Source organism: Desulfovulcanus sp. (assembly GCF_982781345.1).
The window spans coordinates 1-55,779 of sequence record NZ_CEYAEZ010000009.1 but is presented as its reverse complement, the minus strand read 5'-3'; the positions used below and the strand labels follow the sequence as shown (position 1 = coordinate 55,779).

Below are 55,779 nucleotides of genomic sequence, written 5' to 3'. Positions count from 1 at the left end.
ATCCGACTATAGGTCGCTTCATCTCCAAGGATCCGATTGGGTTTGCCGGTGGCGATGTTAATCTGTATGGGTATTGCCTAAATGATCCGGTTAATAATATGGATCCATTTGGTCTTTGGTATATCGACATAAATATCTCGCTTGGTTATTGGGGTGGTGGTACAGGTGGAATCATTATTGGCTCAGAGGGCATTTATCCTTATGCCGGAGGTGGCGTTGTTTCTCCACCTGGGGGCGTTGCCGTGACATGGTCGCCCTCAGATCCCACTCCGGGGTGGAATGTGGGTGTTCAAGGAGGGTATTGGGCTGGATTACAATATGGTTACAGCTTTGAAGATGGTGGAGATACATTCTGGGAAGTAGGATTTGTAACCCCAGGACTTTCTGTTACAGGTTATCATGTTTGGGAACCATGGAGATGGCCATGGAAAAAAGACAAAGAAGATGATCCATGTGAATAGTAACTATAGATTATAAGTAAAAGTGTGATGGATATATTAGGTGGTATCATTTCAGTCATTATAGGATTATGTTTTGTGGCTTTTTATAAACAACTTGGCCATAAGACTGCGGAATTTTACTATAGACTTTTTCATATCCAATTTAGTGAGAAGGGATATCAAATTGGATTCTTAGTAATTGGTATAATATTTGGCATAATTGGTTTATTATCGGTATTGCACATTATCCGGTTTAGATAGACATAAGCAGACTGGGTCTGCCCCGACAGTACACAAAAATGGTGGAGGCGGTTTTAGAATTTATCTTTAACCGCTTTTTCTTTTTTGGGGTGGTGGGTGGGATAAGAATAGACAGCCGTTTACCTTCGGTGTTTGGTTCTGTCCCCGAAAAAGCCGGGATCTTCGACTGGCGTGATAAATGCTGCTGATGTCATAATATGAATTATTGGGCGTACGCTGTTCCCTGGCTGGTTAAAATTGATCAGTACATGCCCAATAATTCAGTTCATATTATAAAAGAAGATGCATTTATCATGACAGACAGGGCCGTTGATTTTTTGCATGAAGTGCTTGATATGTTTTCCTTTCCGATTCAGGCGGTTCAAACCGATTGGGGTACTGAATTTTTCAATGACCATTTCCAGAAAGAATTGATGAAGCATTTTATCAAGTTTAGGCCAATTAAACCAAGAAGCCCACACTTGAATGGCAACAATTGATAAGAAAAATACCGATCTCTTTAAAGCCGTGAAAGAGTGGCAGGAGTTTTACAATAAAAAGTGGCCACACTCTTCTTTAAATGGAAAAACGCCTAGAGAAAAGTATCTCGAACTTAAGCCTTGTATTCCAATTCAGCCTGAAGTGACAACAAAATATTGGGAAGCGAACGAGATCATAAGACCCCGTTCTTCAAAATATTTTTAGATTCCTGGAAAAGCAAAAAATAGGAAGCTAATTTGTCTCATATGTGTCGAAAGTACACATATAACTTTCTTGAAAAACTTATACCTCAGTAATTTTGGATGAAATAGCCCTGTATTTCTATTCCCAAACTATTGACAAAAAATTAAGTCCACATTAAGGACTTTAATCCTTGTCGGGAAGTGGCGCAGCCTGGTAGCGCACCTGCCTTGGGAGCAGGGGGCCGCTGGTTCAAATCCAGTCTTCCCGACCATTGAGGTTAAAAAGGGGAGGTACTAAGGTACCTCCCCTTTTTAAATAAGCCTAGCCTATACTAACTCCGCCTTGTTCTTCTTCGCCCTCAACCCATTCGATCTCCAATTCAAGTGTTCTTTTGACCCTCGCCTTGGTCTCTTCTTCCACTTTAACCTCAAGAGTCAAATTCTTTGGAAAACTCAAGACGATCTCATTCGTTCCCTGCTTTAAAATCAAACTTCCTTGTTCGATTTTATCTGCTACCTGTCTTAAAAAAACGGCCACTTCCTGGGCTGTTTTTCTCTCTTCACTTTTAAATAGCACTTGTTCTCTGCCCATAGTCCCCTCCTTTATTTTTTGATACAGAACACAAACCTATCTTCAGCTAACTTTAGATAGCTACAAATTCTACCTGTGGATGATCATCAATCCAGCAAATCTTAGCCAAAGAGGGTTGACCATCCCGAGGGTGAAACAATGAACCCGGGTTCAAGAGATATGCACCGGTTTTTGCCTGGCCCCAGAAACGACGATGAGTATGCCCAAAAAGAATCAAATTATACTCAGGGCCGAAGGCCTGTGCTACACTTTCCCCCACATTTACTCCCCGGCCAAAACCATGGGCAATACCTATCTTTTTACCGGCCAATTCCAGGCTTAAACTAGGAGGCATATCTGTTAATTGAAAATCACAATTTCCCCGCACAGCATAAAATCTGGGATGGGCATTCAAAAAAGCCCAAGTATCCTGACCCACAATATCTCCGCAATGTATAAGCACATCTGCCTGTTCAAGATGCGCCCTAAAAATCCAGACCAATTCATCATTAGGGGATTGAAGATGTGTATCTGAAATTACCGCGATGATCATCTTAATTCTATCTAGTTAAAGGATTCAACAAGCAACCAGTTAACCAAAACTCAAATCGCCTTAATCCTCTATTTGTGTAAGACCAACTTTACTTAGCCTGTACCTGAACTGGCGCAGGTTAAGCCCCAAAAGGCCAGCTGCTTTACTTTTATGATTATTTGTCCGCTCAAGGGCCTGTTCTAAAATCTCTTTTTCCTGCTCCAAAAGGTAGTCATCCAGACTAATCTTCCCTTGTAATACTTCTTCTATTCCAGAGGATCTATCACTCACCTGGGGCTGTTCATAAATCACTAAGGAGTTAGGAGTAATTTTATCTCCTGTCTCCAGGGCCACTGCCCGCTCAACAATATTTTCCAACTCCCGGACATTACCCGGATAAGTGTATTTCAAAAGTTTTTCCTCGGCCTCTGGAGTAAATTCGTGCACATTCTTTTTTTGTTCAGCACAGGCTCTTTGTAAAAAATACCTGGCCAGCAGCAAAATGTCTTCTCCCCGTTCACGCAAAGGAGGGAGGTTAACAATGACTCCGCTTAAACGATAATAAAGGTCCTCCCGAAAATTTCCCTGAGCTACTTCCTGCTCCACCAATTTATTCGTGGCCGCGATAAAACGCACATCAACGTGCCTTTCCTCTACAGCGCCCAAGGGGATAAAACACCGTTCCTGAATGCAACGCAGAAGTTTGACCTGTGTCGAGGGCTTAAGTTCCGCCACTTCGTCTAGAAATACCGTACCCCCTTCAGCAGCCTCTAAAAGGCCTTTTTTAGGTCGATCTGCACCGGTAAACGCCCCTTTGGAATAACCAAAGAGTTCACTTTCTATTAGATTGTCAGGCAGTCCACCACAATTTATGGCCAGAAAAGGTTTGTCTTTGCGCCCACTTTCATTGTGAATAGCCCGGGCGATGAGTTCTTTTCCCGTGCCTGACTCTCCTGTGATAAGCACATTTATTTCAGTCGGGGCGATTTTTTTTACCAAATCAAAGACTTCTTGCATCTTCTTACTTTGGCCAATAATTTGACCATAGTAGCCTTTAATCTGGCCTTTGAGGAAAATATTTTCCTCTCTCAAACGGCTGGCTTCCAGGATTCGTTCCACAATCAGCAAGAACTCATCCAGGTCAAAGGGTTTGCTAATATAATCAGCCGCGCCCAGTTTCATGGCTTCAACAGCACTTTGAGTTTCAGCAAAGGCTGTAATCATGACCACCGGCAAATCCGGGTGGTAATTTTTAAGTTCTTTAAGCAAATCCAAACCGCTTTCCTGGCCCAACTTTAGATCCAGCAAAACCAGATCCGGGACATGGGTCTTTAAGAGCTCCCAAGCCTGAGCCGAATTTTCCCCTTTCCAGACCCTGTGCCCTTTTTTAACCAGAGCTATTTCTAATACTTCACGCAGACTCAGATCGTCATCAACAATAAGAATATTTGCCATATTTTTTAATGTGGAGGTTTAAGGTATTCGCAATCTATTGTGTTTATTATAAGTTTAGTTGCTTACTGCTTAAATGTTTTATTGGTTTACTAGCTAACTACTCAACTACTCAACCACTCGACTACTCGACTACTTAAAAAATACAGGCTATAAATTAAATCCTGTTGAAAACCAAACGGCCGCGCAGAAAATGAGCCATGACCTGGCCTCTTAATTTCTGTCCCAAAGCTGGAGTATTTTTACCTTTGGAGAACATGGTCTCCGGGCCTACCTCCCACTCTGCCTCCGGAGCAAAGAGGAAAAAGTCTGCTACATCTCCTTCCTGAAAAGCATTCGCCTTAAAATCAAAAATTTCAGCTGGCGCCTGCACAAAAAGCCGGATTAAATCATCATTACTTAGTACCCCATCCAGTACCAGACCAAAGCAAAGACTCAATGCCGTGTCCAGACCGGAAATACCATTTGGTGCTTCAGCAAAAGGAACATCCTTTTCAAATTGGGCATGAGGGGCATGGTCCGTGGCCAACACGTCTATTACTTTCTCACGCACAGCCTGTTGCAAGGCCAGGACATCATCTTTTGTTCGCAAAGGAGGATTGACTTTGGCCAAGGTATTATAACCCTGGACTAGGTTTTCATCCCAGACAAGGTAATGCGGGCAGGTCTCCGCCGTGATGGGAATAGATTTTTGTTTGGCCCAGGCAATCAATTCTACAGACTGACGACAGCTAATATGAGCTAGATGAATAGGTAAATCAAGATACGCTGCCATGAGGATATCCCTGGCTACCTGCATGGTTTCTGCCACTGAAGGGATACCTTTTAATCCCAAATACGCGGATACCTCTCCCTCATTCATTAGGCCTTCGTGGCTCAAATAACTGTCTTCACAATGATCGATGACTTTTAACCCCAAGTCAGAACTATATTCCACAGCACGGCGAAAAAGTTCGTTATTTTCTACAGGCAAACCATCATTTGAAAAGGCTTTGCAACCAGCTTCGGCCAGTTCAGCCATGGGCGATAGTTCTTTACCGGCCAGTCCTTTGGTCAATGCCCCGATGGGATGTAGAAATGGGCCATGAGGATGAAAATTCCTGGCCTGTTCGAGCATAAACTCTGTCACTGATGCTGAGTCATTAACAGGATTGGTATTTGCCATGGCCATAACCTGACCAAAACCTCCGGCTATGGCTGCTTTTAGGCCAGAATTAATATCCTCTTTATATTCAAATCCCGGCTCACGCAGGTGTACGTGCACGTCTATAAGACTGGGCCAAAGCAAGAACCCTTGACCATCGAATTCTTCTTCTGCCTGAACTCTCTCTGTCCCTCCGGGCACAAACTCCTTGATCTTGCCTTGATGGACTATAAGATCCCCTTTTTTATCGTTTAGAACCACATTTTTAACCACTAAATCTGCCTGCATTTAAGCCCCCGAATTAAGTTTGTTGCGTTAGCTCTTCACTTTAACTACTTTAGAGCCTGTGGCCGAACCTTCCTATCACCTTAATTTCCATGGTTTATTCTAGTCTTTGTACCAGCATAAAAGAAACCAAGACTTTCAATCAGCGCTTAAAACAGGGTTTGGCCACATGTTCTTTAATGATGTAGTTGGCTCCCGGGACGAGCCAGGAAAAGATAGAGAACGGCCATACGAACTGCCACGCCGGCTTCCACCTGGTCCAGGATCAAACTCCGATCCCCATCCGCCAATTCCGAGGAAATCTCAACGCCTCGGTTCATGGGGCCTGGATGCATAATCTTAACATCATCCTTGGCCAGAGCAAGGTGTTTGCGGGCTAACCCATAGCGCTGGGCATACTCTCTTAAATCTGGCAACAGCCCTGCTTCCTGACGCTCCAATTGAAGCCTTAGACAAATAATGGCGTCTACTCCTTCACAGGCCCGTTCAAGATCTGTAAATACTGTCACCGGCCAGTTTTTTACATCAAAAGGAAGTAAGGTCCTAGGGGCGCAGAGCCTCACCCTCGCACCCAGCTTGGTCAAGAGGATGATATCAGATCTTGCCACCCGGCTATGAGCAATGTCTCCGAGGATAAGAATCTCCCTGTTCTCAAAACTTTCCCAGACTTGACTCAGAGTAAAGCCATCCAAGAGGGCCTGAGTTGGATGGGCATGCCAACCATCGCCGGCATTGATCACTGTACAGTACAAATTTTTAGCCAGAAACTCAGCCGCTCCGCTGAAACTATGCCGGACGACTATGGCATCCGGACGCATGGCTTGCAAAGTTAGGGCAGTGTCTTTAAGACTCTCTCCTTTAAGGAGGCTACTGCCCGACTTGCTCAAGGAAAAACTATCTGCCGAAAGGCGTTTAGCGGCCATATCAAAGGAGGTCTTGGTCCTGGTGGAGGGTTCGGCAAAAAAAAGAACTACACTCTTACCTTTTAAAGTAGGTACTTTCTTTACCGGCCTGCGGTTAATTTCCAAAAAGTGGCGGGCCGTCTCAAAAACATGCCGGATTTCCTCGGCTGATAACTGAGAAACATCCAAAAGGTCCTTGTGCGACCAATGCATAATTTTACCTCGTAATTCGTGATTTGTTCAAATGGTGCTTACTCGGCACATAAGAGTCTGTGGCCAAACCATATTTTGACCACCAGATTGAAAATCCTGGTTTCTTGAAAGCATTACAAAGGGTTGGGTAAACCATCTTGACGAAGCTTGCGGATAAGCAGAGCATCGGGGTGACGAAGCTAAATAGCCGGAAGTATTTGTCATAACTATCGACAATAAAAGGAATATTCATTTATCCCAAATGCCCCATTATGCTCTGCCCGCAAGCAAGTCTTAGTTGGATCCAGGCATTTGCACCAGCATGAAAGAAATCAGGATTGAAAAAATTATGAAAAGTTTGCCTCTTAAGTAAGGTTCGGCCACAGACTCATAAATCTTTTGCCATATACATAAAAAGTTAAAAAAAGAAAAGTTTGATTAAGTGCACATAGTCAGTCATCAATATAACTCAAAAAATAAAACAGAAAAACACAATGAACTCAATAAATATTTATACCATAAGCCTTGGTTGCCCTAAAAACCTTGTGGACACGGAAAATATGCTTGGTCCACTAAAAAATGTTTGTCGCAACGTTGATGATCCAAGAAAGGCCCAGGTCATCCTCATTAATACCTGCGCCTTTATTCAGCCGGCCATAGAGGAGTCCCTACAAAATATCCTGGAACTGGTCGAAATAGTTAAGGAAAGTAGCCAAAACCCTCTATTGGTAGTTACTGGCTGCCTGGTCTCCCGTTTTGGTCAGGAATTAAAAAAAGAAATCCCTGAAGTGGATATTTTCCTGCCCATCAAGGACCAATCCAAGTGGCTAGAAGTTCTGACCAGACATTTTAGTAATAAGTTAGCTTCCAACAACCAACACTCAATACTCAAAAACCAAAACTCAAAACTGTTTCCCCGGCTGCTGACTACCCCTAAAAGCTTTGCTTATTTGAAAATTAGTGAAGGGTGCAACAATAAATGTTCTTTTTGCTCCATCCCTTCCATAAGGGGCCGCCTCAAATCCAAACCGCTGGATCAACTCATACAAGAAGCTGAATTTCTTTTAGACCAGGGAGTCAAAGAAATTATTCTTGTTGCCCAAGACAGTACTGCCTATGGACGAGACCTGGGCTACAAATATGGTCTTATGACCCTTTTAGACAAGCTCTTGTCCTTGTCCAGATTGAAGTGGCTTAGAATTATGTACCTCTACCCGGCCGGACTAAGCCAAAGCTTACTCAAATTTTTAGCTGGTTGCGGGAAGCCCTTTGTGCCTTATTTCGATCTGCCTCTGCAGCATGCCCATCCCCAAATCTTGAAGTCCATGGGGCGACCATTTGCTCAGAATCCTCAAAAAATCATTGACCGCATTCGTAATTATTTTCCTGAGGCCGCCCTCCGCACCACTTTGATCGTTGGCTATCCTGGCGAGACAGATGCCCATTTTCAGACCCTCTACGATTTTGTAGAACGTAACCGATTCCATCATCTCGGGGTGTTCCCTTATTATCCAGAACAAGGCACAAAGGCGGCAACACTTCCCCAGCAAGTTCCAAATGTGGAAAAAAGAACACGCCAGGACCTTATAATGAGGCTGCAACAAAAAATTAGCACCCGGATACTGGCTGAATATGAAGGAGAAAACATGGATGTACTGGTGGATAAAGCACACCCTGAATGGCCGGGTCTATTTGTCGGAAGGGTCTGGTTCCAGGCACCGGAAATCGACGGGGTGACGTATATCAGTGGCCCTGACATCCATAGCGGATCAATGGTTTATGCCACGATCCACGAAGCCAAAACTTACGATCTTGTAGCGCTTTATTGATAAATTTATTTATTTAAAACAACGAGCTAAGGATTAAAGACTAAAAAATTTCCCTTCACTCTGGTGTCCCATCCTTCTAGCTTTCGCCACACTCAGGCTCAACACTGCTATTCTCTTTACTTTTTAACTATCAAACCCTCATAAACTTATTGCCATCTATAGTCGTATCTGTTAGAAAAACTCAAATTATTGTGTGTTAGGGGGTTTTTATGGAAAACACAAACAACTTGGTGGAAACAAAACCTGATCTCGACATGGAGGTGAACTTTGAAGCTGAACTAGAAAAGTATTTAAACTCTGACTTTGATGAAGTCCAAGATGGCTCCATCATTTCTGGTGAAGTTGTCAAGATCACAAAAAACTATGTCCTGGTCGATGTCAGCTTCAAATCCGAAGGTCAGATTCCCATTGAAGAATTTCTAGACAGCGATGGCAATCTCACTGTGCAAGAAGGCGAGAAAGTTGACGTCTTTGTCGTGTCCAAAGATGAAGCTGAGGGTGCCATCACTCTTTCTTATGAACGTGCCAGGCGTTTTAAACTCCTTGATGAGTTAGAACAGGTCATGGAAGAAAACGGTACTATCAAGGCACGTATTATAAAACGCATCAAAGGTGGTTATCATGTTGACTTAGGTGGGATCATTGCCTTTTTGCCGGGTTCTCATGTTGATTTAAGGCCTGTTCCAGATATGGACGCTTTGGTCGGCCAGGAATTTGATTTTCGTGTCCTCAAAATTAATCGCCGTCGGAGCAATATCATTGTCTCCCGCCGCGTCCTTCTTGAAGAAGAAAGGGAAAAGAAACGCGAAGAGCTTTTGAGCACCTTGGCTGAAGGACAGGTAGTGAAGGGGAAAGTAAAAAATATCACTGAGTATGGTGTATTCATCGATCTAGGCGGGGTTGACGGCTTATTACATATAACTGATATGTCCTGGAAAAGGATCAAGCACCCCAAGGAGATGGTCCAACTCGGAGATGAACTCGAATTAAAAGTTCTCAGTTTTGATCCAGAAGAGAAGAAGGTTTCTTTGGGTCTCAAACAGCTTGTTCCCGATCCATGGGCAAATATTACAGAGCGTTTTCCAGAAGGCACAAAGCTGACTGGTAAAGTTACTAACCTGGTCGACTACGGAGCCTTTGTGGAATTGGATTCCGGAGTTGAAGGCTTAGTACACATATCAGAGATGTCCTGGACCAGGAAGCTGCGGCATCCATCACAGATGGTCAAGGTCGGTGATGAAGTTGAGGTAGTCATTTTGGGTGTGGATGCTGAGCGCAAACGCATCTCTTTAGGCATGAAGCAGGTCAATCCCAATCCCTGGGATATAGTCGCTGAAAAATATCCTGAAGGAACTATCTTAGAGGCTCCCATCAAAAACATCACTGAGTTCGGACTGTTTATTGGTATTGAAGACGGCATCGATGGTCTCATTCATGTTTCGGACATTTCCTGGACCAAGAAAATCCGTCATCCCAATGAACTGTACAAGGTTGGCGACATTGTCCGGGCCAAAGTGCTTACAGTTGACAAAGAAAATGAGAAATTCACTTTGGGCATCAAACAGCTTACTGAGGATCCGTGGTTGGAAGTTCCTAACCGGTACCCTGTAGGTACAACAGTGGTTGGGAAAATCACCAATATTACTGACTTCGGCCTGTTTGTAGAGGTGGAGGAAGGCATTGAAGGACTGGTTCATGTCTCAGAAATGAGCCGCAAAAAGATCAAGAATCCCAAAGAAGTCTTCCAGGAAGGCCAGGATATCCAAGCCAAAGTCATCCATGTCAGTGCGGACGAAAGAAGACTTGGACTGTCTATCAAGCAATTCCAGGAGGAAGAAGAGAAAAAACGGGCTCAGGATTTTAAAAACAAGTCCGGTTCTGCTGCCGGAAGTAACCTGGGCGAACTTATCCGCCAGAAATTAGAACAAGAGGATGGAGAATAAACTTAAATTCAGCCAAAAGCATCCTTTGCTCTTTGGCTTCGCTTTAATTCTAACGGCTATGGTCCTGATCATCGGGGCCATGGCCGTTTTTAATTTCTTCTTTTTTAAGGCCCACAGAAATTCATTTTTCGGAACCAAGGTCGGTGTGGTCCATATAAATGGTCTAATAACTGATTCCCTGCGTATTACCAATTGGATTGACGAACTGGCCAAGGATAATGCCATAAAAGGGGTCATTGTGCGAATTAATTCACCCGGCGGAGTTGTTGGTCCTTCCCAAGAAATCTATGCTGCTCTTCAAGCCCTGGCCCGGAAAAAAAAGATCGTGGCTTCAATGGGCTCTGTGGCTGCCTCCGGGGGCTATTATATTGCCTGTGCCGCACATAAAATTGTGGCCAACCCCGGCACTTTGACTGCCAGCATCGGCGTCAAGGCAAAACTCACCAACATGCAGGGACTCATGCAAAAATTGGGAATTGCCGAGCAGACCGTTACCAGTGGAAAATTAAAAAATGCCGGGACCATATTTCGGCCTTTAACCCCGGAAGAAAAAAAGTACTTTCAATCTCTGGTTAATGATATGCATGACCAGTTTGTCCAGGATGTGGCCAGAGGACGGCACATGGACATAGAAAAGGTACGGGCCCTGGCTGATGGTCGGGCCATGACCGGTCGGCAGGCCAAAGAAGCTGGTCTGGTGGATGAGTTGGGTGGATTTAACAAGTCTCTGGATGTCTTACGTTTGTTAACTGGAATTAAAGGGGAAATTTCCCTGGTGCAGGGTCCACCTGAAAAGTCGTCACTGTTAGAAAAATTTTTAGGTAAGCTTACTTTCAAAGAGCAAATTCTGGGGCCTCGGTGGGTATTTACCTATGAATAAGACTCAAGAAGTCATCGATAAAGTAAGTCAGGGTTTAAGAATTTCTTTAAGTGAAGCCCTGGAACTGGTTAAGAGAGCTTCCATTCATGATCTGGGCAGCCTGGCCTATCAGGTGCGTAGCAAATTATACGGACAGCAGGCCTTTTATATATACAATCAACATATTAATTACACCAATATCTGTCAAAATGCTTGCAGATTCTGTGCATACAGCAAGAGCCCTGACCAAGACGGCGCATATACCTACTCAATAGAGCAAATAAAAGACGAAGTTCGTAGCCGGATAAAAGAACCCATTACCGAAATCCATATTGTAGGAGGACTAAACCCAGATCTACCCTACTCTTATTATTTACAGTTACTAAAAAGTATAAAAGAGATCCGCCCTGATGTAAAAATAAAGGCCTTTACCGCTGTTGAGATCGCTTTTTTGGCCCAAAAATACGGGATTTCTCCTCGCAGGGTACTGCATGAATTGCACGAGGCTGGTTTGGATGCCTTGCCAGGTGGCGGTGCCGAGGTGTTTGATCCGAAACTCAGACAAAAACTCTGCCCGGAAAAGATTTCTGGCAAGGCCTGGCTGGATATCCATAGAGAGGCGCATAAACAAGGCATTCCTACCAATTGCACCATGCTCTTTGGGCACATTGAAACTTGGGAAGATCGCTTGAATCATCTCCAGTTCTTACGTGACCTTCAGGATGAAAGCGGTGGCTTTTTGTGCTTTATTCCTCTGCCGTATCAACCTGCAAATAATAATTTAAAAGCTGATGGCCCCGATGGTCTCGACTTTTTGCGCATGATTGCCATCTCCAGGATCTTCCTTGACAATATTCCCCATATCAAGGCCTACTGGGTTTTTGCCGGCATCAAGGCTGCACAGCTTGCCTTGTGGTACGGTGCTGATGACTTTGACGGAACAATCGTCGAGGAGAAGATTGGCCACGCTGCTGGTGCTGACACCCCCAGGGGGTTAACCGTCAAAGCCCTTTGCAAGCTTATTCAAAAAGCAGAATTTACACCTGTTGAAAGGGATACTTTTTTTAACGTGTCAGCCCGTAAACAAAAATGTAAGTCTTTCAACAATCCAAGTTCAGCAAGAACTGGAAGGTCCTAAAAAATGGACCAGACAATAAAAGATCTTCATAAAACCAGCCAAAAAAATTGTCTTAACTGCCAAAATTAAAATTACTGAAATTGGAGCATGAATAATTGACTTTTATAAACTTTTGGCATTAAGTATGTGAAATTTTCAACATACCTAAACGAGGAGGGTCAAAAATGGATGTTATCCTTGAACTGATCAAAAATATGTCTCACAGCACAACCGAGGGAATATTCGGCGTAACAGCTATTTTCATTTATTTTATAGTTATTGTTGCTGTTGCAATTTACCGCATCAAAGAAGGACAAAAAGAAGGTCATCATTAAAATAGAGCAAGGCTAAGGGCCTTTGGGTGATAGTAGATAGACAAAACATTGTCCAGTTACCAACTAACCCATAAATCTAATCTCTTAATGCAGCCCTTAGCCTTATGCTTCTTCATCCTCTTCATTAGACTCAGCCAAATCACAAATCAAGTGACTAAATTTTGGGGGTTGCCCCTTACAAACGATTCAATGTTTTCTATCAACTGATCAGCCAGGTTGCTCATGGCCTCCTCACTTGCCCAGGCAATATGCGGCGTGAGGATAAAGTTAGGCTGATTCAGTTTGAGTAGTACATGGTCTTCCCGGGGCGGTTCTATACTTAAGACATCAAAACCGGCCCCAGCGATGAGACCTTCCTGTAAGGCCAGGGCCAGGGCATTTTCATCGACTACCCCGCCGCGAGCAGTGTTGATCAATAGACTTGAGGATTTCATTAATTTGAGTTCGGGCAGGGAGATGAGATTTCTTGTATCGGGGGTGAGGGGGCAATGAAGGGTTACAATATCGCTTTCACTCAAAACTGTTTCAAATGGCGTCCTGCCAGAACGAATAGTCTGCGCATTTTTGTGCTCAGCTAAAAGCACCTGCATACCAAAGGCCTTAGCCAGGCGTGCAACGGCCTGCCCCAGTGCTCCATAGCCGATTATCCCCAAGGTACTGCCGTGAATATCATGAATAGGATGAGTAAACAAACAAAACTGTTCAGAATTCGACCATAACCCTGCGTGGATATCCTCCTGATAAGCGAGCAAGTTACGCCGTAAAGCCAAAATAAGCATAAAAACGTGTTCCGAGACTGCATTACAGGCATAATCGCGGATATTAGCCACAACAATTCCCCGGGCTCGGCAAAAATCTATGTCTATATGGTCTGTGCCTGTCGCTGCAACAGCGATCATTTTCAAGCTGGGCAACTTCTCTAGGGTGGCCCTGCGTAGGGGAACCTTGTTGGTGATCGCAATGTCTGCCTCTTTAAGCCTAGTTACAACTTCGTCTTCTCTGGTCCGCTCAAATTCTTCCCAGTGATGAGGGAAACCAGGTCTTTTGATATCTATTTTCAGGGTAGAGCGATCCAAAAATACTATTTTATACTGCAAAACAATCTACCTCCGTGGTTGATGTATATTTTTCTTGAAGTGACCAACCATTATCCATCCTTTTTCCAAAAAAAGAACAAAAATGTCAAACCACCAGGCACACAAATAACACTTTTGTGACATTACTCCATAACAAGTTACCACCATTTTTTTTACCTCTTGTCAAAATATTATCCAACCTTAAAGCATTACTAGTACAACGGCATACTATTTGCTAAGGCATTTTAAATCCTCTGAATAACAATTTTTTCTAAGGTTCAAACGACAGAAAAAATTCAAGTCATAATATTTTGATGACACTGAAGGTTTGTTGAAGATTGACAATTTGATAAGGGATACCTTATCTATTTAATCTTTATTGCATTTTTTCATTGGGCGCCAGAATATTAACCAATCCTTTTCGATATTAAACATTTAATCGAATACTTGAATATATAGGAGGGACAAATTGAGTTTAAAGGGAAAAATGATTGCTTTATGTTTACTGGCAAGTTTCATTCCTTTGTGTATTATTGGTTATTATAGCGTGAATCTTGCAACAGACATACTCCAAAAAAGGACTTATTCTCAGCTTGAATCGCTTAGAGATCTAAAAAAGTACTCATTGCAAAAGATCATTAACCGCTGGATGATAGATCTTGAAAAAATTTCTTCAGAGAAGGATACCCTAAAAGCCTATTCCCAGTTTATGCGCTACCTCAAATCCGAGGATGTCGAGCCTGGTCAACCAATGAACGTCCAAAATTCTTACTACCAAAAACTACATGAAATGTACGGATCTACCCTGGCATATTATGTAAAAATCCTGGGCTATGAAGACGTTCTGTTGATTGAGCCTAATGGCAGGATTATATTTACTGTTGCCAAAAAACCGGACATTGGCCAGGACCTGGCATTCGGAGAACTCCGAGATTCACATCTGGCAAAGTCATGGCGAGCTGCTGCTCAAGAAGGGAAAATAGTCTTTACCGATGTCAAACCCTACCCCCCTTATAACAATCAGCCCTCAGCCTTCCTGATCTCTCCTCTTAAGGGAGACCAAGAAAATACCGGATATGTTGCCCTAAAAATCTCCTTTAAGGAGATCAAATCCCTAATGAACCTGCGCCCCAGCCTTGGAAATACAGGCGAGACCATACTTGTTGGACAAGACTACCTGATGCGCTCGGATTCGTACCTTGACCCGGAAAATCACTCCCTAGAGGCATCTTTCCTTAATCCAGATAAAGGACGGGTGCAATGCGAAGCTATCACCCTTGCCCTGGCTGGTAAATCAGGGCTAATGACCGATGTTGACTACAGAGGAGAAGTCGCCCTCTCAGCTTATGCGCCGATCACAATAAAGAATGTGGTCTGGGGACTTATCGTCAAAAAAGATCGAGATGAGGCATTTGCCGAGGTCAGAACACTAAAACAGGCTTCATTTATCGTTGGAGGCGCTACCATTACGTTGGTAACACTTATTATGCTCTATTTCTTGCGAAGAGAATTAATAAAACCAATCAGCTCCCTGAAACAATTAGCACAAAAGGTGGCTGATGGCGACCTTGAAGTCAAGGTCGAGGGCAAATTCAAAGCAGAACTAAAAGAACTGTTTGAGGCCAATTTACAGATGGTCCAACATCTTAAAGAAAAGATAAACCAGGCTAACATGAGCAGACTTGAAGCTCAAAAACAGACCGAAAAGGCCCAAAAAGCCCTGAGTGAAGCAAACGAGGCCCGCAAAGAAGCCGAGGAGGCCACACAACAAGGAATGCTCCAGGCAGCCCAAAAACTTGAAGGTATTGTCGAGGAAATAACCACCGAGTCAGATCTAATCTCCGCTAAAGTCGCTGAAGTTAGTAAGGGGGTTCGTGTTCAACAGTCACAGATTCAAGAAATGACAACCGCTATGGAACAGATAAATACGACCGTAATTGACGTCGCTAAAAACGCTTCTGAAGCTGCTAATAGCGCAAGAGATACCAAGGACAAAGCTGCCAATGGATTCAAAATTGTTGAAAAAGCCATAGCTGCCATCGATGAAGTTAATGATATGTCCTCGAATCTCAAGGATAATTTACACCAACTTGGTGTTCAGGTGGAGGCCATCAATCAAGTTATGGATGTTATAAACGACATAGCGGATCAAACCAATCTTCTTGCCCTAAATGCTGCTATTGAAGCTGCCAGGGCCGGCGACGCTGGCCGAGGATTCGCAGTTGTGGCCGATGAGGTAAGAAAACTCGCTGAGAGGACCATGGGAGCTACACACGAGGTTGGGGAAACAATCAGTAAAATTATCAATTCCACTCAGCAAAATATCGACCATATGGATGGAACAGTGACCCTTGTGGCCAAAGCAACAGAGTTAGCCAATAAATCGGGCGAAACCTTGAGAGAAATTGTGGATTTATCAGAACACACATCCATACAAATACAAAATATCGCCACGGCAACCGAGGAGCAATCTCAGGCCACTGAGGAAATAAGCAGAACACTGGAAGGTATAAATGACATTGCCAACACCACTTCAGAAGAGATGATGCACTCTGCCCAGGCAATTCAAGGCTTAGCCGAAGAAGTCAAAGAACTAAAAGGTCTTGTCCAAGAACTAAAAGGAACAAATTAGTCCCCGGTACGGAAGGAGACATGGGGTTTGAATATCGGGACTAGCACCTTTCAAGCTATTTTGAGTAACTAACAAGAATTATAAAATAAATGGCTTGAAGTATAGAAGGGGGGTGACTGCTTGTCACCCCCTTTTTTTACATAATGTTAAATATGTTTTATAAGTAAAAAAGACCCACACAAAAAAAGTGAGAACTTATTTTTATGTTTTTTTTAAAATTACTATTTTTGCTTTGGTTGATTAATTTTGCCCCACCATTTCTGGCCTTCTTTTTGGAAGACAGATGGGATACTCCTGTGGACATGGGTAAAGTCTTACGGGATAAAAAACCCCTTTTTGGTGAACACAAAACAATTCGTGGGATAATAGCCGCTGTCGGAGCCGGGGGAGGAATCGCCCTTCTCTTTGGCTTCCCTCTCTGGGTTGGGCTAACAGCGGGAATTTTAAGTATGGCAGGAGATTTGACCTCCAGCTTCATCAAACGCAGGTTTTCTCTCACCTCTGGCTATAATGTTCCTGGCCTGGACCAGCTTTTTGAGGGGCTTTTCCCACTTCTTTTTCTAAAACATTACTTTTTGTTCTCCTGGCCGACATTTTTCGCAATTCTGATAGCCTTCTGTATCGGCGCATATGTGGGCTCCATATTTTACAAGTCGTTTCTTCAAAAAGAGCCATTTAGCGGCTATCCCAGGCCTGTTAAGCCTCGGATAGTTTTCAAAGAGTTGATCTCGTGTAGAGTCAAATCAAAAATTTTAAGCCAGTTCCTCAATTTTGAAGATGCTCTTTTCTATCACCTGCTTATCCAAACCTTTTTCAAAACACTTGGTTTATATAAAAAAGGAATGACCAACGCCCTTAACTTTAAGCTAAGGGAAATCTCTATTAGCCACCCTAAACTACCTCACAGCTTTGAGGAATACACGATTCTCTTTATGAGCGACCTGCATCTCGACTGTCTAAACGGTTTGACAGAACGCTTACAAACTGTGCTTGAACAAACCTCGGTTGATCTCTGCATACTGGGTGGCGATTACAGGATGGCCACCCACGGTACATATCTGGAGGCCATGAATAAGTTAAAGCGAGTCATATCCAGCATAAAAACCAATGACGGGATAATAGCCGTGCTTGGAAACCATGATTGTCTTGAAATGGTCGAGTTCCTGGAAGAGATAGGGGTCAAGGTTCTGCTTAATGATGCCCTCCCAATTGAACATAAAGGACAAACAATCTGGATAGTTGGAGTTGACGATCCTCACTACTACCAATGCCACGATCTAGACCAGGCTTTTGAAAAGGTCCCTCAGGATGCGTTTTCTATTTTCGTGGCCCACACTCCAAAAATATACAAAGAAGCAGCGAAACACGGAGCAGATATCTACCTTACCGGCCATACTCATGCAGGACAGATACAGATACCGCCCATAGGTCCTGTTTTTACCCACTGCCCTGCACCTAGAAAATACTGCCAAGGTCTTTGGAATTACAGACAGATGGTTGGGTTTACTACTTCCGGAGTAGGAGTATCCGGAGTGCCGGTACGGTTCAATTGCTCTGGTGAAGTCGTTAAAATCCGGTTAAAACGAAAACCAGGCAACTGTCTGCCCAGCCGGGAAGAAGAGGGAAGCCATAGCGCTGATGAAACAGACCGTGTCCCTATTATAGATTGAATGGAAGCGCGTATTGTAAACTTGTAAAGACTATAAATTCAAATTAAGCAGAGCATTATTTGTCCGCCCCGTTTTCCCCTTTTGAGGAAGGCAAAGGAGGTCGTTACCAAGGTATTTTTGGTATTTTTTTCTTTTAAATATAAATATATATTTAAATATATAAGGGAAGCGGGGCGGACAAATAATGCTCTGCTTATACTTTGCATCTTTAAAATTATAAACTGCACCACAGAATCCTAAACGTTTCTCCCTGTGGCAAGACGCGTAAACCTACGCTTCACTCACCTCCTTCTTTGTATAGACCAATACTTTTCTAATTATTCAACTTTGCCACCAACCGGGCTTTGATTGATCTTACTTCTTCAACTACCATGCCACCGACATCAAAAGGTGAAACCCCTTCCAAATCAGCCTTTTTGACCTCTTCACTTAGATGAACAAAACCCAACAACTCCAAATCAACCAAATTTTCCCTAATAAATTGAACATCAGCCTCATCAACTACTTTACTACCCACCGCAAAAACCCTTTTGATCCCAAGGTCCTCAGCCAAGGTTTTGATCTGCATAGCGGTTTGGATACTTCTCCGACCTGGCTCCACAACCACCAACAAGGCATCAACCGACTCAGCAGTACCTCGACCCAGATGCTCGATACCGGCTTCCATATCCATGATCACCACATCTTCTCTTTCAATCAAAAGGTGTTTCATCAAGCTTTTGAGCAAAGCATGTTCCGGACAAAAACAACCGCTTCCACCCTGTTCAACAGTCCCCATAAGCAATAACTTAACTCCCTGATGTTCCACACAATATTTCTCAGGCAAGTCATCCACTTTAGGATTCAAAATAAAATACGAGCCGTACCCGCCACTTGCCCCGGTGCGTTCTTCAGCCAACTTTTTCATCTTTGAAAAGGGGATTATTTTTTTATATTGTGACTCGGGTATGCCTAGAGCTGATGCAAGGTTAGCATCCGGGTCAGCATCTACGGCCAAAACACGATAGCCCTCTGTAGAAAAAAGGCGAGCTAGTATTCCGGCAACTGTAGTTTTCCCCACGCCACCTTTGCCTGTAACCGCTATTTTCATAATTAACCGTTCTGTTATTCTTGTTTTTTGGGATAAGGGCTCCGAAGAGCCCTTAATTTATTGATTGACGTTAAATACCCAAACCCTCACGTCTTTGCTTAATTACAGCAATCAATTTTTCGGCAGCCTTTTTCGGATCAGTTTCTACGATAAAGTAACCTCCAAGCAAATCTTTTGCCTTTTCTGTTAAAAATTCAGCAACTACAGAAGACCCCAGAACTTGGGGTACGACTCCGATATGGGTTGGTAATCCCAAAGCAACAGCCCATGTTCCAATCGCGACAGCCTTCTCTGCCATAGCCTCAGGTGCAGAGGCTACTAATGGCAACTTGTCCAAATCTACACCCAACTTGTCGGCAATGGCCACAGCTACTTTAACGGCTCTGGTATTATCAACACATGAACCCATGTGTAGTACTAAAGGCAAAGGCCCGTTAAGGCCGGCTGCCTCTCCAATAGCAGTGAGCACGGCTTTTAGGGAGTCTCCGGCATAGGCCTCTGTCGCTTCTTGGGTCATTAGACCATTCTTGGCAAAAGCACCAGCACCACAACCGGTGGCTAGTATCAATACGTTATTTTTGGCCAACTCTTTAGCAATAGTAATAAAACTATTGTCTTGAGTTATCTGGGGGTTGTTACATCCAGCAAACAACGCAATGCCCTGAATATTTCCATTAACTATATTATCAATTAAAAGTTTTAGGGGGTCATTAGCATCTAATTTGCTCAAAGCCGCTATGATAGCCTCTGCACTGAAGCCTGTAATAGCTGTTTGTTTATTAGAAGGAATGTTAATCTTATTGTTATCTCGTCTTTTAAAGGCATCAATTGCAAGCTCGACAATCTTTTTGGCACTGTCCAGGGCCGTATCCTCATGGAACTCTATATGGGTAGCGCCGGTAATCTTATTTTCATTTAAAGTAGTAATTACTTCTGTATGGAAACATTCGCTTATTTTACTAATAGAAGGCATAATACACTGCACATCCACGACCATGGCATCTACTGCGCCCGTAATAATGGCAAGCTCTTGAGACAGGTAGTTAGAGGCCAGAGGAATACCACGCCGCATCATTACTTCGTTACCTGTACAGCAAATACCGACAACGTTAATGCCATCTTTTGCGCCGGCTTTCTTGGCCTCTTCGTTCATTTTAAGGGCCACGTCACAGACGATTTCACTCAATAAAGGATTATGGCCGTGAACCGCTATATTGACAGCATTTTCCTTTAGCACCCCAAGGTTGGCTGCAGTAACTACAGGCTCAGGCGTGCCAAAAATAACATCGGATAGTTCTGTTGAGAGATACATGCCTGTATAGTCAACCAGCGCGCCCTTTAAACCTGCGAGCATAACATTTACTGGATCGGCATCACAGCCAACATGGGTGCGCCCCATAATTTCGGTGACAACGGCATCAATATTATGCGGCATAACCTGAAGTTTGCGCAATTTATCTACCCGTTCAGTCGTCATGGTTTCCTTGGCCCAGCTACAAGGTCTATTTCTCTCCTGGCGTGAGAAGTCCTCCAGGCTAGCCAAAGCTACTTCTTTTGCCACTTGCTTTATATCTTTACCTGCCGGTTCCAAATTTAATTTTTCCGCTATACTTCTTAACTTTTGCTCATCCTTGATCCTGTATGCAGGCGCATGTCCTTCTCCAACTGCCAATAAGGTTAATGCTACATGACGACCATGCTCGGAATGTGCGGCAGCACCTGCTGCAATCATGCGGATCAAGTTTCGGGCCACTATAGTATGAGCATCTGCTCCACAAATACCTCTTTGTGGTCCGCTGCCAAAGGGATCGATTCGGCAAGGGCCTTTCCAACAAATACGACAGCAAACTCCTAACTGACCAAAACCACATTGTGGTTTCATTGCCTCATAACGATCCCAAACCGTTTCTATACCTTCCTTATTAGCAATGGGAACCAATTGATCTACACAAGGATCAACAGCTCTTTTGTTACTCATGATTGTTCCTTCCTCCTCATATGTGTTTGTAGGCTTGCACAGCTTCCTTTGCTCTAGCCTCAAGGAGTTTTTTGCGATAACTTTCAATATCTACCAACATTATTGCCTTGGTAGGACACGCTTCAACACAGGCACAAGACAGCTCTTTGTTATCCTTCATTCTGCTGTAACAAAGATCACATTTTCTTGCTTTGCCTTTTTTAGTTCGACTGCTCTCATTTTCGTCTTCATCTGTAGTTACTGTAATCGCCCCGAAAGGACATACCATGACGCAAACCTTGCAACCAACACAACTCTTCTCATTTATTTTAACCATTCCCTCTTCCTGGTATATTGCCCCTGTAGGACAGGCGAGAGCACAAGGAGCATCTTCACATTGTCTACATTGAATAGGCATGATCAGGTTATTAGATTGAACAACTGAGTTTCTTGGCTGTAATCGTAACCTCTGAGCGACTGCAGTCAGTAAGTCAGAATCAGCATGAGCAACAGCACAAGCTAATTCACAACTTTTACAACCTAGACACTTTGTTGGATCAGCATAAATAAAGTAATTTTCTTTAATTCTTTCCAATGATATTCACCTCCTTTTTATTGTTCTACTTCCAAATTTTCAATGTACAATTCCCTTCCTGCGATGATTTCAACCGATCTACTTTCACATTTAGGACATTGAAATTTATAATTATATACACGGAAGACATTGGTGCAATCTAGACACTTTCCCTGCAGCGGAACTCGTTCAATAATTAATTCTGCTCCCTCAACAACAGTATCTTGCGCATAAACTTCAAAACATTTTGTCAAAGTTATATCTTCTACTGCTGTCATCTCGCCTACTTTTAGTTTTACTTTTAAGATCTTTTGAATCTGGTGCTCTTTTATTTTAACATTGATAATCTTAAATAAATTATCTACTATTGCCATCTCATGCATAATACATAACCTGTCCTTTTAATAAATGACTGGATAGATCCAAGATAATTTAAAAATTAACTGGGCAACATCTCCGAAATTTAAGTATTATCTTTCGGTGCACGAGATACAGGGATCAATACTATTAACAATAAGTGGGATATCAGAAACTTTATTCCCAGGCATCATTACATGTAGCGCTTCCCAATTTACATAAGTTGGTACACGCCACTTAAGACGCTCAGGAGTATCAGTTCCATTGGTGCGGAGATAATAGATCAATTCTCCTCGCGGAGCCTCTGACTTTGCGACAGCTTCACCGGCGGGAATCTCTGGCAAATAATCAATACAAATTGAGCCGTCAGGCAGTTCCTTTAGGCATTGTTCGATAATCTTGATAGCCTCGAAGATTTCACGCAATCTTACAATTACTCTTGCTCTAACATCACAACCATTTTCTACAGGAACATCAAACTTTAACCTATCATAAGCAGCATAAGGGCTTTTTTTCCGCACATCATAATCTATGCCGGACCCCCTTGCCACAGGGCCAACCACACCATATTGAATGGCAGCTTCTTTGGGTAGAACTCCTACTCCTTCAGTTCGAGCCCGAACAAACTTATTCTTCGTATATATACCGTATAGTTCATCTAATGATTTTTTAAGATTCTCTAACTGCTTCGTTATATATTTAATCTTTTCATCAGATAGGTCATATCGTACGCCACCAATACAATTGATAGCCAGGTTCATCCGATTGCCGTAGATAGTCTCCTTGATATCCTGAACTATCTCGCGTATCTCCATTGCATGCATAAACAGGGAATCAAAACCAATGATATGAGCTAGTATACCGGCGTTGAACAAATTGGACCCTATCCTTTTTATTTCATCAGCAATAACCCTTAGATATTCGCCTCGTTCCGGGACCTGAATTCCGGCAATCTTCTCCAGGGCCATGCAATAAGTACAGGGATGACTATTGGAGCATAGAGAGCAAACTCGCTCTGTTAAAGTTATATTCTGGTAAAAATTTCGTTTCATTGCCAATAATTCCATACCGCGATGCACATGACCAGCCGTTATATCCAGAGCAACTATAGTCTCTCCTTCAACTTGTACCTGGAAATACATCGGCTCTTCTAGCGCGACGTGAAGCGGACCGACAGGGACTGTATAAGTGCTCATTTAACTATTCACCTCCTTTGAAGTGCCGGCAAAGATCTTTTCCCATAATGTTTTAGTAGTAGCTCCATTCATGGCTACTGATAAAGGGATTAATTTGTCCATTATTCCTTCATCAATATTTCTATCAAGGAACAATCTCTTTGGATTTGGATGACCCAGTAGTTTGATATCATACAATTCCTGCAGTTCTCGTTCTGCCCAGTCGGCACTTTTTAAAATTGGAGTAATAGAGTTTACCTTACAACCATTAGCAGGTATTTCTATAGTAACAGTGCAAGTACAGCCATCGAGGTCAAAATGATATGCTATTTCGTGAACTGCCTCCTGTTGGGCATTCTTAGCTTTATAAGCAGAGATGGTGATTACCCGGCCGCCCAATTTTGATACAATCAGGGCAACATTGGTGATTTGGTTGTGCTCATCTAACCTGCACCAGCCAGTAACAACCCCTTTAGAGTCAGTTTCCCAGCGCAGACTGAATCCTTCGCCCACTGCCTGGGTCAATTCTCTTGCAAAGTCCTCTTGAATTCTTCGCTCCACCATTCTCCCTCCTCTGCCTTACCGCAGCGATTGTTTTTGACGACATTTCGGGCATAAATGTCTTAATTTCTCAATGTCCTTGTTAACCTTGCCAAATGCTTGAGTCATTAACTCTGGAGCTATGGGGACCATAGGTGTCGCGCACCGGGTACAAGTGACATATTTAATAAATCCTTTTTCCACATATCTATATTTGTCTTCCTGACTGTGAGCAGTATGGAAATCTTCAGTTAAGCGAATGGCCTTGGTGGGACAGTAATATTCGCAGAGACCGCAAAATGCGCATGTATTGTGCCAGACTATGAACTCCAAGCCGCTTTTGTCTGCTGTTTCCTTGATTTGTATTGCTCCACCAGCACAAACGTGCTCACACATTCCACACGCGATACAGGCCTTGGCATTATATTTGATTTTACCTCTCAATCCCTTGGGGATAAAAGTTTCACCAAAAGGATAAGGGTCTGTAGACGGGCCTTTGAGCAAATTACGAAGCACTACCTTTAAAAATGAAGACATGGGGAAATCCTCCTTTACATTCTGGTTTCCCAGATTTTGATGGCTTCAACTATCCCGTCAATAATGGCCTGTGGCCTGGGGGGACAGCCCGGCACATTTACATCTACCGGAATAAAACTATCAATAGGCCCAGCAATAGCATAACTGTCTCTAAACACCCCGGCAGAGATGGGGCAGACTCCAATAGCTACTGTTACTTTAGGATCAGGTATTTCATCATAAAGACGCAGAACTTTTTCCTTCACTCGAACAGTAAGTGGGCCAGTAATCAGAACGATGTCCGCATGTTTTGGGCTTCCACAATATTTGCAGCCCAGACGCTCAACATCAAAACGAGGGATACAGGCTGTAGTTGCCAGTTCCACATCACAGCCATTACAGGACCCGGCATTGATCCGGTACAGCCACGGTGATCTCCCGACAATTTTTTGCAGTAAATTTTTCATAATAGTTCATCCCCGTTATCGGTGTAACAGCGTTAAAACCAAGCTGACCAAAGCTAGTACGGTTGGCCACCTAAGATAGAACTTAAATGCCTGATCGATTCGTAGCCTTCCGGTGGTTGTACGAACAAGAGTAATGGAAATTATCATTAGGACAAAACACTTCAGAGAAAACCATATTAGATTAAGCAAGAAACTTTCACTCAAGGGGGTCGGGAAAAAGAGGGCTACGCCTAAACCCAATACCACAACCATTTTGAGGGAGGTCACTAGATTAAATAAGGCCAGACCTGAACCGGAATATTCCAGAATAGGCCCCTCGACTATTTCAGACTCGGCCTCGGGAATATCAAAGGGCAATACCCCCATATTACCAGGAATAAAGATCAAAAAAGCCACCAGCGCCGGCAACATGGTGTAATCAAAAAGAAAAGGGCCGTTTTGAAGCTGAAACTGGACAATTTTGTGCAAAGAGAAGGTGGCCACCTCACCAGTTGCCAATCCGACCTTCAAAGCAACCGTCACCAACACTATCAGTAACGGCAACTCGTACGAAATCATCATGACCATTTCCCTGGAAAAGCCTATGGCACCAAAGGGTGAACTGGAAGCGGAACCAGCGACCATTAAAGCTAATGCTGGTAAAGCCAGCAAATAAAGCAAAACCAGTGAATCTCCCAAATGTTCAAAGCCCTGGTATACTCCAGCAATAGGTATCAAGGTCACAGCCGCCATCATCCCTGCGAACCCCAACAACGGCGCTAGTCTAAAACCACCCAGGTGTGCGGTCTCTGGGACAACCATTTCCTTTTTGGTTAGTTTAACCAGGTCAATAAAGGGCTGATAAACAGGGGGGCCAACCCGCCTCTGCAATCGAGCAGCGATTTTACGGTCAAGCCCCTTCAGAAACAGTCCAAAGGTTAGAGCGAACAAGCCGCCAGGGAATATCAACAAGACAAAGATCGGTTGAAAAATGTCAGTCATAGTTATGCCCCCTTACCTAAGCCGACGATCTGGCACAGCACTTTAGTGCATTGTTTTACCAGGTTTTTTGTCGGTTCATAAAGGTTCTGCGCATTAACATGCACCTCTTCAGGCGTTAGATCTGTTACGCCGCAGGTATAAATTTTTGTGTAACGAATTCTCCTGTTGCCCATAAAATAGACACTGACCCCCGCAATAAAGGCTAGTCCCAATAACCCACCGATTACACCGGCGTTCCAGGCCCCCAGGCCTGAATTGACCCCGAAAAGTGAAACCGGAACTGGTGTGAGACCCAACCAGGTTTCAATTTCGGCAATGGGCTTTAGTATTAATCCAGGGAAAATCCCCGAAACAATGCACAAGACCGCTAAAGCCAGCATGGGGATAAGCATACTCTTAGGAGCTTCAGTTACATTCTCTAGCTCTTTGGATAATTGTCCGAAAAATGCAGAGTGTAAAAACTTTACAAAATATGCCAGGGTCAGAACACTGGCTACCAAGGAGAACAAGGCCAGAAAGACATATCCTTTTTCCATGGCAGCCTGATAGATAATCCATTTAGAGGTAAATCCATTGAACGGCGGGATACCGGCAATAGAAAATGCTCCAATTGCAAAGACAGCGAGAGTTACCGGCATTTTTCTGCCGATTCCTCCCAATCTATCCAGGTTTTCAATGCCGGTCTTCACCATAATGGCTCCGGCAACCAAAAAAAGCAGATTTTTAAACAACATATGGTTAACAAAATGCAACAAACCTCCAGCCACTCCCAAAGAAGATCCCAGGCTGATACCTAAGATGATATAACCTATCTGACTCACTGTACTATAAATGAGCATGCGTTTCATGCCACTCTGCACTAGGGCCAGTGCAGCTGCCATTAAGGTAGTAAAACCGCCTATCCAGGCAGCTGTATACATCAGGCTGGGCATTTTCCCTGCCAGACCGAATTTGCTTATAAGAGCAACGCCACCAAAAACATAAAATAGTTTTGCCATTCCAAAAGGGGCACTCTTTAAAAGTACAGAAGAAATGTAACCACTGACCGGTGTTGGTGCAGGTGCCGGATGCATCTGATAGTCTATACGGAAGGGCAGCATGGCTGCTTTCATTGCAAAGCCGATCAACATCAGGATCAAGCCAAGGGCCACTAGATTTGTCGGCAATTCATTTAACCTTCCGGCCAGTTCACTCATCTCAAAGGTACCGGCATTAGCAGTTAAGACAATAAGTCCTAAAAACATCAGGCTGGCGCCTACATAATTGAAAATAAAGTACTTAAAACCTTCTCGTAATGCATCCTTGGTTTCCTCATGAATAATCACAAAGTATAGGGTCCAGCTGCTCATGATTTCCCAGAAAACAAAGAAATTGAAGAGATCTTTGCTTACAGCCACGCCCAGAAGACCGCCAATCATCAAAACAAAAAACATGTAAAAGCGACCTTGAGCATGCCCATGAGCCATATAGCCCTGCGAGTAGAGTAGATTTAAAATCCCAATAAAGGCGATAAGTAGGGCAAAACTCCAGGAAAAAACATCTAGAGAGGAAGAGGCGGTAAATATTGCTATTAAAGTTGCGGCCATTGTCACAACTGCCAACCAGCCGCTAGCAACAACCGAACGTCTTCCCAAGACGTAAACAACCAGAGCACCAGCCATCGGAATCAACACAACCATGGGCCATACAATGGAAACATTGGGGATAGCAGCCACAGCCACGTGTCCTTTGGCTGCAACCAAATCAGCCACCGGCTTAACCAAAGCCATGCCAGCTTGCGGATACAAACCATTAAATACGGCCAGAGCAGACAGTATTCCAATTGGAATCAACATAGTGATTGGAGCTTCCTTGAGCGGAGGGCCCTCATACTTTTCAAAAAAGATAATTCTAACCAACTTCAGATAATAAAAACCGCCAATAATACTGCCCAGAAGGATTAAACCCGCCAATGCCGTTTGACCTGCCTGCACACAGGCATAAAGCATTAGAAATTTACTGATGAAACCGTTAAAAGGCGGCAACCCCATAATTGCCAAGATACCGATACTAAAACAGAGAGCCGTGACAGGCATTTCCCGGCCGATGCCTTTGAATTTAGCTATTTCCTGACTCTTCAAACGGAAGATCAATGCTCCCACGGCCAGGAAGAGGAGGTTTTTCATGATAGCATGGTTCAGGACATGATAAAGAGAACCAACAAGACTCAGGTAGGTGCCTATTCCCAAGGTAATTACTATCTCTCCCACTTGGGCCATGGTGGAATAGGCCAGCATTTTTTTAATGTCGGTTTGCCGGAGAGCCATGACCTCGCCGAACAGGAGGGTCAGGACTCCAAGCATGGACACAATAAATCCGATACTGGAAAGCTGTTGGATAGTTCCTAATCCGGCCAGTAAACTTACTCCGAAGACGACAAAGAGAATACGTGCAAGACCGTAAATACCAGCTTTGGTTAAAATCCCTGACATCGGTGCCGAAATGGATGAGGGCGCTACAGGATGAGCATCAGGCAGCCAGCTATGCATCGGCACCAGGCCGGCCTTGACGCCAAAGCCGACGATAAACATTATCAGCACGGCTAACATGAGACTCGGAGACAACAACTGCAAGTTTGCCGAAATTGTTCCCATATCGAAACTTCCGAGCTTTATCTGCAGAGTTAAAATCGCAAAATGCATTACATAAGCCCCGGAAGTACACATGATAAAATATTTAAACCCGGCGCGCAGGGCTTTTGGCGTCTGATCATGAACAACCAAGAGGTAAGAAGCCCAGGTCATCAACTCCCAGAAGACGTATAAGTTCCCCAGCTCTTTGCTGGTGGTCAGGCCCAACAAGGTGCCCAGCATTAAGAGCAAAAAGAAAAAGTAACGATTTGTATGGGGCTTGCCCTTTAAATAGCCGACCGAATAAAGAGTGACCAAAAAACAGGCCCCGGCCATAATCAGGGCAAAGAGTTTTGACAGGCTGTCAAAATCGCCACCTTGCCAGGTCAGGAATACTGTTATGCCGGCGATGGTAACCGCCAGCGCATTGCGCAAGCCTGTCGAAAAACGTCCGACAAGATAAACTACGAACGCGCCAACGTAAGGAAGGAGAACCAGAGTGGACCAGGGTGATTCAAAGGCAGGCAAATGCGCATCTGCGGTTCCTGACAACAGGGCGGCAGCACGTTCCGCACTGTGAATGAAAGGCTCAGGAAACAGGCCCATCAAAGCGGTCAGGCCGCTTAAGCACCATAAAACTGCCATTGTGGCTGGCGATGCTTCCCTGACCTTTTCAGCTCCAACATCTACCTGGTCCGGCTTCTCAAAACAAAGCTTTTGGAACACAAGAAGGAAATAGACCGCTTCAATAATGCTGCCTAAGGAGGCGAGGGCGGCGAAAACCAAATGTCCGCTCTGAATAGCTGAATAAATAATCAGAAATTTACTGATAGAACCCTTAAATGGCGAGATACCCATTACTGCGAACACCCCGAAAGCAAACATGGTCGCTGTAACGGGCATACTCCTGCCTATCCCTTTGAGCTTCTCAGTACTACGAGAGCCAACTCGGGCAATAAATGTTGCCGCTGCCAAAAAGACCAGCCCCCGCATTACAACCTGGTATTCCAAATGCAGCAAAGCCCCTGTGATACCTTCATAGGTGCCTACCCCAAGACCCAGCAGCACATATCCGGCTTCAGCGATGCTGGACAAAACCAGTAATCGGGTCAGATTTTTCATCTGCTTCAGTGCAAATAGTTCCCCTGCAAGCAGAACTATTACACCAAAGAAAGCCATCATGGACGAGCCATTAACCAGAAAACCAGAATCCATTTTTCCCACCTCCATCACCGGGTATAACTTTACATTGTGTACGTATTTCTAAGTGTATCTTTGTCTAAATTTTCCAGGGGCACCCAATATCTTGCCTGACTGGATAAGTCCTAGAGGCTTGGCAAGCCGAATTATGCAAATTAATCTGGAGTCCACAAAAATTTGGCCAGCACTTGCCTAAACATAAGTCACTCATCCCCTTTAAGGATGATGACGGACTTCCTTTAGAAACCCAGTAGGACTTTAACCTCAGAGCAAAGCTAGTTACGAAAATTCTAAAGCTTTCGGCTATCAACAACATAATATAGGTGTTACGCTATTGACGATTAGCCAGAGAAAAAATAAGATCAGTTTATACTAAAGAGTCAGAACGCTACAAACTGTTTGTGCTCTTAGTACTAGTGAAGGGTGAAAAAAAATTCTGTCAGATAGCCGACAGTTTTCTAAAAAACTATTTGACGACTCTTTTTTGTGACATTAAGCTGTGTGGTTTATAGCGATTGAAAGACAAGCTACGCTTGAGGGGAGATAGTAAGGACTTTTTTTGCTTTGGCTGGTTGAGTTTATTCCGCTGTTTGCGGCCAACTTCCTCAAAGACAGTGGCTTATGCCAGGGTATAAGGCCTAGATTATCTGGGGATAAAGCTCGCTTATTTGGGGGGGCTTAGAGAAAGAGGGCGCAAGTTGCGGGGCAGATTTGAGAGAAATACGCCCTACAAAAATTAGTATGGAGTCACAAAAAATTTTGGCACCAGGGGTTGGGATTGTATTCTCAATTTGAGGGGACTGGCTTTTGTTGATAACCCCGATCTTGCTTTTTCCTGAGGATTCAGAGAGAACTTGCAAGCTATGGAAAGACCTGCTTTTTGTGCAGAGCAACTAGAGAAATGTCCGGTAAATGTTTAGCATAACCAAATTGGACAGCCTGTTTCAAATAGCCTGTGATATTTATTCAGCAGAGAAGCTCTTGGATGATCTTTAGAACCCTGAAGCAATTTCCTGCAACCTTTCAAAGTCCTTGATCAAAATAGTCCCACGGTTTAGTCTTTCTATAACGCCCGACTTCCGCAGATCATTTAATAAAACCGAAACTGTTTGACGGGTAGCTCCCACCACCAGAGCAATTTCTTCCGTAGTTAAGCCAAGTTCCAGTTTTATTCCCTGCTCTACCGGTATTCCTGTGTCTTTTGCAGCCTGGACTAAAAATTCCACCAGCCTTAAGTTAGTGTCTTTAAAGACCAGGCCATTAATTGTCGTAATTGAATTTTTCAGCAGGTCTCCCAATACTTTAACCATAGTCAGAGCAAAAGCAGGCATCTCGGTTATACTCTTTTGAAAGTTGCGGACATCCGTAACCAATATGGTCGTATCTTCCATGGCCTGTGTATACGCTCTGGTGTGTGTAGAATAGATATCTCCTGCCTCTAGAATGGCCAGGGTAAACTCCTTGTCCTCATAAGCCAGATAAACTCTAACCCTCCCAGACTTTACCAAAAATACCAGATTTTCTTCCTCCTCCGGTGAATAGAGGATTTCCTTTTTAGCCACGCGGCGTTCCCGAAACTTCTTCAAAAACTCAGCAGAATCTGTCGAACTAAGAACTTCCAACAAGTTGATGTCTGTTAGCCTCATCCTGGTTGGCAAGATCCTTTCTCCTTATTTATTGGGATTTAACGCCCATTTTTTTGTAAGTGAACCGACATCTAGCCAGCTAAGGAGGAGGGAGGTCATGACGATAAGGCTCCGGGATTATCGGTTTCTCCTTTATACACCGCGCCCGAGCTTGGTCCTTCCTGGACAATGACCTTAGCAAGATTTGGGAGATCAGATATCAGCCTTTGCCACAACCATTTGGCTATGACCTCGCATGTTGGATTTTCAAGGCCTGGTATTTCATTCAGATAGTGATGATCCAACTGCTCAATAACGGGTTTGCATATTTTTTTCAGGTCACCGAAGTCGATAACCCATCCGCGGTGCTCATCAACTGGTCCAGAAACATGGACCTCCACTCTAAATGTATGTCCGTGCAGACGACTGCACTTATGCCCTTCAGGCACGTTCGGCAGTCTATGAGCGGCATCAAAGGTAAATGTGACGAATATTTCCATCTATGTGCTATGTCTACAGTTTTATATGTTAGTGTTATGTTTTAAGCCTTGACTCATCCAAGGTCACCCAAACTTTAAAACTTAAAAGTATTTCAGGGTATTCCAAGAAATTTATGTGTTTGTAAACTGAGTTTCCACTGTGGATGATCCAAACAATACTTTATTGCCAGCCTGGTGTTTTGTTCAAGATCTTCTCCATCCATGGGTTGAAGATAAAAATGTTTAAAGTCCCACTCTTCAACATCTTGCGGGAGCAAGCCTTGCTGGGGGAAAACAAGTTTGAGTTCGTCTCCCTTTCTCACGACTACCCGAGAGCCAGCCTTAGGACTAACGCAGACCCAGTCAAGGTTTTCAGGCAAGGGCAGTGTCCCATTGGTCTCAATGGCAACTTTAAAGCCCTTCCTGTGCAAGCACTCAATAAGCTCCTCATCTAATTGCAGACAAGGTTCTCCCCCCGTGCAGACCACAAATGGTTTAGCCTTTGTGTTAGCAGACGGCCATTTTGAGCTAATTACATCCGCCAATTCGTGTGCGGTATCAAATTTCCCTCCGCCAGGACCACTTGTTCCAACAAAATCTGTGTCACAAAATTTACAAACAGCGTTTTCCCGATCCTGTTCTTGGCCCGTCCACAAATTACATCCCGCAAAACGGCAAAATACTGCGGGACGACCAGTATAATATCCTTCACCCTGGAGAGTGTAAAATATTTCTTTGACCAAATATGGCATCTTATTTTTTAAGGCTATATAATGTCGGGTCAGGGACTCCTGCCTCGGCAAACCCTTTCTTCCTTAGATAACAACTGTCACATCGACCACAGGCAAGACCGTGCTCGTCAGGATCATAACAGGAGTGGGTTAACGAGTAATCAACTCCGAGTTCCAATCCTTTTTTAATTATTTCGGCCTTGGTCAATTTAACAAGAGGAGTGTGGATCTGAAACTTGAATTTCCCTGTAACGGTCTCTTTTGTAGCCAAGTTGGCCATCTTCTCAAAGGCTTCGATAAATTCGGGTCTGCAGTCTGGATATCCTGAATAATCAACAGCGTTTACACCAATAAAAATATCAGCGGCACCAAGCACCTCTGCCCAGCCCAGTGCAAAAGAAAGAAATATCGTATTCCTGGCCGGAACATAGGTAATAGGGATCTCCGTAGTCTGCTCGGGATTTAGATCTTTGGGGACATCAATATCGTCGGTTAGGGCAGACCCACCAATCTTATTCAATGGGAGCTCCAGCACCAAATGCTGTTTAACCCCCATGCTTTCCGCTACTCTTTTTGCTGCCTTGATTTCCACATCATGCCGTTGGTGATAGTAAAAACTCAAGGCATACAGCTCAAACCCTTGTGATTTTGCAATGGCCAGGCATGTTGTTGAATCAAGGCCTCCAGAGAAAAGAACAACTGCTTTTTTCATTGACACTATCCTAATATAATCCATTTTTTATTTTTTTTAAAGCTTACAATCAACATATTCAACTATATTTATATTCTAGTGGTTTTCAAGTCTATTATCACCGCTTGCCCGAATTTTACTCTCCTTTGAAGTCCCATAGAGTCTGTGGCCAAACCCCATTTTGACTACCTGATTAAAAATAAAAAAATTATGAAAAGTTGTCCTCTGGGTAAGGTTCGGCCACAGACTCCATAGGCATCATGCCTTTGGACTTTTCTCAAGCACCTCTTTAAAAATTTTCGCTGAGGCCTTGTTGGCACAGAACTCTCCGCACATGGTACAAACTTTGGAATCACAGGAAGGAGAACGATCATCTCTAATCTTCTTCGCATCCTCTGGAAAGAGGGCATTTCTGAACTGTCCTTCCCAGTCAGAGTCTCGCCGCGCTTTGCTCATGGCAATATCTCGCTGACGTGTCTTTTCGGGATGTTTTCCCAAATCACCTATGTGGGCAGCCACACGTGCCACCTTAACCCCCTCAATTACATCCTGTTCATTGGGGAGAGCCAAATGTTCGGCAGGCGTAATATAACAGATCAAATCTGCACCGAATCGAGCAGACTGCGCTGCACCAATGGCTGCTACCACGTGATCGTAACCAGCACCGACATCGGTTGGTAGAGGTCCAAGCATGTAGTAAGGGGCATAATTACTCATGCGTTTCTGCAAAATGATATTGGCTTCTATCTCGTCCATGGGCACATGGCCGGGGCCCTCCACCATCATCTGACATCCCATACGTAACCCTTCTTCAGCCAGTTCGCAATTGATCAAGAGTTCCTGAATCATGGCCCGGTCAAATGAATCGCCAATAGAACCGGCACGAAGTCCATTACCCAGAGAGAGTACCACGTCATATTTCTTAAGAATTCCCACCACGCGATCAAACTTTTCATAGAGGGGATTTTCTTTCTTGTTTGCTTTCATCCACGCCACCATGGAGGCGCCGCCCTTGCTCACCAATCCGCCATAGCGGTATCCTTGTTTTTCCAGTCGTTCAAGCGTATAAAGATTGATGCCACAGTGGATTGCCATGAAACTTATGCCGTCCTCGCATTGGCGTTCGATAAGGTCGAAAAGCATCTCCTCGTCCAACCGGTTCGGATCACCGTATTTAGCGGTCGCTTCACAAAATGCCTGATAAAGAGGGACATTTCCGACAGGAATGTCCACGGCTGCAAGTATTTCTCTACGGATTTTATCCAAATCGCCGCCTACTGAGAGTTCCATCAAGGTATCCGCCCCGGCTTCTTGAGCCGCAATGGCTTTGCGCACTTCTGCGTCGATATCTACGATGTCCGTAGAGGTACCAATGGAGGCATTGATTTTGGTTGAGAGCCCCCTGCCAATTCCAACAACCTTAGACTTTCGGTTCTTGTTCAGCGGCACCACGATCTGGCCTTTGGCTATACGTTCACGGACCGAATCAACGGACAGGCCTTCTGTTGCTGCAATAGTTTCCATAACCTGTGTGACTGTTCCCTCTTTTGCATATTCTACCTGAGTACGTTCCATAGCTATATTATCCCTCCTTACTTAAGAGCATGTAATAAAACGAAAAAATCCCCAAGCCGATATTGATCAGCTTGGGGATTTACCATCTCCACCAAGTTTCTTAGAACCATTCGGCAGGTCTTCTGACTCGTGGATCAACCTACTCCCCGCGCCTTCCCGCGCCATTTCGTAATCACTTTTATATGGCACAGTGGCTAATTGCGGGTTTTGTCCCCACTCACAGCGGCGGGTCCGTGCCGGAATTTCACCGGCTTCCCTATTAAGCCCTTTCCATGGGCACCGAATGTCTTTATTTATAAATACTTTGCGCTACTACAAGTTGTCAAGGCGATTTTGGCCTATACAAGTTTACTTTATTATTCTATTTTTCGTGAACGATAAAATTCTATTAAGACCGCATTTGCCTTATAGAGTCTGTGGCCAAAGCCCATTTTGACTACTAGATTAGAAACCCTGGTTTCTTGAATGCATTGCAAAGGGCTGGGTAAGCCTTCTTGGCGAAGCTTGCGGATAAGCAGAGCATCGGGGTGACAAAGCTAAATATCTGGTACTGCATGCCATAACTATCGACAATAAAAAGAAAATTCGTTTATCCCAAATACCACATTATGCTCTGCCCGCAAGCAAGCTATAGATGGGTCCAGGCATTTGCTCCAGCATGAAAGAAACCAAGACTAGAATAAACCATGGAAATTAAGTTGATAAAAAGGTTCGGCTACAAGCTATATAAAATATTACAAATATGGTTTATCAACATTTCATATAAATGCCGAACCTCCTGGACCACAGCATAAACCCATGGGCCCCCTCTGGCAGGGATTCATGGCTTCCAAGCACCAGGCATCCCCCGGGATATATGCTGTCCCATATTCGCTCCCATGTCTCAAGCTGTAACCCGGTATCAAAATAGGTGAACACTAAATTGCGACACAGGACCAGGTGAAATGGACCTCCCGGGACCCTCGTTCTCACATCATGGCATAAAAATTTTACGTTGGCCTTGTATTCCGGACGTAGACAATAGATCCCTTTTTTTTGAACAAAGGCGATGTTCCGCCATGGATCAGGAAGTTCCTTCAGGCTGCTGGCCTGATAACAAGCCTGAGCAGCACGTTCAATCAACACTGCATCCAGGTCCGTAGCCAGGATCCGGACGGTAAGTCCGGGGAAAAGCGGCCTGAGGCTTAACTCCCACATCAATGCCAGGGTATACGGCTCCTCACCTGAAGCACAACCGGCACTCCACATCCGTAAAGTATCCTCGCCGCGAGCAAGCGTTTCCCGGGCAAGCTCAGGCAAGACCTCCTGTTCCAAAAATGCAAAGGTCATCTTGTCGCGGTAGAAGCGAGTGATCGTAACGCGGCATAACCCCTCCAGTATTGTCCACTCCTCTGGGTGACTTTCCAGATAGGCCCGGTAAGCAATAACCCCTTCCAATTGCAATTCCTCTATACGCCGCCGGATACGTTTGCAGACTTGCTTACGCACTTTACGGAAACCTGCCCAACGCATGCGCAATCGAGGTAACGCCCACTGCAGGAAATGCACCCATTCGCTTTCTTTCATTCCAGTTCCTCAGTTCTCCTCGCATGCCAACCACTCGACCTTTTAAAACACCAGCACATGCCGAATGCTAAAATCCTTTAGTGAAGTTATCCCCTTTTTACACCAAAAATTTGAAAATAATCCTTTTCCCAAGGTTCAACTTGACTTTTTTGAATCCCAAGTTTGGCCCAAACCTTTTTATTTATACCTTTATAACCCCAAAATTCACTTAAATACTTTTTAGGAACATATATCCGTTTTAATCTGGACCCAATCTTGGCCAACTCATACAATAATAGATGTCTGAGACCGATGCTTCTGCACATATTTCCCAAGGCCGGATGCCAAGGGCCAGCCAAAATATTTTTCATCAGACTTTTTTCCGGAGTCAAACCAAGACGAATAACCTGCACTTTAGCCCGCCAAAAAAACGGGAGACTTAAAGCTATTGCAGACACAGTCTCTGGTAAGCTCCACGGTCGATACTGACCTTTGGCCCACCACCTGGCCAAAAGAGTGGATTTGAGAACCAGACATGGATAGATGCGCACAACTTCCGGTTGCATCTCTATAGAAAAACGCACATCTTCAAACCAGCTCTTCAGTGTATGTCCAGGCAGCCCCGGCAAAAGTTGAATGCCCAGACTCAGGCCCGCTCTCGAAATCATTTCGCAAGCCGCAACTATATCTGCCCGACAGTAGCCCCGACCGCTTAATTCCAATACCTGATTATCAAAGCTTTGCACACCCAACTCAACCAAATCAACTCCATAGTCACCTAGCAAGCTTAAAATATCTTGGCTAATCATATCCGGCCTGGTTGAACAGCGAATATGGCTAATTATCCCTTTGTCTTTTAACTTTTTTGTCAATGATAAAAAATAAATCATTTTCTCTTTGGACAGGCCAGTAAATGTCCCGCCAAAAAACCCAAGGCCAATGGCTTCCTTTTTTTGGGCAAATCGGTCATTGAGCTCGTTCTCGATTTTTTCTCCAATGCTCTTGAAATCAAGACGATCCAACTCGCCGGTTTGCAGATTCTGGGCGCAATAAACACACCTGGTTTTACTGCACCCGGCAAAGGGAAGAAAAACTGGCCAAACAGCCATTTTCTTTTTTTGGGGTTCAGGATGATAAAATTTCAAACTAATAATTTTCATAAATGGAAATAGACAAAAAAAATAACGTGTTAGACTTGCAAAAAAAATACAGCTGAGGTAAAAGTCTTTTAAAGTCGTTATTAAGACAAAAAAATTCCATTTTTTATGCGCAAAAAGTCATATGTTGCCAATACTACATGTGTTAAGTTTTATAAATATTAAACGTTTTATTCTGAATTTTATACGCAAACTTAAAGTTTAAACTGTACAATAAACACATAACATTACAAAATTTAAAATATAACTCGGAGCAAAGAATATGGAAAACTGCATTTTTTGCCAGATTGTCCAAGGAAAAATTCCCTGTCAAAAAATCTATGAAAGCGAACATGTCCTGGCCTTTTTAGATATTGCCCCGGTCAACAAAGGGCATGCCCTGATAATCCCCAAAGGTCACTATCCTACTATTTTTGAACTACCTTTAGATTTAGGACAAGAACTCATTTTGGCCATGCAAAAAGTCGGAAAAGGGTTACTTACAGCATTGAATGCCTCTGGTCTAAATATAGGCATGAACAACTATGAAGCTGCTGGTCAATTGGTTCACCATGCTCACTGGCACCTCATTCCCCGATATAAAGATGATGGGCTAAAACTCTGGGCACAACATAAATACTCAGACGCCCAGGAGATGGAGCAGTACGCCCAAAAAATCAAAGCAAAAATTTAATTTTATTAAAATGAAAGCTGTGTAATATGTCAAAAAGGCAATGTTTAAAATGGCCTATAATAGTCGTTCAAAAATGCTCTAGTGCCCGGGTAAACCTTTAACCCTAAATTGCAACTTTAAACTTCCCCCGGAGGTAATATATGGGCAAAACATTAACCAAAGCTGACATCGTGGACAAAATTTATGAACACAGTGAACGAAACAGGGCCGAAGTCAAGGCCCAGGTGGAACATCTTTTGGACCTAATGAAAAAAGCCATTAAAAAAGACCATGCTCTACTTATCAGCGGATTTGGAAAATTTGAGGCCTATGACAAAAAACCTCGTAAAGGCAGAAATCCACAAACAAATGAAAGTATTACTTTGCCTGGACGCAAGGTAGTTGTATTTAGGCTTTCCAGAAAATTCAGGCAAGAACTTAATCCGCAATAATAAAGGCATTGGGGAACTTAAGCTCTAACCTGGTCTTGATCTTTTGGGCCTTGGCCAGGGTTTTGAAAATGCCAGCCTGGACACGCCAAAAGGTCCGGCCGCGGTGCTCAAATTTTTGTATCCTGGTGTGTACAAAACCTTTTTGACGCATTTTTCTCTGCAAGGCGATAGCATTTTCATAGATAGCAAAAGACCCAACCTGCACATAAAAAATGCCAGGGATTTCCGGCGACCAAGAGCCAAGTGACTCAACACGAACCCTTGCCGTTCCCGGGCCAACCACACCTAACCTCTTGGCCGCTGCATAAGATAGGTCAATTATCCTGTTTTTTACAAATGGACCGCGGTCATTTATACGCACAATCAAACTACGACCATTTTCCAGGTTGGTTACCTTGACCTTTGTATGCATGGGCAAAATTTTGTGTGCCGCTGTCAGCTCGTACATATTATATATCTCGCCGCTAGCAGTCCTCCGCCCATGAAACTTCGGTCCGTACCATGAGGCCACCCCTTCCTGAACAAACCCGTGCGCTAATTTTAAAGGTCTATACGTCTTACCATAAACAGTGTATGGCCTCTGGGTTCCTTTTTGGGAAGGAGGAGCATATATCTTACTGTTCCGCGAAGGGTAGTATACACTTTTTTGAGCACATCCATACACGCCCATAACCAGGACAATTAAACCAAACAAACATCCTGCCCATCCGCTCATCTTCCTTTTTTCTCCATTCATTTATAATTTAAATGCATAATAACCTTTAATCAATTAAAAACAAATAGCTGTCAGCAATCAAGGCAAAACTAAGGGAAAAAGTTAATGAGTTATCAAACCTTCTTGTTTGCAACTTACTTACCCCCTAAACGACATGAACTCAAGCCATCTTGTAAAAAATGAACATTGAAGACAAGCCAGCAGGAGAACAAAAACGGTCCCTTGCGTGTTACTATTTGCGAAAAAATAATATCACTTTTTCACAATTTCCATGCTCAGCTACTAGCATTTTTTTTAAACCTGAGCTATTGAATGTCTAAATAAAACTGAACAGCTTGTATTTGTTAATTAAATACATTATGTTTTTGGGTGGTATCTAAAAACGATACCTGAATTCTATTTAAACGGGCCGTTGTTCTTGCGACAAACAACTATAAAATGGCAAAGGGGGTTAATATGTCACAAGAAAAAGTAGGCGCAGTCATGGTTGTCGGCGGAGGTATTGCCGGCATTCAATCCGCTTTGGACTTGGCTGACGCCGGCTATTATGTCTATTTGGTGGAAAAGACAGCCGGTATTGGCGGTGTAATGTCCCAGTTGGACAAAACTTTTCCCACCAATGACTGTGCGATGTGAATTATCTCACCCAAGTTGGTTGAGTGCGGTCGGCACTTAAACATCGAGCTTCTAACTTTAAGCGAAGTACAAAAAATTGAGGGCAGCGAAGGCAATTTTACCGTTACTGTCAAACAAAAGCCACGCTATGTGGAGATGGATAAATGTATTGCCTGCGGCCTGTGTGCAGAAAAATGTCCCAAAAAAGTTCCTGACGAGTACAACGAGGGTTTGAGCGTCCGTAAGGCTGCCTACATCAAGTACGGCCAAACCGTTCCCCTCAAGTACGCCATTGATGGTGAAAATTGTATTTTTGTCCAGAAAGGCAAATGTCGGGCATGTGAAAAATTTTGTCCCACCGGTGCCATAGACTTTAACAAAGAGCACAAGGAAGAAATCATCCAGGTCAAAGTCGGTTCTGTAATTCTGGCCCCGGGATTTAAAGCCTTTGATCCTTCCCTTTTTGATCATTACGCCTACACACAATTTAAAGACGTGGTCACAGGTCTGGAGTACGAACGGTTGCTCTCAGCCAGTGGTCCATGCATGGGTCATCTGAAAAGGCCCTCAGATGGCAAAGAGCCGAAGAAAATTGCCTGGCTACAATGTGTTGGCTCCAGAAATATCAATAGATGCGATAACGGCTATTGTTCTTCTGTCTGCTGTATGTACGCCATTAAGCAGGCATTGGTTACAGCCGAGCATACCACTGGTGATGTTGACCAGGCCATTTTTTACATGGACATCCGTACTCACGGAAAAGAATTTGAACAATATTACGAACAGGCCAAACAAAAGGGCATCCGCTTTGTCCAAAGCAGAATCCATACTGTATATCCAAACCCTGAGGGCGGCGTCATCTTAGAGTATTTTGATGGTGAAAAAGGCGAAAGGGTCCTGGAGCCTTTTGATATGCTCGTCCTCTCTGTTGGCCTGGAAACAGATAAGAGCGCTATTGAACTGGCTAAAACTCTTGGTATAGAGCTCAATAAGTACAACTTTGCCAAGACTTCCAGTTTCAACCCGGTAGCCACCAATGTACCTGGAATCTATGCCAGCGGATGTTTCCAAAGCCCCAAGGATATTCCTCAATCCGTCACCGAAGCATCCTCAGCTGCTGCAGCCGCTTCTATCGCACTGAGCAATGTCAGAGGCGCCCTGGCCAAAGAACAAACATTCCCACCTGAAATAGATGTGGCTGGCCAAGAGGCCCGGATCGGCGTGTTTGTCTGTTCCTGCGGCATCAACATTGCCGGCACAGTAGATGTTAAGGAATTGACCGAATATGCCAAGACCCTGCCCAATGTGGTCTATGCAGAAAACAATCTCTTTACCTGCTCTCAGGATACCCAGGTCCTGATTGCGGAAAAAATCAAAGAGCACAACTTAAACAGGGTAGTAGTTGCAGCCTGCACTCCTAGAACCCATGAACCTCTGTTCAGGGAAACTTTGAAAAATGCAGGTCTTAATGAATATCTCTTTGAGATGGCCAATATTCGCAACCAGAACAGCTGGGTCCATTCGGGCGAGCCAGAAAAGGCAACTGAAAAGGCCAAAGATCAGGTGCGCATGGCCGTGGCCAAGGCTGCAATGCTTCAGCCTCTGGAACACCTCTCAGTCCAGGTCAACCAGACTGCTCTGGTAGTTGGTGGCGGAATTTCAGGCATGACCACTGCCCTGGGTCTTGCTGACCAGGGATACGAAACCATCCTGCTTGAAAAATCAGATAAACTGGGCGGAAATGCCTGGCAGTTAAGTCACACCTGGAAAGGCGAAGAAGTAAAACCTTTCCTGGAACAGCTCATTGCCAAAGTAGAAAATCACCCCAACATTAAAGTCCTTAAAAACGCCTCAATCAAGACCTGTAAAGGCGCTGTAGGTGATTTTGTAAGTGAAATCGAAGTGGATGGTGAGACCAAAGCTATCAAATATGGCGTGGCTGTGGTTTGCACCGGAGCCAAAGAATACAAGCCTAATGAATACCTTTATGGTCAGGATGACCGTGTCTTTACCCATCTTGAGTTTGAAGCAGAACTTAAAGAACACAAGCCAGCCCTGGAAAAGGCCAAGGGAGCTGTATTTATTCAGTGTGTTGGTTCCCGCGATTCAGAAAGGCCATATTGTAGCCGCCTTTGCTGTACCAACACCATGCAACATGCTCTGGAGTTGAAAGAAGCCAACCCAGATTTGCCCGTCTATGTCTTGTACAGAGATATTCGGACCTATGGAGAACGCGAAGACCTGTACAAGGAAGCCCGGGAAAAAGGAGTTATCTTTATCCGCTATTCCTTGGATAACAAGCCTAAGGTATTTAAAGACGGTGATGATCTAGTTGTTCAGGTTCAGGATCATGTCCTGAAGCAGGACGTGGAGATCAGGCCCGATTATTTAGTACTGGCCACAGCCATTGTGCCATACGATAATAAAGAACTGGTTGAACTGTATAAATGCAGTCTGAATAATGAGGGCTTTCTCCAGGAAGCTCATGCCAAGTTACGTCCGGTTGATTTAAGCGTGGACGGCATGTTTGTCGCTGGCCTGTGTCATTACCCCAAGCCTATCGACGAATCCATTGCTCAAGCCCAGGCTGCCGTGTCCAGGGCTACCACCATCTTATCCAAGTCGGTTATGCCCTTAGACTCCATCAAGTCATATGTCACAGAAAATTGTGATGGCTGCGCCCTGTGCGTGGACACCTGTCCTTATGGAGCCATAACTTTGGTTGACTATGAAAAAGATGGGCAGACCTTGCGCAAGATCGAAATAAACAAGGCACTTTGCAAGGGCTGTGGCGTTTGTGAAGCCACATGTCCCAAAAAAGGCGTGTTTGTTCACGGTTTTACCAATGAACAACTTAGAGCCCAGATATCTGCGGCCCTAGAAAACGTGTAACCTCAAAAAATCTAATATAAGGAGAAGTTTCCATGGCTGAAAACTTCGAACCTGTCATTGTTGGCTTTCTCTGTAACTGGTGTGCATACGCTGGTGCAGATCTGGCCGGAGTCTCCAGACTCCAATATCCACCCAATATGCGTGCTATCAGAGTCATGTGTTCAGGGATGGTTCATCCCAATCTAGTAGTCGAAGCCCTAGAAAAAGGCGCCGATGGCGTCATTCTCATGGGCTGACACCTGGGCGAATGTCATTACCTGGATGGTAATAACAAAGCTTTAGCCCGGGCCCAGGCCATCAAGTTGGTACTAGAAGACTTAGGAATAGATCCAGAACGCTTTGCGATTGAATGGGTTTCTTCTGCAGAAGCCCCAAGGTTTGCAGAAGTAGTAACTAAGTTTACGGAGAAGATAAAATCCCTTGGCCCCAATCCTTTAAAAAAGGCCCAGAAAGAAGCAGCTAATGCTTAAGTTGGATGGGAGAGAGGTCTCTCTCCCGTCTGTAAGGAGGTATATATGACCAAAGTTACTGTAGCTGAAGAATGGTTGAATGCCTGTTCCGGCTGCGAAATAGCCATTCTAAACATTGGAGATATCCTAGTTGATCTTCTGGTCAACAATATAGAGTTTGTCCATATTCCGGTCATCCTGGACAAAAAATATTATGGTCAAACCGGTGAAGAAACAGAGCTGAGCATTCCAGAGGCCGTGGTCGGTATTGTCTCGGGCAGTGTACGTAATGAAGAGCACAAAGAAGTGCTTTTGGAAATGCGTAAAAAATGTCAGATACTCGTTGCCCTGGGCACCTGTGCCACTAACGGCGGTATCCCGGCCTTAATTAATATGTACGATGAGGAAGAACTGAAAAAATTTGTCTATTGTGACTCTCCTACCACTGATTGTGCCGAGCCACCAACCGAACATATACCGCCCCTACTAGATAGATGTTACGCTCTGGATGAATTTGTGGATGTAGATATTTACCTGCCAGGCTGCCCTCCTCATCCCGATTGGATTGCTGCCGCAGTACTGGCATTGTTAGAGGGCAAAACAGAATTCAAAATGCCTGAGCGTTCAGTCTGTGACACTTGTCCTACTATTAAGGAAAGCAAAAAGGGCATGGACGACATTAAGAGAATGCTGGAAACTCCAGAATTTGATCCTGACAAGCCCATAGATGAAATGCGCTGCCTCTTGGAACAGGGTTTCATCTGTCTCGGCCCTGTGACCAAGGCCGGTTGCGGCGGCAAAGGCAAACCACCGCGTTGTTTGAGTACCAGAATGCCCTGCCGTGGTTGTTATGGACCAGTCCGTAAAGACTCAAAACCACTGATCGACTATATGGGCGCTTTGGCTTCGGTTGGTTTTGATCCCATGAAAATGCCTGATCGCCGTGGTTATCTGGCCCGCTTTGCTGGTGCGCACGGTGTTCTGAAAAAGATAGGTTAGGAGGAGAGTAAAATATGGGTAAAACATTAAATATAGCCCCCATCACCCGTATTGAAGGTCATGCCAGCGTGGCCATCCATCTGGATGATAATGGGAATGTTGCCGATGCCAAGCTGCATGTGCTGTCATTACGGGGATTTGAAAAATTTGTTGTTGGCCGGCCAGTGGAAGAGGTGCCAAGAATCGTCAATCGTATCTGCGGTATCTGTCCCTGGAACCACCATCTGGCTTCTAACAAGGCCGCTGATGCCTGTCTGGGCGTAGAGGTCCCTCCCGCAGGCAAAAAACTGCGCGAACTTTGCCAGATGCTGGCCTACATCCCCGATAAAATCTTGCATTTCTATTTTCTGGCTGCCCCTGATTTTGTCTTGGGCCCTGATGCTGATTACTCTGTGCGTAATGTTGTCGGTATTATTGGTGCCAACCCCGACCTTGCCAAAAAAGTCGTACACATGCGTTATAAGGCCCAAATGATGCTGGAAAAATTCGCCGGCAAGGTCATTCACCCCATTGCAGCAGTCGTGGGTGGATATTCCAAGCCCATGAGCGAAGAAGAACGCAAGGAACTCTTGGCCGGTGTTCAGGAATTAAAAGACTTTTCCGTATTTACCATTAAGTTCGCCCGTGAAGAGGTCTTCCCTAAATACCTGGATGCAGTAAAAATTCTTGGTGTCTTCCCCTCCGGCTACATTGGAACAGTAAGACCTTCTGACGGTGCTCTGGAGCTCTTTGACGGTGAACTCCGCCTCATGGACAAAGACGGCAATTTTGACCAATTCAAGTATGAGGAATATACTGAATATATTGCCGAGCATGTAGAACCCTGGAGTTATCTCAAATTCCCCTACATCAAAAAACAGGGTGGCATCAAGCTGGATGAAAATGATCCAGTAGGTGTTTACCGCTCCAATTGCCTGGCCAGGATCAATGTCTGCGACAAGATGGCCACACCTTTGGCCCAGGAAGAATTAGAAATCTTCCGCAAAGAATTTGGTCGTCCCTCTCACTTAACTCTGCTCTACCACTGGGCCAGACTCATTGAAATGGTTTATTGTTGTGAGCGGGCTGAAGAACTCTTGAATGATCCTGAGATTACCAGCCGGGAAATCAGGGCCAAAAACATCGAGCCCAAAGCTGGCGAAGGTGTCGGATGCGTGGAAGCCCCGCGGGGAACACTGATCCATCACTACAAAACAGATGAAAATGGCCTTGTTACTTTTGCCAACCTCATTGTGGGCACCACACACAACAATGCCCCAATGAACCTCTCCGTCAAGCAGGCTGCAAAAGCCCTGATCAAAGACGGAAAATACGACCAAGGAATCTTAAACAGGATCGAGATGGCCATTCGGGCCTATGACCCGTGAATGAGCTGTGCCACACACCGCCTGGATGGCGGCATCAATGTTGAGCTGAAAATCTTTGATTTTCAAGGAAACTGCGTGGAAACTATGCGCAAATAGATTAGACAGAAGCGAATAAATCCATTAAAAGAGCCGCTGTTACGTCTAGTACGTGATAGCGGCCTTTTTTTTAGGACTGATGATCGGGTGATGAGTTCCAGCTTAGCCCCGATACAAACTCCTAAAATTGATTAAATTTTAGTTAAAAGGACTAAATAAACTAAGGACTTTAGCCTCAGACCACGATATTTTTCAAGGGGAGAGCATACATGGATTGGTCCCAAATGTTTAACTCCAGAGTAGTCGTTTTTGGCTGCGGTAACACATTGTTTGGTGATGACGGACTGGGCCCGGCGGTAATCGAAGCACTGAAGCAGGAAAAGGATTTGCCAGATGATATAGCCCTTTTGGACGTGGGCACTTCTATCCGCCCTCTTCTTTTTGATCTGATTTTAAGCGACAAACATCCTCAAATGGTGATCATTGTTGACGCAACTACCCAAAGTGGGAGAAAACCAGGAGAAGTATTTGAAATAGACGTGGATGAGGTTGACCCCAAAAAACTGGCGGACTTCTCCATGCATCAATTCCCAACTACCAACCTGTTGAAGGAACTAAAAGAAGCCACTGATATAGATTTGCGTATTATTGTCGCTCAGACTGCTTATGTACCGGAGCAGATGGACGAAAAATTGAGCCCGGAAATAAAAGCTGCCGTTCCACAAATAGTGCAAAAAATAAAACAATTGATCAAAAAAACATAATTGTAGATTATAAAGATTGTGGAGGGGGTTAAAGGAGAAAGGCTAGCAAAGCATTTGGCCTTCTCTAAAAGACGTTAAAATATGACCAAGAAAGAAAACATTCGCAATTTCAGCATAATAGCCCATATTGATCACGGAAAATCTACTCTGGCTGACCGGATCATGGAAATAACAGGTCTTATCTCTGAACGGGAGAAAAAGGACCAGTATCTGGACAAAATGGATTTGGAACGTGAGCGGGGCATTACCATAAAAGCCCAAACCGTTCGCATTCCTTACAAAGCTCCGGACGGCACAGAGTATATTTTAAACTTGATTGACACGCCCGGACACGTGGATTTTTCCTATGAAGTCTCCAGAAGCCTGGCCGCGTGTGACGGTGCTCTTCTGGTCGTCGACGCTACACAAGGCGTAGAGGCTCAAACTCTGGCCAATGTCTATCTGGCCCTGGATCACGACCTGGAAATTATCCCCGTCTTAAACAAGATTGACCTTCCAAGTAGCGATCCGGACCGGGTAGCCCAAGAAATTGAAGAAGTCATAGGTCTTGACTGTACAGATATTTCCCTGGTCAGTGCCAAGACTGGTCAAGGGGTGCCAGAACTTTTACAAAAGCTGGTCGAGCTCATTCCTCCTCCAAAGGGAGAGAAGGATGCGTCCTTAAAAGCCCTGATTTTTGACTCCTGGTATGACTCATACCTTGGAGTTGTTGTCCTGTTTAGGATTCTGGAAGGAAGTATCAGGCTGAACCAGCCGATCATGATGTACTCCACCGGCAAAAAATACGAAGTCACCAAGCTGGGGGTATTTTCTCCGGAAGCGCAGGACATCGAAGAATTAGGACCAGGGGAAGTGGGTTTTTTATGTGCAGGCATAAAGGAACTCAAAGATGCTCGAGTGGGGGATACCATTACCTCTCCTGACCGGCCAACTGACAAGCCTTTTCCTGGATTTAAAAAAGTCAAACCCATGGTTTTTTGCGGTCTATACCCAGTGGAATCATCCGAATATGAAATATTGAAAAGTGCTTTGGAAAGACTGCAATTAAATGATGCCGCTCTACAGTTTGAACCTGAGACATCACAAGCCCTGGGTTTTGGCTTTAGATGCGGCTTTTTAGGCCTTCTGCATATGGAAATCATCCAGGAAAGATTAGAGCGCGAATTCAAGGCCAATCTTATCGCTACCGCTCCATCTGTTGTCTATAAAGTCGAAGAGGTAGATGGCCGGGTTTTCGAAATTGATAATCCGTCAAAACTGCCCCCGCCCGAAAAAATTGCCTCCATTTATGAACCCTTTGTCCGCCTGGAAATCCATGTACCAAACGAGTTTGTAGGCAATGTGCTAAAGTTATGTGAGGAAAAAAGGGGTATCCAGAAGGACCTTCGCTATCTCACGTCAACTCGGGTAATTATCACTTATGAGTTGCCTTTTGCTGAGATCGTTTTTGACTTTTTTGACCGTCTGAAATCTGTCACCAGGGGCTTTGCCTCGTTAGATTACGAGGTCATTGACTTTAGGCCATCCAACCTGGTGAAACTAGATATTCTTATAAATGGTGAGCCTGTTGATGCTATGTCATGTATTGTTCATCGCGACAACGCTTACCATAAGGGCCGAGCCTTGGCCCTGAGGTTAAAAAAAGTTATCCCCAGACAACTGTTTGAGGTGATTATCCAGGCAGCAATTGGCAATAAAATCATTGCCCGGGAAAGAATCGCACCCTTGCGCAAAAATGTTACTGCTAAATGTTATGGTGGTGATATTACGCGCAAAAGAAAACTGTTGGAAAAACAAAAAGAAGGAAAAAAACGCATGAAAAAAATGGGTAGCGTGGAAATCCCTCAAGAGGCTTTCCTGGCTGCCCTTAAAGTAGAGGAGTAAAGGATAAAATATGAACCCACGCTGGCAAAAAATACTTAAAGAATATGCTGAAGCCCTGATAGTGGCCTTGATCCTGGCCTTTTTTATCCGCTCATTTGTGGTCCAGGCCTTTAAGATTCCTTCCGGCTCAATGCTCCAAACATTACAGATTGGAGATCATCTCCTGGTAAACAGATTTATCTATGGGTTAAAAATACCCTTCACAGATACATATATCGTTAAATTTTCTGATCCTAAATTTCAGGATATCATCGTTTTTGAATTTCCTGAGGATCCATCCAAGGACTTTATTAAAAGGGTCATTGGCGTGCCCGGAGATGTCATTGAGATCAGAAACAAGGAAGTCTGGCGTAATGGACAAAAGCTAAATGAACCTTATGTCCAGCACACTGATCCACGCATCATTCCCCACCGGGACAACTTTGGCCCCATTAAAGTCCCGGAAGGGAAGTATTTTGTCATGGGCGATAACCGGGATGAGTCTTACGATTCCAGGTTCTGGGGTTTTGTGGACCGGGATAAAATTCTAGGCAAAGCCTGGATCATCTACTGGTCCTGGGCCGGATTTAAACACGTCCGCTGGGACCGTATTGGGCATTTGATTCACTAGCGCCTTCTAGTATCGAAGACAAAAGAAGTTAATAAAAGGGCGAGATTTCGGTTTACTCGCCCTTCTCCACACATATCCGCCCCCCTTTTTACCCTTTTTGCCCCTTTACCTTTTCTTGGATTAATGCATAGAAGAAAAAAATGTTTGCAAAAATCAGCACGGCATCCCTTCTAGGAATTGATGCCTTTAAAGTGGAACTGGAAGTAGATTATTCCCGCTCAGGCATTCCAGCTTTTACCTTGGTCGGTCTGGCTGAAGGAGCAGTAAAAGAAAGCAAGGAACGGGTCTTTTCTGCCTTAAAAAACAGTGGATTTAAACTCCCCCCTGCAAGGATTACAATCAACCTGGCCCCTGCCAACATGCGTAAAGAAGGGAGCAGCTTTGATTTGCCCCTGGCACTAGGGCTTTTAGCTGCTACTGGAGTAATCCCAGCCAAGAGCCTTGAAGGCTTGTTTATGGCTGGAGAATTATCCTTGACTGGTGAACTAAGGCCCATAACCGGCGCCCTGCCTCTTGCCCTTAAGGCCAGGCAGGAACAAGCCAAAGCAGTAATCTTGCCCAAGGACAATGCTAAAGAAGCCGCCGTTGTCAAAGGTCTTGCTGTCTATGGGCTGGAGAGTCTGGCCCAGACAATCCAACTCTTGTTAAACGAGCTTTCTCTGAGTCCTACTAAATTTGATCTGGACAGTCTGTGGCAGCAAAGGCAGAGTTTTTTTATGGACTTCGCCGAAGTCAAAGGCCAGGATCATGCAAAGCGGGCCATTGAAATTGCGGCCGCTGGCGGACATAACATCCTTTTTATGGGTCCTCCGGGCAGTGGCAAAACCATGCTCGCCCAGCGAATCCCCACGGTCCTACCGCCACTGACCTTTGAAGAAGCCCTGGAAGTGACCAAGATTTATAGTGTCTCTGGCCAGCTTCCCAAAAATCAGGCCATGATCGTTAACCGCTCATTCCGTTCTCCCCACCACACAATATCTGATGCCGGACTTATCGGTGGAGGTCATTATCCCCGGCCAGGGGAGGTCTCTCTGGCCCATCGAGGCGTACTTTTTTTAGATGAACTTCCTGAGTTTAAAAAACATGTTCTTGAGGTTCTACGCCAACCTTTAGAGGATGGACAGGTGACCATTGCCCGAGCAGCAATGTCTCTGGTCTATCCGGCGGATTTTATGCTTGTGGCGGCCATGAATCCCTGTCCCTGCGGCTACTTAGGAGATGACCAGCATCCGTGCACCTGCACTCCAACCCAGATTCAGCGTTACCATTCCCGCCTTTCCGGACCTTTGCTGGACCGCATCGACCTGCACATTGAAGTTCCAGCTGTACCTTACAAGGATCTTAAACTATCCAGGGGCTCAATGGATTCGGCTACCATGCGCAACAATATTCTTGACGCCCGGAAAATTCAGACCGACAGGTTTAAAGATCTGCCTTTTTTAACCAATAGCCAACTTTCTGGAAAGTGGCTAAATGAATTTTGTCAGTTAACAGAAAAGGAACATAATTTTCTGGAGGTTGCCGTAAATAAATTAGGGCTTTCAGCCCGCTCGTATACCCGGATATTACGCATCAGCCGATCCATTGCTGATCTGGCCGGGGAAAATAAGATAAACACTGCTCATCTCGCTGAGGCAATCAACTACCGTAGTCTGGACAGACAAGAACAGAGTTATTTTTGACCCTTTAAGAGTCTGTGGCCAAACCCCATTTTAACCGCTGATTGAAAATCTTGGTTTCTGAAATGCATTACTAACGGCTTGGGTAACCCAATCTTAGTGATGCTTGCGTAAAAAACAGAGCATCTGGATGAATGGGCTAACTATTTTACGATACTGACCATAACTCTCGATAATAAAAAGAATATTTGTTAGCCCAAAGTATCCCATTATGCTCTGTCCGCAAGCAAGTTTTGAGAACAGGTCCAAGTCTTTGTACCAGCATGAAAACAACCAAGACTGAAATAAACCTTGGAAATTAAGTTGATAAAAAGGTTCGGCCACAGGCTCTTAAACCAGTTCTATCTGCCTTTTTACTCAATCCAATCATCATCCTCTTCAATAGGTGTGAATCCTCGGCGCATGGTATTTTCTGTAACGCAACGGGGATCAAGAAATTGAATCAAATAATCAGGGCCGCCAGCTTTTGAGCCTACACCAGACATCTTAAACCCGCCAAAAGGCTGCCGCTCAACCAATGCGCCAGTAGTGCCTCGGTTAAGGTAAAGATTTCCCACCCTGAATTCTCGCCTGGCCTTCTCCAAATGTCTTGGACTACGGGAAAACACGCCACCGGTTAGAGCATACCGGGTAGAGTTGGCCCATTCAATGGCCTGATCAAAATCTTTGACCTTCATCACAGCAAGGACAGGTCCAAATATTTCTTCCTGAGCAATGCGATGTTCAGGAGTTATTCCTTCCACAATGGTTAAAGGCACATAGTAACCTTTATCAGGGATATCATCCCGGCAAACTAATACCTTGCCTTCTTTTTTGGCTAACTCAACATATTCCAGGATCTTTTTCTGAGCGGACTCATCCACAACAGGCCCCATATAGTTGGCCGGATCTTCAGCAGGTCCGATTTTAATGGATTTGGCTGCCTCCACCAGACGATGCACAAATTTATCATAGACTGCTTCCAGAACAATTACCCGTGAGCAGGCAGAGCATTTCTGCCCCTGATAGCCAAAAGCGGAATAGATGATCTCCAAAACAGCCTCGTCCAAGTCAGCATCGTCATCGACAATAATGGCATTTTTACCACCCATTTCCGCGATAACCTTTTTCACCTGCTCTTGTCCCGGCTGTACCACAGAGGCTTTATTAATGATACGTAACCCCACTTCCACGGACCCGGTAAAGGCAATCAAACTGACATCGGGATGTTCAACCAGATAATCACCAATGACCCTTCCCCTACCAGGCACAAAATTGAATACCCCTTCGGGAATACCAGCTTCCTTATAAATCTGGGCCAGAGTATATCCTACAACAGAAGACAATCCCGCCGGTTTATATAACACACAATTACCTGTAACTATAGCTGCTGAGGTCATGCCACAACTGATGGCCAGAGGAAAATTCCAGGGAGCAATCACAGCAGCAATACCTTTTGACTGGTAAAAGAGATGGTTTATTTCTCCCGGTGCCCTTCCCATTCTCCGAGGGGAGCCCAGGCGAATCATCTCCCGCGCATAGTATTCCAGGAAATCTATGGCCTCAGCCACATCTGCATGGGCCTGATCCCATTGTTTGCCTACCTCCAAGATCTGCCAGGCGGATAAGCGAAAAATATTTTTCCGCGCAATGTCAGCCGCCTTAAACAGATACTTGGCCCGTTCCTCAGCAGATAAATCTCGCCAGCCGGGCAGGGCCTGCTTGGCTGATGCAATGGCCCTATCAATCTCCTGTCTAGAGGCCTGGCAAACATATCCAATGACCTCATCCGGATTAGCCGGATTTACCGAAGGCAACTTATCTTCGGTAAAAACTTCTTCGTTGTTTATAATCAAGGGATACGTTTTACCCAATTCTTTGCGCACTGAAGCAATGGCTTTGGGAAAGGCCTCACGTTCAGATTCTTTGGTAAAGTCAACAAAAGAATGATTTTGAAAAGGTGGTACTTCCACCTTTGGCTTTGGCTTTGACTTTTTTCGGAGCTTTTCCTGGGCTGCCAACACTTCTGGATCTTCCAGCAAGCGGTCCATTTCCGCGCCTTCCACAAAACTCTGGCGCAAAAAGGATTCGTTGGCAGTGTTTTCCAGAAGACGACGAACCAGATAGGCCATACCAGGCAAAAGCTCTCCATAAGGAGCATAAAGCCTGACTCGTTTAGCCACATTTAAGAGTCCTTTGCGTACTGGCTCAGCCATGCCATATAAGACCTGAAACTCATACCGCTCTTCAGGGACACCCAAAGCAATGGCCATCTCCATTACAGCGGAGATGGAGCGGATATTGTGCGAGCCACAAGCAAAATAACAAACATCGTGATTTTCCAAAATTTTCAGAGCATGTCGCTCAAAGGCCGCATCAGTCTCAGGTTTTATAGTATAAACCGGAATGTCCCATCCCCTTTGCTTGGCAATAACTGTCTCATAATCCCAATAGGCCCCTTTAACTAACCTAATAGAAATGGGCAGCCTCTCTGACCTGGCCCATGTCAATAATTCTTCCAAATCTTGGTCCGTATCTTTGAGATAGGACTGCAAGACCACGGCCAGCTGATCAAAGTCACGAAATTCAGGATCACTGCGCAACCGCTTATATACTTCCAGGGTAATATCTTTAAATTTATACTGCTCCATATCAATGCACAGATGGGCTTGCATTGCCTTGGCCTTGGCCACAATAGGACGCAACCGTTCACAGATAGATTGGACAGAACCCTCAAAATCTGAAGGTCTGGCCTGGGAATAAAGTGCGGAAGGTTTTATAGATACATTAATTTTAGGGGCATAACCCCAATCCAGGTCGCCTCCGCCTAATCCTTTCCACTTTTTACTCTCTTTGGCCAAAATTTCCATCAGCTCCAGATAACTTTGCTGGTACTGGAGTCCCTCCTCCTCACTAACAGTAGCCTCTCCTAAAATATCTACAGTAAAGGCAAAATTATCTTTCCTAAGTTTTTTTAATGTCTTGGTGGCCTGTTTGGTATTCTCTCCAATAATGAACTGCTTGGCCATATTTTCGATATTGGCACGAATGGTCTTAGCCAAAACCTTTCCTGCCAAGCCCTTGCTCAACCCTGCCCCTTTGGCCCCCCATTTAAGCACCGGAGGGAGATCATGCTCATCAGCAGCAAAATATTCTTGTATGTGCCGGGTCAAAGATTCGGACCTGTTTAAATAGGGTAGAACATCCACAAAGCGAAACAACTGAACCTTAAAGTTCTCATTGCGCATGGCCCAATCCATGACCTTGCCAGTCCACCACCCCTTGTTAAAAATGGAGGGGGCTTCCCCGCTGATACTTTTGAAGAATTCCTTACCGCGCTCTCTGATTTTGGGATTGAGTGCTTTCTTGTCCATATCTCCCCCTTTTGGTTTTAATGAAGGTATACGGCGAAGTTAAAGAAATTCCATTATCTAAACCTTCTTTCCTGTGGTGCGGCAGGCAGGTTTTTCTATAACTTAGGATATACCTTCACTTTCATGGCAACTATCTTTTTTAGGCCCTTTTTTGCCCCCGACTCTAGCCACATCAACGCGATCCAAATCCAGGGCCAAAGTTTCCTTAATGTCATTTAAGACCAGAGTCGTCCGGGTATCTTTAACCCCGGGAATAGCACCAAACTTTCTCAAAAGTTCTGTCAAAGCATCTGTATCAGACACCCTGGCTTTTAAGAGATAGTTATATTCCCCAGCAGTAAAATATACTTCCTGAACTTCTGAAATCTTGGCCAGTTCATAACCAATCTCCACCGATCCGACCCGTTCCTCAGTCTTAACCATGATCAGCACAGTTAGAACCAATCCCAAGGCCTTGGGATTCAAACGCACTTCATATTTTTGGATAATTCCTTTACGCTCGAGCTTTCGCATCCGCTCCAAGATTCCTGAAGGAGCCATACCTACCCGTCGCGCAATTTCTGCGTTGGAAATTCGGGCATTTTTTTGGAGAATATTCAGTATTTTCTTGTCAATTTCATCAATCATTCTGTTACCTCTCTTTTTTATAAAATAAAATTCAAAAAAGAATAAAGTCAAGGATAATTTTTCTCCAATAACAAAAAAGCCCGCAAAAGCGGGCTATAACTTACAAAAACACTGTAAAACTACGGCTTCATAGCGCCGATTATTCTTACAAACGTCATAGTGAGCCATTTGATTATCTCTAGGCTAGGCAGGACAGATGACATCGGGCTGCAGGCTGCATCCCTGGCTAAAAATAAATCTTTTTAGCATCTTCAATATATTTCAACTAGTTATGCAGCCACTAAGACTGACTTTATGAGAATACAAAAAGTTCGTTTAAAAAAAAGATTGAATGAAAATTACCAACATTTAATCACCAACTTAGTTGCGCAAAGAATCAGCAGCTTCTAAAAATTGTTTATATCTCCTATCATAGGGTGGAAAGTTAAAAAAGGCTGACCCGGAAACAAAAACATTGGCACCGAGCCCAACCAACTGTCCAACATTCTCAGGGCTTACCCCTCCATCCACCTGGATAAAGGTATCAGCCTGCGCTTCTCTGATCATTTGGGCCAACCTTTCTATCTTTTTTAGCGTAAAAGGGATAAATTTTTGTCCCCCGAAGCCAGGATTCACACTCATAATCAAAATCATATCCAATTGGGGAATTAAATACTCCACACTGGATAGTGGGGTAGCAGGATTCAAAGCCACAGCACACTTTACCCCTCTTTTTGCAATTTCAGCCACTGTCCGCTCTAAGTGGATGGTGGCCTCAGCATGGACACATATAAGGTCCGCCCCAGCAGACACAAATTCATCTACATACCGCTCCGGCCTGTCTATCATCAGGTGTACATCAAAAAAAAGCTTGGACCTTGAGCGTAGTTTTTTTATCACCGGCGGGCCAAAGGTGATATTGGGCACAAAAAGGCCATCCATAATATCCCAATGGACCCACTTTACTCCTGCCTGCTCCAGGGCCACAAGCTCCTCTTCCAGACGACCAAAGTCGGCCGACAAAAGAGACGGGGAAATGATAATTTCTTTATCCATAACAGCCTATTACTCCTCCATAAAAAATGCATTGACCAAACACTCAATCCCGAAACTTTTCATGAAACAATTTTTGCCAATTATCAACCTTTAGAGCCTGTGAGCAAACCATGTTTTAACCGCAGAATGAAAGTCTTGGTTTCTTGAATGCATTGCGAAGGGCTGGGTAAGCCATCTTGGCGAACTCTGTCTTCCATGATTTCAGGGCTGCCCTTCGTACTCCTCTCCCCTTACAAATTCTCCTCCAAGGAAACCATATTTTTCTACAGTCAAAAACGGTCAGGTATCCACCTCTTGTCACATTTATCAATACTGCTCCATGTTTGCTCAGGCCTTTCTGAACGGCTGTCTTCAGGTCTTTATGCAATATTTTTAACTCAATAACTATTTTTTGAGCTATTTTTTTTAAAGTCTTCCTTAGCTCTCTGTATGGGCAAGATAACAAGCAGGTCTGTCCTTTTCCTTCCGGGTCATATTCA

The 55,779-nt window shown here is 44.3% G+C and carries 47 protein-coding genes, 1 tRNA gene and 1 riboswitch; of the genes, 20 read left to right on the top strand and 28 right to left on the bottom strand.

Translation table 11 applies throughout. The features are described from left to right. The 3 genes from AC3WVG_RS02765 to AC3WVG_RS02755 form a co-directional block, all read left to right on the top strand. Positions 1-461 (top strand): RHS repeat-associated core domain-containing protein (locus tag AC3WVG_RS02765; protein WP_488796651.1); only part of this gene is annotated, 461 nt, incomplete at its 5' end. A 705-nt stretch (positions 462-1,166) separates the two neighbouring features. Continuing rightward, positions 1,167-1,385, top strand: coding sequence for an integrase core domain-containing protein (locus tag AC3WVG_RS02760; protein ID WP_488796650.1), 219 nt, complete (start codon positions 1,167-1,169; stop codon positions 1,383-1,385). 173 nt (positions 1,386-1,558) lie between these two features. After that, positions 1,559-1,635: transfer RNA gene (locus tag AC3WVG_RS02755), tRNA-Pro, on the top strand. Between the two features lie 50 nt (positions 1,636-1,685). Here the strand turns inward: AC3WVG_RS02755 and AC3WVG_RS02750 are convergent. The 5 genes from AC3WVG_RS02750 to AC3WVG_RS02730 all read right to left on the bottom strand — a co-directional run bounded on the left by AC3WVG_RS02750 (position 1,686) and on the right by AC3WVG_RS02730 (position 6,462). Further along, positions 1,686-1,955, bottom strand: a complete 270-nt coding sequence (locus AC3WVG_RS02750) for an amphi-Trp domain-containing protein (RefSeq protein WP_252379964.1) — start codon at positions 1,953-1,955, stop codon at positions 1,686-1,688. 52 nt (positions 1,956-2,007) lie between these two features. Next, positions 2,008-2,487: a YfcE family phosphodiesterase gene (locus AC3WVG_RS02745; protein WP_488796649.1), complete on the bottom strand. Its 480-nt coding sequence runs from the start codon at positions 2,485-2,487 to the stop codon at positions 2,008-2,010. 60 nt (positions 2,488-2,547) lie between these two features. After that, a complete protein-coding gene (locus AC3WVG_RS02740; protein WP_252379966.1) occupies positions 2,548-3,921 on the bottom strand; it encodes a sigma-54-dependent transcriptional regulator in 1,374 nt (457 codons plus the stop codon). A gap of 154 nt (positions 3,922-4,075) precedes the next feature. Beyond that, positions 4,076-5,350 carry a dihydroorotase gene (locus tag AC3WVG_RS02735; protein ID WP_488796648.1) on the bottom strand — a complete coding sequence of 425 codons (1,275 nt, stop codon included), beginning with the start codon at positions 5,348-5,350 and terminating at the stop codon, positions 4,076-4,078. Between the two features lie 173 nt (positions 5,351-5,523). After that, positions 5,524-6,462 (bottom strand): aspartate carbamoyltransferase catalytic subunit, encoded by a 939-nt coding sequence (locus AC3WVG_RS02730; protein WP_488796647.1) that lies wholly within the window; start codon positions 6,460-6,462, stop codon positions 5,524-5,526. 473 nt (positions 6,463-6,935) lie between these two features. On the opposite strand from AC3WVG_RS02730, the gene rimO reads away from it, so the two are divergent. The 5 genes from rimO (at position 6,936) to AC3WVG_RS02705 (ending at position 12,524) form a co-directional block, all read left to right on the top strand. After that, a complete protein-coding gene (gene rimO, locus AC3WVG_RS02725; protein ID WP_488796646.1) occupies positions 6,936-8,270 on the top strand; it encodes a 30S ribosomal protein S12 methylthiotransferase RimO in 1,335 nt (444 codons plus the stop codon). A gap of 209 nt (positions 8,271-8,479) precedes the next feature. Next, positions 8,480-10,213, top strand: coding sequence for a 30S ribosomal protein S1 (locus tag AC3WVG_RS02720; RefSeq protein ID WP_488796645.1), 1,734 nt, complete (start codon positions 8,480-8,482; stop codon positions 10,211-10,213). Continuing rightward, positions 10,203-11,093: a signal peptide peptidase SppA gene (sppA, locus tag AC3WVG_RS02715; RefSeq protein WP_488796644.1), complete on the top strand. Its 891-nt coding sequence runs from the start codon at positions 10,203-10,205 to the stop codon at positions 11,091-11,093. Before AC3WVG_RS02720 ends, sppA begins: the two co-directional genes overlap by 11 nt. Then, complete coding sequence (gene mqnE / locus AC3WVG_RS02710) at positions 11,086-12,210, top strand: aminofutalosine synthase MqnE (RefSeq protein WP_488796643.1); 1,125 nt, start codon at positions 11,086-11,088, stop codon at positions 12,208-12,210. The genes sppA and mqnE overlap by 8 nt, the downstream gene beginning before the upstream one ends. A gap of 164 nt (positions 12,211-12,374) precedes the next feature. Further along, positions 12,375-12,524 carry a hypothetical protein gene (locus tag AC3WVG_RS02705; RefSeq protein WP_252379972.1) on the top strand — a complete coding sequence of 50 codons (150 nt, stop codon included), beginning with the start codon at positions 12,375-12,377 and terminating at the stop codon, positions 12,522-12,524. 146 nt (positions 12,525-12,670) lie between these two features. On the opposite strand, the gene AC3WVG_RS02700 is transcribed toward AC3WVG_RS02705, so the two are convergent. Then, on the bottom strand, positions 12,671-13,621 hold the full coding sequence (locus AC3WVG_RS02700) for a D-2-hydroxyacid dehydrogenase (RefSeq protein ID WP_488796642.1): 951 nt from the start codon (positions 13,619-13,621) through the stop codon (positions 12,671-12,673). 448 nt (positions 13,622-14,069) lie between these two features. On the opposite strand from AC3WVG_RS02700, the gene AC3WVG_RS02695 reads away from it, so the two are divergent. Together AC3WVG_RS02695 and AC3WVG_RS02690 are read left to right on the top strand one after the other, a co-directional pair. Beyond that, complete coding sequence (locus AC3WVG_RS02695; protein WP_488796641.1) at positions 14,070-16,232, top strand: methyl-accepting chemotaxis protein; 2,163 nt, start codon at positions 14,070-14,072, stop codon at positions 16,230-16,232. 203 nt (positions 16,233-16,435) lie between these two features. Then, complete coding sequence (locus tag AC3WVG_RS02690; RefSeq protein ID WP_488796640.1) at positions 16,436-17,902, top strand: CDP-archaeol synthase; 1,467 nt, start codon at positions 16,436-16,438, stop codon at positions 17,900-17,902. 313 nt (positions 17,903-18,215) lie between these two features. Here AC3WVG_RS02690 and AC3WVG_RS02685 read toward each other — a convergent pair whose 3' ends face one another. The 17 genes from AC3WVG_RS02685 to AC3WVG_RS02605 all read right to left on the bottom strand — a co-directional run bounded on the left by AC3WVG_RS02685 (position 18,216) and on the right by AC3WVG_RS02605 (position 37,174). Next, on the bottom strand, positions 18,216-18,992 hold the full coding sequence (locus AC3WVG_RS02685) for an ATP-binding protein (RefSeq protein WP_488796639.1): 777 nt from the start codon (positions 18,990-18,992) through the stop codon (positions 18,216-18,218). A gap of 70 nt (positions 18,993-19,062) precedes the next feature. After that, positions 19,063-20,970: an anaerobic carbon-monoxide dehydrogenase catalytic subunit gene (gene cooS / locus AC3WVG_RS02680; protein ID WP_488796638.1), complete on the bottom strand. Its 1,908-nt coding sequence runs from the start codon at positions 20,968-20,970 to the stop codon at positions 19,063-19,065. A 16-nt stretch (positions 20,971-20,986) separates the two neighbouring features. After that, on the bottom strand, positions 20,987-21,544 hold the full coding sequence (locus AC3WVG_RS02675) for a 4Fe-4S dicluster domain-containing protein (RefSeq protein ID WP_488796637.1): 558 nt from the start codon (positions 21,542-21,544) through the stop codon (positions 20,987-20,989). A gap of 17 nt (positions 21,545-21,561) precedes the next feature. Next, positions 21,562-21,906, bottom strand: coding sequence for a hydrogenase maturation nickel metallochaperone HypA (gene hypA / locus AC3WVG_RS02670; RefSeq protein WP_488796636.1), 345 nt, complete (start codon positions 21,904-21,906; stop codon positions 21,562-21,564). Positions 21,907-21,993: 87 nt separating this feature from the next. Next, a complete protein-coding gene (locus AC3WVG_RS02665; RefSeq protein ID WP_488796635.1) occupies positions 21,994-23,076 on the bottom strand; it encodes a hydrogenase large subunit in 1,083 nt (360 codons plus the stop codon). Then, on the bottom strand, positions 23,077-23,619 hold the full coding sequence (locus AC3WVG_RS02660; protein ID WP_488796634.1) for an NADH-quinone oxidoreductase subunit C: 543 nt from the start codon (positions 23,617-23,619) through the stop codon (positions 23,077-23,079). A gap of 15 nt (positions 23,620-23,634) precedes the next feature. Continuing rightward, a complete protein-coding gene (locus AC3WVG_RS02655; RefSeq protein ID WP_488796633.1) occupies positions 23,635-24,132 on the bottom strand; it encodes a 4Fe-4S dicluster domain-containing protein in 498 nt (165 codons plus the stop codon). 14 nt (positions 24,133-24,146) lie between these two features. Next, positions 24,147-24,578 carry an NADH-quinone oxidoreductase subunit B family protein gene (locus AC3WVG_RS02650; RefSeq protein ID WP_488796632.1) on the bottom strand — a complete coding sequence of 144 codons (432 nt, stop codon included), beginning with the start codon at positions 24,576-24,578 and terminating at the stop codon, positions 24,147-24,149. 15 nt (positions 24,579-24,593) lie between these two features. Next, positions 24,594-25,559, bottom strand: coding sequence for a respiratory chain complex I subunit 1 family protein (locus AC3WVG_RS02645; protein WP_488796631.1), 966 nt, complete (start codon positions 25,557-25,559; stop codon positions 24,594-24,596). 2 nt (positions 25,560-25,561) lie between these two features. Then, on the bottom strand, positions 25,562-29,383 hold the full coding sequence (locus AC3WVG_RS02640) for a proton-conducting transporter transmembrane domain-containing protein (RefSeq protein ID WP_488796630.1): 3,822 nt from the start codon (positions 29,381-29,383) through the stop codon (positions 25,562-25,564). A 977-nt stretch (positions 29,384-30,360) separates the two neighbouring features. Beyond that, positions 30,361-31,026, bottom strand: coding sequence for a Crp/Fnr family transcriptional regulator (locus tag AC3WVG_RS02635; RefSeq protein ID WP_488796629.1), 666 nt, complete (start codon positions 31,024-31,026; stop codon positions 30,361-30,363). A gap of 83 nt (positions 31,027-31,109) precedes the next feature. Then, the gene (gene queD / locus AC3WVG_RS02630; protein ID WP_488796628.1) at positions 31,110-31,493 is read right to left on the bottom strand and encodes a 6-carboxytetrahydropterin synthase QueD; all 384 of its coding nucleotides are present in this window, start codon (positions 31,491-31,493) and stop codon (positions 31,110-31,112) included. Between the two features lie 92 nt (positions 31,494-31,585). Then, positions 31,586-32,224, bottom strand: a complete 639-nt coding sequence (gene queE, locus AC3WVG_RS02625; RefSeq protein WP_488796627.1) for a 7-carboxy-7-deazaguanine synthase — start codon at positions 32,222-32,224, stop codon at positions 31,586-31,588. Position 32,225: 1 nt separating this feature from the next. Beyond that, positions 32,226-32,915 carry a 7-cyano-7-deazaguanine synthase QueC gene (queC, locus tag AC3WVG_RS02620; protein WP_488796626.1) on the bottom strand — a complete coding sequence of 230 codons (690 nt, stop codon included), beginning with the start codon at positions 32,913-32,915 and terminating at the stop codon, positions 32,226-32,228. 237 nt (positions 32,916-33,152) lie between these two features. Then, positions 33,153-34,469 carry a phosphomethylpyrimidine synthase ThiC gene (gene thiC, locus AC3WVG_RS02615; protein WP_488796625.1) on the bottom strand — a complete coding sequence of 439 codons (1,317 nt, stop codon included), beginning with the start codon at positions 34,467-34,469 and terminating at the stop codon, positions 33,153-33,155. A gap of 95 nt (positions 34,470-34,564) precedes the next feature. Further along, positions 34,565-34,768: riboswitch (cobalamin riboswitch) on the bottom strand. Positions 34,769-35,219: 451 nt separating this feature from the next. Next, positions 35,220-36,035 (bottom strand): CheR family methyltransferase, encoded by an 816-nt coding sequence (locus AC3WVG_RS02610; RefSeq protein ID WP_488796624.1) that lies wholly within the window; start codon positions 36,033-36,035, stop codon positions 35,220-35,222. A gap of 86 nt (positions 36,036-36,121) precedes the next feature. Further along, a complete protein-coding gene (locus AC3WVG_RS02605) occupies positions 36,122-37,174 on the bottom strand; it encodes an elongator complex protein 3 (protein ID WP_488796623.1) in 1,053 nt (350 codons plus the stop codon). A 259-nt stretch (positions 37,175-37,433) separates the two neighbouring features. Between AC3WVG_RS02605 and AC3WVG_RS02600 the strand changes: the two genes are divergently transcribed. Both AC3WVG_RS02600 and AC3WVG_RS02595 read left to right on the top strand, forming a co-directional pair. Further along, complete coding sequence (locus AC3WVG_RS02600; protein ID WP_488796622.1) at positions 37,434-37,844, top strand: HIT family protein; 411 nt, start codon at positions 37,434-37,436, stop codon at positions 37,842-37,844. A 140-nt stretch (positions 37,845-37,984) separates the two neighbouring features. Continuing rightward, entirely contained in the window at positions 37,985-38,275 is a 291-nt protein-coding gene (locus AC3WVG_RS02595; protein ID WP_488796621.1) for an integration host factor subunit alpha, read from the top strand. Here the strand turns inward: AC3WVG_RS02595 and AC3WVG_RS02590 are convergent. Beyond that, entirely contained in the window at positions 38,262-38,990 is a 729-nt protein-coding gene (locus AC3WVG_RS02590; RefSeq protein ID WP_488796620.1) for a septal ring lytic transglycosylase RlpA family protein, read from the bottom strand. The two genes, AC3WVG_RS02595 and AC3WVG_RS02590, sit on opposite strands and share 14 nt — an antisense overlap. A gap of 456 nt (positions 38,991-39,446) precedes the next feature. Here AC3WVG_RS02590 and AC3WVG_RS02585 point away from each other — a divergent pair, with 456 nt between their 5' ends. The 8 genes from AC3WVG_RS02585 to AC3WVG_RS02550 all read left to right on the top strand — a co-directional run bounded on the left by AC3WVG_RS02585 (position 39,447) and on the right by AC3WVG_RS02550 (position 50,288). Beyond that, positions 39,447-42,497 carry an FAD-dependent oxidoreductase gene (locus tag AC3WVG_RS02585; protein WP_488796619.1) on the top strand — a complete coding sequence of 1,017 codons (3,051 nt, stop codon included), beginning with the start codon at positions 39,447-39,449 and terminating at the stop codon, positions 42,495-42,497. A gap of 32 nt (positions 42,498-42,529) precedes the next feature. Further along, a complete protein-coding gene (locus AC3WVG_RS02580) occupies positions 42,530-42,967 on the top strand; it encodes a hydrogenase iron-sulfur subunit (RefSeq protein ID WP_252379798.1) in 438 nt (145 codons plus the stop codon). A gap of 45 nt (positions 42,968-43,012) precedes the next feature. After that, a complete protein-coding gene (locus tag AC3WVG_RS02575) occupies positions 43,013-43,945 on the top strand; it encodes an NADH-quinone oxidoreductase subunit B family protein (protein ID WP_488796618.1) in 933 nt (310 codons plus the stop codon). Between the two features lie 14 nt (positions 43,946-43,959). Further along, positions 43,960-45,408, top strand: coding sequence for a Ni/Fe hydrogenase subunit alpha (locus tag AC3WVG_RS02570; protein WP_488796617.1), 1,449 nt, complete (start codon positions 43,960-43,962; stop codon positions 45,406-45,408). Positions 45,409-45,617: 209 nt separating this feature from the next. Then, entirely contained in the window at positions 45,618-46,112 is a 495-nt protein-coding gene (locus tag AC3WVG_RS02565; RefSeq protein WP_488796616.1) for a hydrogenase maturation protease, read from the top strand. Positions 46,113-46,193: 81 nt separating this feature from the next. After that, entirely contained in the window at positions 46,194-47,996 is a 1,803-nt protein-coding gene (lepA, locus tag AC3WVG_RS02560) for a translation elongation factor 4 (RefSeq protein WP_488796615.1), read from the top strand. A 10-nt stretch (positions 47,997-48,006) separates the two neighbouring features. Beyond that, positions 48,007-48,606 carry a signal peptidase I gene (gene lepB / locus AC3WVG_RS02555; protein ID WP_252379793.1) on the top strand — a complete coding sequence of 200 codons (600 nt, stop codon included), beginning with the start codon at positions 48,007-48,009 and terminating at the stop codon, positions 48,604-48,606. A gap of 140 nt (positions 48,607-48,746) precedes the next feature. After that, entirely contained in the window at positions 48,747-50,288 is a 1,542-nt protein-coding gene (locus AC3WVG_RS02550; RefSeq protein WP_488796614.1) for a YifB family Mg chelatase-like AAA ATPase, read from the top strand. A gap of 350 nt (positions 50,289-50,638) precedes the next feature. Here AC3WVG_RS02550 and pruA read toward each other — a convergent pair whose 3' ends face one another. From pruA to AC3WVG_RS02530, 4 genes are all read right to left on the bottom strand, one after another. Next, on the bottom strand, positions 50,639-53,638 hold the full coding sequence (pruA, locus tag AC3WVG_RS02545) for an L-glutamate gamma-semialdehyde dehydrogenase (RefSeq protein ID WP_488796613.1): 3,000 nt from the start codon (positions 53,636-53,638) through the stop codon (positions 50,639-50,641). Positions 53,639-53,740: 102 nt separating this feature from the next. Further along, the gene (locus AC3WVG_RS02540; RefSeq protein WP_488796612.1) at positions 53,741-54,265 is read right to left on the bottom strand and encodes an Lrp/AsnC family transcriptional regulator; all 525 of its coding nucleotides are present in this window, start codon (positions 54,263-54,265) and stop codon (positions 53,741-53,743) included. 360 nt (positions 54,266-54,625) lie between these two features. Next, positions 54,626-55,300: a ribulose-phosphate 3-epimerase gene (gene rpe, locus AC3WVG_RS02535; RefSeq protein WP_488796611.1), complete on the bottom strand. Its 675-nt coding sequence runs from the start codon at positions 55,298-55,300 to the stop codon at positions 54,626-54,628. 115 nt (positions 55,301-55,415) lie between these two features. After that, on the bottom strand, positions 55,416-55,779 hold a 364-nt coding region (locus AC3WVG_RS02530; RefSeq protein ID WP_488796610.1), incomplete at its 5' end, for a hypothetical protein.

Coding starts and splice junctions, on each gene's coding strand:
- AC3WVG_RS02760 (WP_488796650.1), top strand. CDS start 1,167: ATGGCAACAATTGATAAGAAAAATACCGATCTCTTTAAAGCCGTGAAA.
- AC3WVG_RS02750 (WP_252379964.1), bottom strand. CDS start 1,955: ATGGGCAGAGAACAAGTGCTATTTAAAAGTGAAGAGAGAAAAACAGCC.
- AC3WVG_RS02745 (WP_488796649.1), bottom strand. CDS start 2,487: ATGATCATCGCGGTAATTTCAGATACACATCTTCAATCCCCTAATGAT.
- AC3WVG_RS02740 (WP_252379966.1), bottom strand. CDS start 3,921: ATGGCAAATATTCTTATTGTTGATGACGATCTGAGTCTGCGTGAAGTA.
- AC3WVG_RS02735 (WP_488796648.1), bottom strand. CDS start 5,350: ATGCAGGCAGATTTAGTGGTTAAAAATGTGGTTCTAAACGATAAAAAA.
- AC3WVG_RS02730 (WP_488796647.1), bottom strand. CDS start 6,462: ATGCATTGGTCGCACAAGGACCTTTTGGATGTTTCTCAGTTATCAGCC.
- rimO (WP_488796646.1), top strand. CDS start 6,936: ATGAACTCAATAAATATTTATACCATAAGCCTTGGTTGCCCTAAAAAC.
- AC3WVG_RS02720 (WP_488796645.1), top strand. CDS start 8,480: ATGGAAAACACAAACAACTTGGTGGAAACAAAACCTGATCTCGACATG.
- sppA (WP_488796644.1), top strand. CDS start 10,203: ATGGAGAATAAACTTAAATTCAGCCAAAAGCATCCTTTGCTCTTTGGC.
- mqnE (WP_488796643.1), top strand. CDS start 11,086: ATGAATAAGACTCAAGAAGTCATCGATAAAGTAAGTCAGGGTTTAAGA.
- AC3WVG_RS02705 (WP_252379972.1), top strand. CDS start 12,375: ATGGATGTTATCCTTGAACTGATCAAAAATATGTCTCACAGCACAACC.
- AC3WVG_RS02690 (WP_488796640.1), top strand. CDS start 16,436: ATGTTTTTTTTAAAATTACTATTTTTGCTTTGGTTGATTAATTTTGCC.
- AC3WVG_RS02685 (WP_488796639.1), bottom strand. CDS start 18,992: ATGAAAATAGCGGTTACAGGCAAAGGTGGCGTGGGGAAAACTACAGTT.
- cooS (WP_488796638.1), bottom strand. CDS start 20,970: ATGAGTAACAAAAGAGCTGTTGATCCTTGTGTAGATCAATTGGTTCCC.
- hypA (WP_488796636.1), bottom strand. CDS start 21,906: ATGCATGAGATGGCAATAGTAGATAATTTATTTAAGATTATCAATGTT.
- AC3WVG_RS02665 (WP_488796635.1), bottom strand. CDS start 23,076: ATGAGCACTTATACAGTCCCTGTCGGTCCGCTTCACGTCGCGCTAGAA.
- AC3WVG_RS02660 (WP_488796634.1), bottom strand. CDS start 23,619: ATGGTGGAGCGAAGAATTCAAGAGGACTTTGCAAGAGAATTGACCCAG.
- AC3WVG_RS02655 (WP_488796633.1), bottom strand. CDS start 24,132: ATGTCTTCATTTTTAAAGGTAGTGCTTCGTAATTTGCTCAAAGGCCCG.
- AC3WVG_RS02650 (WP_488796632.1), bottom strand. CDS start 24,578: ATGAAAAATTTACTGCAAAAAATTGTCGGGAGATCACCGTGGCTGTAC.
- AC3WVG_RS02645 (WP_488796631.1), bottom strand. CDS start 25,559: ATGACTGACATTTTTCAACCGATCTTTGTCTTGTTGATATTCCCTGGC.
- AC3WVG_RS02640 (WP_488796630.1), bottom strand. CDS start 29,383: ATGGATTCTGGTTTTCTGGTTAATGGCTCGTCCATGATGGCTTTCTTT.
- queD (WP_488796628.1), bottom strand. CDS start 31,493: ATGGAAATATTCGTCACATTTACCTTTGATGCCGCTCATAGACTGCCG.
- queE (WP_488796627.1), bottom strand. CDS start 32,224: ATGCCATATTTGGTCAAAGAAATATTTTACACTCTCCAGGGTGAAGGA.
- queC (WP_488796626.1), bottom strand. CDS start 32,915: ATGAAAAAAGCAGTTGTTCTTTTCTCTGGAGGCCTTGATTCAACAACA.
- thiC (WP_488796625.1), bottom strand. CDS start 34,469: ATGGAACGTACTCAGGTAGAATATGCAAAAGAGGGAACAGTCACACAG.
- AC3WVG_RS02610 (WP_488796624.1), bottom strand. CDS start 36,035: ATGAAAGAAAGCGAATGGGTGCATTTCCTGCAGTGGGCGTTACCTCGA.
- AC3WVG_RS02605 (WP_488796623.1), bottom strand. CDS start 37,174: ATGAAAATTATTAGTTTGAAATTTTATCATCCTGAACCCCAAAAAAAG.
- AC3WVG_RS02600 (WP_488796622.1), top strand. CDS start 37,434: ATGGAAAACTGCATTTTTTGCCAGATTGTCCAAGGAAAAATTCCCTGT.
- AC3WVG_RS02595 (WP_488796621.1), top strand. CDS start 37,985: ATGGGCAAAACATTAACCAAAGCTGACATCGTGGACAAAATTTATGAA.
- AC3WVG_RS02590 (WP_488796620.1), bottom strand. CDS start 38,990: ATGAGCGGATGGGCAGGATGTTTGTTTGGTTTAATTGTCCTGGTTATG.
- AC3WVG_RS02575 (WP_488796618.1), top strand. CDS start 43,013: ATGACCAAAGTTACTGTAGCTGAAGAATGGTTGAATGCCTGTTCCGGC.
- AC3WVG_RS02565 (WP_488796616.1), top strand. CDS start 45,618: ATGGATTGGTCCCAAATGTTTAACTCCAGAGTAGTCGTTTTTGGCTGC.
- lepA (WP_488796615.1), top strand. CDS start 46,194: ATGACCAAGAAAGAAAACATTCGCAATTTCAGCATAATAGCCCATATT.
- lepB (WP_252379793.1), top strand. CDS start 48,007: ATGAACCCACGCTGGCAAAAAATACTTAAAGAATATGCTGAAGCCCTG.
- AC3WVG_RS02550 (WP_488796614.1), top strand. CDS start 48,747: ATGTTTGCAAAAATCAGCACGGCATCCCTTCTAGGAATTGATGCCTTT.
- pruA (WP_488796613.1), bottom strand. CDS start 53,638: ATGGACAAGAAAGCACTCAATCCCAAAATCAGAGAGCGCGGTAAGGAA.
- AC3WVG_RS02540 (WP_488796612.1), bottom strand. CDS start 54,265: ATGATTGATGAAATTGACAAGAAAATACTGAATATTCTCCAAAAAAAT.
- rpe (WP_488796611.1), bottom strand. CDS start 55,300: ATGGATAAAGAAATTATCATTTCCCCGTCTCTTTTGTCGGCCGACTTT.